General features: G+C 69.0%; 51 protein-coding genes and 1 other RNA gene (2 of these 52 only partly in view). 10 read left to right on the top strand and 42 right to left on the bottom strand.

Annotated elements, in window-relative coordinates:
• The 5 genes in view from fabG to P8934_RS06640 are tightly spaced (at most 38 nt apart) and all read right to left on the bottom strand, a layout consistent with a single transcriptional unit that may run on beyond the window.
• A protein-coding gene (fabG, locus tag P8934_RS06660) for a 3-oxoacyl-ACP reductase FabG (protein ID WP_278033469.1) crosses the window boundary here: on the bottom strand, positions 1-529 show its 5' portion. Its footprint begins 215 nt before the window's first position; 529 of the gene's 744 nt are visible here — the first part of the coding sequence; its start codon is at positions 527-529; its stop codon lies beyond the left edge, outside the window.
• Between the two features lie 31 nt (positions 530-560).
• Entirely contained in the window at positions 561-1,532 is a 972-nt protein-coding gene (gene fabD, locus P8934_RS06655) for an ACP S-malonyltransferase (protein WP_278033468.1), read from the bottom strand.
• A gap of 5 nt (positions 1,533-1,537) precedes the next feature.
• Entirely contained in the window at positions 1,538-2,659 is a 1,122-nt protein-coding gene (plsX, locus tag P8934_RS06650; protein WP_278033467.1) for a phosphate acyltransferase PlsX, read from the bottom strand.
• Between the two features lie 38 nt (positions 2,660-2,697).
• A complete protein-coding gene (rpmF, locus tag P8934_RS06645; RefSeq protein WP_106229211.1) occupies positions 2,698-2,868 on the bottom strand; it encodes a 50S ribosomal protein L32 in 171 nt (56 codons plus the stop codon).
• A 32-nt stretch (positions 2,869-2,900) separates the two neighbouring features.
• Positions 2,901-3,428, bottom strand: coding sequence for a YceD family protein (locus P8934_RS06640; protein WP_278033466.1), 528 nt, complete (start codon positions 3,426-3,428; stop codon positions 2,901-2,903).
• A gap of 129 nt (positions 3,429-3,557) precedes the next feature.
• On the opposite strand from P8934_RS06640, the gene P8934_RS06635 reads away from it, so the two are divergent.
• Positions 3,558-4,151, top strand: coding sequence for a nucleoside triphosphate pyrophosphatase (locus P8934_RS06635; protein ID WP_278033465.1), 594 nt, complete (start codon positions 3,558-3,560; stop codon positions 4,149-4,151).
• A 229-nt stretch (positions 4,152-4,380) separates the two neighbouring features.
• Here the strand turns inward: P8934_RS06635 and P8934_RS06630 are convergent, their stop codons facing one another.
• The 5 genes from P8934_RS06630 to P8934_RS06610 form a co-directional block, all read right to left on the bottom strand.
• Positions 4,381-5,316: a hypothetical protein gene (locus P8934_RS06630; protein ID WP_278033464.1), complete on the bottom strand. Its 936-nt coding sequence runs from the start codon at positions 5,314-5,316 to the stop codon at positions 4,381-4,383.
• A 102-nt stretch (positions 5,317-5,418) separates the two neighbouring features.
• A complete protein-coding gene (locus P8934_RS06625) occupies positions 5,419-7,341 on the bottom strand; it encodes an ABC transporter ATP-binding protein (RefSeq protein ID WP_278034007.1) in 1,923 nt (640 codons plus the stop codon).
• Positions 7,342-7,615: 274 nt separating this feature from the next.
• A complete protein-coding gene (gene sppA / locus P8934_RS06620) occupies positions 7,616-8,701 on the bottom strand; it encodes a signal peptide peptidase SppA (RefSeq protein WP_278033463.1) in 1,086 nt (361 codons plus the stop codon).
• A 22-nt stretch (positions 8,702-8,723) separates the two neighbouring features.
• Positions 8,724-9,374: an HAD-IA family hydrolase gene (locus tag P8934_RS06615; protein ID WP_278033462.1), complete on the bottom strand. Its 651-nt coding sequence runs from the start codon at positions 9,372-9,374 to the stop codon at positions 8,724-8,726.
• Positions 9,375-9,386: 12 nt separating this feature from the next.
• Positions 9,387-10,334 (bottom strand): RluA family pseudouridine synthase, encoded by a 948-nt coding sequence (locus P8934_RS06610; protein ID WP_278033461.1) that lies wholly within the window; start codon positions 10,332-10,334, stop codon positions 9,387-9,389.
• 564 nt (positions 10,335-10,898) lie between these two features.
• On the opposite strand from P8934_RS06610, the gene rne reads away from it, so the two are divergent.
• Positions 10,899-14,198, top strand: coding sequence for a ribonuclease E (gene rne / locus P8934_RS06605; RefSeq protein ID WP_278033460.1), 3,300 nt, complete (start codon positions 10,899-10,901; stop codon positions 14,196-14,198).
• Positions 14,199-14,287: 89 nt separating this feature from the next.
• Here the strand turns inward: rne and murB are convergent, their stop codons facing one another.
• From murB to P8934_RS06560, 9 genes are read right to left on the bottom strand one after another with little or no spacing between them, the layout of a single operon-like run.
• On the bottom strand, positions 14,288-15,304 hold the full coding sequence (gene murB / locus P8934_RS06600) for a UDP-N-acetylmuramate dehydrogenase (RefSeq protein ID WP_278033459.1): 1,017 nt from the start codon (positions 15,302-15,304) through the stop codon (positions 14,288-14,290).
• Positions 15,301-15,777: a low molecular weight protein-tyrosine-phosphatase gene (locus P8934_RS06595; RefSeq protein WP_278033458.1), complete on the bottom strand. Its 477-nt coding sequence runs from the start codon at positions 15,775-15,777 to the stop codon at positions 15,301-15,303. The genes murB and P8934_RS06595 overlap by 4 nt, the downstream gene beginning before the upstream one ends.
• Entirely contained in the window at positions 15,777-16,547 is a 771-nt protein-coding gene (kdsB, locus tag P8934_RS06590; RefSeq protein WP_278033457.1) for a 3-deoxy-manno-octulosonate cytidylyltransferase, read from the bottom strand. The genes P8934_RS06595 and kdsB overlap by 1 nt, the downstream gene beginning before the upstream one ends.
• A 9-nt stretch (positions 16,548-16,556) precedes the next feature.
• A complete protein-coding gene (locus P8934_RS06585) occupies positions 16,557-16,766 on the bottom strand; it encodes a Trm112 family protein (RefSeq protein ID WP_278033456.1) in 210 nt (69 codons plus the stop codon).
• Between the two features lie 20 nt (positions 16,767-16,786).
• Positions 16,787-17,824: a tetraacyldisaccharide 4'-kinase gene (gene lpxK, locus P8934_RS06580; protein WP_278033455.1), complete on the bottom strand. Its 1,038-nt coding sequence runs from the start codon at positions 17,822-17,824 to the stop codon at positions 16,787-16,789.
• 3 nt (positions 17,825-17,827) lie between these two features.
• The gene (msbA, locus tag P8934_RS06575; RefSeq protein ID WP_278033454.1) at positions 17,828-19,567 is read right to left on the bottom strand and encodes a lipid A export permease/ATP-binding protein MsbA; all 1,740 of its coding nucleotides are present in this window, start codon (positions 19,565-19,567) and stop codon (positions 17,828-17,830) included.
• Positions 19,564-19,986 carry a biopolymer transporter ExbD gene (locus P8934_RS06570; RefSeq protein WP_278033453.1) on the bottom strand — a complete coding sequence of 141 codons (423 nt, stop codon included), beginning with the start codon at positions 19,984-19,986 and terminating at the stop codon, positions 19,564-19,566. Before P8934_RS06570 ends, msbA begins: the two co-directional genes overlap by 4 nt.
• Entirely contained in the window at positions 19,983-20,696 is a 714-nt protein-coding gene (locus P8934_RS06565; RefSeq protein WP_278033452.1) for a MotA/TolQ/ExbB proton channel family protein, read from the bottom strand. Before P8934_RS06565 ends, P8934_RS06570 begins: the two co-directional genes overlap by 4 nt.
• A gap of 40 nt (positions 20,697-20,736) precedes the next feature.
• A complete protein-coding gene (locus P8934_RS06560; RefSeq protein WP_278033451.1) occupies positions 20,737-23,034 on the bottom strand; it encodes a DNA internalization-related competence protein ComEC/Rec2 in 2,298 nt (765 codons plus the stop codon).
• 133 nt (positions 23,035-23,167) lie between these two features.
• Between P8934_RS06560 and P8934_RS06555 the strand changes: the two genes are divergently transcribed.
• Positions 23,168-23,710, top strand: coding sequence for a DUF2062 domain-containing protein (locus tag P8934_RS06555; protein WP_278033450.1), 543 nt, complete (start codon positions 23,168-23,170; stop codon positions 23,708-23,710).
• A 48-nt stretch (positions 23,711-23,758) separates the two neighbouring features.
• Here P8934_RS06555 and P8934_RS06550 read toward each other — a convergent pair whose 3' ends face one another.
• Positions 23,759-24,487, bottom strand: a complete 729-nt coding sequence (locus P8934_RS06550; protein ID WP_278033449.1) for an ATP-binding cassette domain-containing protein — start codon at positions 24,485-24,487, stop codon at positions 23,759-23,761.
• A gap of 7 nt (positions 24,488-24,494) precedes the next feature.
• A complete protein-coding gene (locus tag P8934_RS06545; RefSeq protein WP_278033448.1) occupies positions 24,495-25,736 on the bottom strand; it encodes a lipoprotein-releasing ABC transporter permease subunit in 1,242 nt (413 codons plus the stop codon).
• Between the two features lie 152 nt (positions 25,737-25,888).
• On the opposite strand from P8934_RS06545, the gene P8934_RS06540 reads away from it, so the two are divergent.
• Together P8934_RS06540 and P8934_RS06535 are read left to right on the top strand one after the other, a co-directional pair.
• A complete protein-coding gene (locus P8934_RS06540) occupies positions 25,889-26,938 on the top strand; it encodes an agmatine deiminase family protein (protein WP_278033447.1) in 1,050 nt (349 codons plus the stop codon).
• Between the two features lie 17 nt (positions 26,939-26,955).
• Positions 26,956-27,858 carry a carbon-nitrogen hydrolase gene (locus P8934_RS06535; RefSeq protein ID WP_278033446.1) on the top strand — a complete coding sequence of 301 codons (903 nt, stop codon included), beginning with the start codon at positions 26,956-26,958 and terminating at the stop codon, positions 27,856-27,858.
• Between the two features lie 168 nt (positions 27,859-28,026).
• Here the strand turns inward: P8934_RS06535 and P8934_RS06530 are convergent, their stop codons facing one another.
• The 4 genes from P8934_RS06530 to P8934_RS06515 all read right to left on the bottom strand — a co-directional run bounded on the left by P8934_RS06530 (position 28,027) and on the right by P8934_RS06515 (position 33,497).
• On the bottom strand, positions 28,027-28,974 hold the full coding sequence (locus P8934_RS06530) for a Nudix family hydrolase (protein WP_278033445.1): 948 nt from the start codon (positions 28,972-28,974) through the stop codon (positions 28,027-28,029).
• Positions 28,975-29,058: 84 nt separating this feature from the next.
• Positions 29,059-30,288, bottom strand: coding sequence for a bifunctional glutamate N-acetyltransferase/amino-acid acetyltransferase ArgJ (gene argJ, locus P8934_RS06525; protein ID WP_278033444.1), 1,230 nt, complete (start codon positions 30,286-30,288; stop codon positions 29,059-29,061).
• A gap of 45 nt (positions 30,289-30,333) precedes the next feature.
• The gene (gene secA, locus P8934_RS06520; RefSeq protein ID WP_278033443.1) at positions 30,334-33,069 is read right to left on the bottom strand and encodes a preprotein translocase subunit SecA; all 2,736 of its coding nucleotides are present in this window, start codon (positions 33,067-33,069) and stop codon (positions 30,334-30,336) included.
• A 68-nt stretch (positions 33,070-33,137) separates the two neighbouring features.
• Entirely contained in the window at positions 33,138-33,497 is a 360-nt protein-coding gene (locus P8934_RS06515) for a hypothetical protein (protein WP_133635882.1), read from the bottom strand.
• 142 nt (positions 33,498-33,639) lie between these two features.
• Between P8934_RS06515 and P8934_RS06510 the strand changes: the two genes are divergently transcribed.
• Positions 33,640-34,065 carry a DciA family protein gene (locus P8934_RS06510; protein WP_243737249.1) on the top strand — a complete coding sequence of 142 codons (426 nt, stop codon included), beginning with the start codon at positions 33,640-33,642 and terminating at the stop codon, positions 34,063-34,065.
• A 114-nt stretch (positions 34,066-34,179) separates the two neighbouring features.
• Here the strand turns inward: P8934_RS06510 and lpxC are convergent, their stop codons facing one another.
• The 17 genes from lpxC to rsmI form a co-directional block, all read right to left on the bottom strand.
• Positions 34,180-35,091 carry a UDP-3-O-acyl-N-acetylglucosamine deacetylase gene (gene lpxC / locus P8934_RS06505; RefSeq protein WP_133635884.1) on the bottom strand — a complete coding sequence of 304 codons (912 nt, stop codon included), beginning with the start codon at positions 35,089-35,091 and terminating at the stop codon, positions 34,180-34,182.
• A 111-nt stretch (positions 35,092-35,202) separates the two neighbouring features.
• Positions 35,203-36,375, bottom strand: a complete 1,173-nt coding sequence (gene ftsZ, locus P8934_RS06500) for a cell division protein FtsZ (protein ID WP_106229184.1) — start codon at positions 36,373-36,375, stop codon at positions 35,203-35,205.
• 34 nt (positions 36,376-36,409) lie between these two features.
• A complete protein-coding gene (gene ftsA, locus P8934_RS06495) occupies positions 36,410-37,699 on the bottom strand; it encodes a cell division protein FtsA (RefSeq protein ID WP_106229183.1) in 1,290 nt (429 codons plus the stop codon).
• A 194-nt stretch (positions 37,700-37,893) separates the two neighbouring features.
• Positions 37,894-38,619: a cell division protein FtsQ/DivIB gene (locus tag P8934_RS06490; protein WP_278033442.1), complete on the bottom strand. Its 726-nt coding sequence runs from the start codon at positions 38,617-38,619 to the stop codon at positions 37,894-37,896.
• Positions 38,620-38,622: 3 nt separating this feature from the next.
• Positions 38,623-39,540, bottom strand: a complete 918-nt coding sequence (locus tag P8934_RS06485) for a D-alanine--D-alanine ligase (protein WP_278033441.1) — start codon at positions 39,538-39,540, stop codon at positions 38,623-38,625.
• Positions 39,537-40,949: a UDP-N-acetylmuramate--L-alanine ligase gene (gene murC, locus P8934_RS06480; RefSeq protein ID WP_278034006.1), complete on the bottom strand. Its 1,413-nt coding sequence runs from the start codon at positions 40,947-40,949 to the stop codon at positions 39,537-39,539. Before murC ends, P8934_RS06485 begins: the two co-directional genes overlap by 4 nt.
• 58 nt (positions 40,950-41,007) lie before the next feature.
• Positions 41,008-42,096, bottom strand: a complete 1,089-nt coding sequence (murG, locus tag P8934_RS06475) for an undecaprenyldiphospho-muramoylpentapeptide beta-N-acetylglucosaminyltransferase (RefSeq protein WP_278033440.1) — start codon at positions 42,094-42,096, stop codon at positions 41,008-41,010.
• Positions 42,093-43,301 (bottom strand): putative lipid II flippase FtsW, encoded by a 1,209-nt coding sequence (gene ftsW / locus P8934_RS06470; RefSeq protein WP_278033439.1) that lies wholly within the window; start codon positions 43,299-43,301, stop codon positions 42,093-42,095. Before ftsW ends, murG begins: the two co-directional genes overlap by 4 nt.
• Complete coding sequence (murD, locus tag P8934_RS06465) at positions 43,298-44,674, bottom strand: UDP-N-acetylmuramoyl-L-alanine--D-glutamate ligase (RefSeq protein WP_278033438.1); 1,377 nt, start codon at positions 44,672-44,674, stop codon at positions 43,298-43,300. The genes ftsW and murD overlap by 4 nt, the downstream gene beginning before the upstream one ends.
• 38 nt (positions 44,675-44,712) lie before the next feature.
• Positions 44,713-45,795: a phospho-N-acetylmuramoyl-pentapeptide-transferase gene (mraY, locus tag P8934_RS06460; RefSeq protein WP_106229177.1), complete on the bottom strand. Its 1,083-nt coding sequence runs from the start codon at positions 45,793-45,795 to the stop codon at positions 44,713-44,715.
• Positions 45,796-45,804: 9 nt separating this feature from the next.
• Positions 45,805-47,184: a UDP-N-acetylmuramoyl-tripeptide--D-alanyl-D-alanine ligase gene (murF, locus tag P8934_RS06455; RefSeq protein ID WP_278033437.1), complete on the bottom strand. Its 1,380-nt coding sequence runs from the start codon at positions 47,182-47,184 to the stop codon at positions 45,805-45,807.
• Positions 47,181-48,704, bottom strand: a complete 1,524-nt coding sequence (locus tag P8934_RS06450; RefSeq protein ID WP_278033436.1) for a UDP-N-acetylmuramoyl-L-alanyl-D-glutamate--2,6-diaminopimelate ligase — start codon at positions 48,702-48,704, stop codon at positions 47,181-47,183. Before P8934_RS06450 ends, murF begins: the two co-directional genes overlap by 4 nt.
• A gap of 25 nt (positions 48,705-48,729) precedes the next feature.
• Positions 48,730-50,445, bottom strand: a complete 1,716-nt coding sequence (locus tag P8934_RS06445) for a penicillin-binding transpeptidase domain-containing protein (protein WP_278033435.1) — start codon at positions 50,443-50,445, stop codon at positions 48,730-48,732.
• Positions 50,442-50,768: a cell division protein FtsL gene (gene ftsL, locus P8934_RS06440; protein WP_278033434.1), complete on the bottom strand. Its 327-nt coding sequence runs from the start codon at positions 50,766-50,768 to the stop codon at positions 50,442-50,444. Before ftsL ends, P8934_RS06445 begins: the two co-directional genes overlap by 4 nt.
• Before the next feature lie 8 nt (positions 50,769-50,776).
• Positions 50,777-51,733 (bottom strand): 16S rRNA (cytosine(1402)-N(4))-methyltransferase RsmH, encoded by a 957-nt coding sequence (rsmH, locus tag P8934_RS06435; RefSeq protein ID WP_278033433.1) that lies wholly within the window; start codon positions 51,731-51,733, stop codon positions 50,777-50,779.
• Between the two features lie 50 nt (positions 51,734-51,783).
• Positions 51,784-52,148, bottom strand: an RNA gene (gene rnpB / locus P8934_RS06430) — RNase P RNA component class A.
• Positions 52,149-52,180: 32 nt separating this feature from the next.
• Entirely contained in the window at positions 52,181-53,038 is an 858-nt protein-coding gene (gene rsmI, locus P8934_RS06425) for a 16S rRNA (cytidine(1402)-2'-O)-methyltransferase (protein WP_278033432.1), read from the bottom strand.
• A 46-nt stretch (positions 53,039-53,084) separates the two neighbouring features.
• On the opposite strand from rsmI, the gene P8934_RS06420 reads away from it, so the two are divergent.
• The 4 genes in view from P8934_RS06420 to P8934_RS06405 are tightly spaced (at most 39 nt apart) and all read left to right on the top strand, a layout consistent with a single transcriptional unit that may run on beyond the window.
• Positions 53,085-54,836 carry a penicillin-binding protein activator gene (locus tag P8934_RS06420; protein WP_278033431.1) on the top strand — a complete coding sequence of 584 codons (1,752 nt, stop codon included), beginning with the start codon at positions 53,085-53,087 and terminating at the stop codon, positions 54,834-54,836.
• On the top strand, positions 54,820-55,188 hold the full coding sequence (locus P8934_RS06415; protein ID WP_278033430.1) for a YraN family protein: 369 nt from the start codon (positions 54,820-54,822) through the stop codon (positions 55,186-55,188). The genes P8934_RS06420 and P8934_RS06415 overlap by 17 nt, the downstream gene beginning before the upstream one ends.
• 39 nt (positions 55,189-55,227) lie before the next feature.
• Positions 55,228-55,821 (top strand): phosphoheptose isomerase, encoded by a 594-nt coding sequence (locus tag P8934_RS06410; RefSeq protein ID WP_106229168.1) that lies wholly within the window; start codon positions 55,228-55,230, stop codon positions 55,819-55,821.
• 4 nt (positions 55,822-55,825) lie between these two features.
• Positions 55,826-56,100, top strand: the 5' portion of a protein-coding gene (locus tag P8934_RS06405) for a BON domain-containing protein (RefSeq protein ID WP_278033429.1). 304 nt of this gene lie beyond the right edge of the window; the window shows 275 of its 579 coding nt (coding positions 1-275); its start codon is at positions 55,826-55,828; the stop codon falls past the right edge of the window.

The following is a 56,100-nucleotide window of genomic DNA, read 5'->3' as shown; positions in this document are numbered from 1 at the left end:
TGGCGCGGGAGGCTACCTCACGGGCCAGGGCGCGGGTGAAGCCCTCCATGCCCGCCTTGGCCGCGGCATAGTTGGTCTGGCCGAGGTTGCCCATGGTGGCGACCACCGAGCTGATCGAGACGATGCGGCCGAATCGCGCCCGGGTCATGCCCCGCAGGCAGGCCTTGCTGACGCGATAGACCGACTTGAGGTTGGTGTCCATCACCGCGTCCCACTCGTCTTCCTTCATGCGCATCAGCAGGTTGTCACGGGTGATACCGGCATTGTTGACCAGGATGGTGGGAGCACCGAACTCCTCGGTGACCGCCTTGACCAGGGCATCGACGCTGGCCTGGTCGGTGACGTCCAGCGGGCGGCCAGCCCCCTCGACCCCCGCCTCGACGAGGTCGGCCCCGATACGCTCGGCACCGGCATCGGTGGTGGCGGTACCGATCACGATACGTCCCTGGCGGCCCAGCTCATGGGCGATGGCGCGGCCGATGCCGCGACTGGCCCCGGTAATCAGGGCGACTCTACGCTCGGTTGTCATGGTCTCTGTCCGTCCACGTCCGGGAGTTGGATCAGCCATTGGCCGTCGGCGACTGGCCGACGGCATCCCTGGCCAGTTCGAGGGCCGCGGAGAGGCTGTCCGGGTCGTTGACCGCCAGCCCCTTGCTGCCTCGGGCGATTCGCTTGTTGAGCCCGGTGAGCACCTTGCCCGGCCCGCACTCGATGAACACCTCGGCACCGCGGGCGGTCATCGCCTCGATGCAGGAGGTCCAGCGCACCGGCTGGTAGAGCTGCTCGATCAGCCGGGTACGCAGGGTCGACACGTCGGCATGGGCCTGGGCATCGACGTTCTGGAACACCGTGTAGCGCGGCGAACGCAGCTCGATCTCTTCCATGGCTGACGCCAGACGCTCGGCGGCCGGGCGCATCAGTTCGCAATGCGACGGTACCGAGACCGGAAGCGGCATCGCGCGCTTGGCCCCGGCTTCCTGGCAGGCGGCGATGGCCCGCTCCACGGCGGCCTTGCTGCCGGCGATCACCACCTGCCCCGGGGCATTGTAGTTGACGGCAGCGACCACGTCGCCATCGGCTGCCCGGGCACAGGCCTGCTCCACCGCCTCGTCATCGAGGCCGAGAATAGCCGCCATGGCGCCCTCGCCGGCGGGGACAGCCGCCTGCATCGCCTCACCACGCAGCTTCACCAGCCGCACGCCCTGGGCGAAGGGCAGCGCTCCGGCACACACCAGGGCGCTGTACTCGCCCAGGCTGTGGCCAGCCATGGCCCCGGGGCGCGGCCCCTCGAGCTCCTGCCAGACCCGCCACACCGCCACACTGGCGGTAAGCAGCGCCGGCTGGGTGCAGGCGGTAGCATTCAGCGCCTCGGCCGGCCCTTCCTGCACCACCTGCCAAAGGTCGTAGCCCAGGGCATCGGCCGCTTCCTCGAAGGTCGTGCGCACCACGCTGTAGCGCTCTGCCAGCTCGCGCAGCATGCCGATCTGCTGGGAGCCCTGCCCGGGAAAGATGAGGGCAAGGGGTTGCGTCATGTCGATCACCTTTGCGCTTGTTGACTGTCGTCGATGCCGGGCGCGCCCGGCATGGTCGGCCCAATGGGCCTGGATCCGCTCTCGGCTCGGCCGCGGTCGGCCGACTCGACAGGGGACCGGCGGTGGTCCAGCTCCGCGGCCAGCCGGCTCGGCAGGTCGCGCCTCACTTCATTCACCGCCCGTTGCACCGCGTAGCGAAAACCCGTGGCATCGGCGCTGCCGTGGCTCTTGATCACGATCCCGGCCAGCCCCAGCAGGCTGGCGCCATTGTAGCGCACGGGATCGAGCTCGCCCTTGAGGCGCCGCAGCGCCGGACGGGCGAGCAGCCCCACCAGCCGGCTGCTCCAGTGGGCCTCGAAGGTCGCCTGAACCCGCTCGACCAGCAGTCGTGCCAGGCCCTCGCTGGCCTTGAGCACGGCATTGCCGACGAAGCCGTCGCAGACCACCACGTCGGCGGCACCGCTGAAGATCCCGTCGCCCTCCACGTATCCCAGGTAGGCGATGTCAGGATGCCGACGCAGCCAGGCATCGGCCTCGCGGACGCTGCGCGTGCCCTTGGTGCCCTCGACGCCGACGTTGAGCAGCGCCACCCGCGGCGCCACGAGGTCGTCCACATGGCGAGCCATCACTTCCCCCATCAGGGCGAAGTCGACCAGCCGCTCGGCACTGGCCTCCACGTTGGCCCCCAGATCGAGCAGGTAGCAGCGACCCAGGTCACGGGTGGGAATGGCGGTGCTGATGGCCGGCCGGGGAATCCCCGCCACCGTGCCCAGGGCACGCCGCGCCAGCGCCATCAGCGCCCCGGTATTGCCGGCACTGACCCCGGCCACGGCGTCCCCGCCGGCGACGCAGTCGAGCATCCGGGCCATGCTGGTGTCGCCCCCGTGACGCAGCACCTCGCTGGGTCGCTGGGACTGCTGGACGACCGCCGGGGCATCGCCGACCCGCAGACGCGACGCCGCCGCGGCAAGCTGCCGCGGCAGGCGGGCTATCTCGTCCTCCAGCAGGCCGGCGGGACCGAACAGGCAGAGCTCGAGATCGGGGTCGGCACTGGCGGCCGCGGCGGAACCCATGACGGCCGGGCGGGGACCGAGGTCCCCGCCCATCGCATCGACGGCGATCCGCACGTCAACGACCAGCCACTACCACCCGGGATGGCGTCGCGTCAGGCGTCGACGACCTTGCGGCCACGGTAGAAGCCGTCCGGGGACACGTGGTGGCGCAGGTGGGTGGTGCCGGTCTCCTTGTCCTGGGAGAGGGCCGGCGCGGTGAGGGCGTCGTGGCTGCGACGCATGCCGCGCTTGGAACGGGTCTTGCGGTTCTGTTGAACTGCCATGGGTTGTCACTCCAGAGTGAAACGAGGGTGTATCAGGGTTTGCCCTTGATCTGCCGCAGCACATCGAAAGGGCTCGCCGGGGTGCTGGCCGACGCGTCGGTCGCCTCCCCGCTGTTCAGCTGGTCGCGCGAGACCGGACACTCGGCCTCGTCGTGGTAAACCACCTGGGGCAGGCTGAGGATGAGCTCATCCTCGACCACCGCCAGCAGGTTCAGCTGTTCGTTTTCCACCAGCACCGGCTCGTGGGTGCTCGGCAGCTCCGCGGCCAGGGCGTCACTGGTGACCATCCCCAGCCGGAAATTGCTCTCGACCTGCTGCGCCATGGGCTCGAGGCAGCGCCGGCACGGCAGCTGCAGCTCGGCCTTCAGGTGGCCACGGATCTCCCGCCGCCCCTGGGGGTCGATGGCGAAATCCAGCCATACCTGGGCATCGCCGGACTGGGCGCCGACTTCCTCGGCGAGCCGCGCCATGTCGGCGAGCGTCACCAGGCCTTCCAGGTGTTCGGCACGGGCCACGAGCTTGTAGGGCTCGACCCTGCCGGGGAGTCTTGAGGTCAACATAGGCGCGCAATGATAGGCACTCCCCCTGCCCCTGTCAAAGCCGCCATCGTCCCGGGTTACCATGGTGGCGCGGCGCCATGATCGGCGCTGCCGATTCGCCGATCCACCGACCCGACCCGGAGAATGCCCATGCCCCGCCTGATCCTTGCCTCGAGCTCGCCCTGGCGCCGTCAGCTGCTTGAACGGCTGGGGATCCCCTATGCCTGGGAGAGCCCCGACATCGACGAGACACCGCGCCCGGGCGAGGCGCCCGAGGCCCTGGTGCATCGCCTGGCGCTGACCAAGGCCGAGCGACTGGCCGACCGCTTTCCCGACCACCTGATCGTCGGCTCCGACCAGGTGGCGCTCTTCGACGGCGAGATCCTCGGCAAGCCCGGCGATGCGGCCAAGGCCCGCGCCAACCTGGCCCGCTTCTCCGGCCAGCGCGTGCGCTTCCTCACCGGCCTGGCGCTGCTCGACACCGCACGCGGCAACCACCGGGTCTGCCACGAGCGCTATGACGTGGTGTTCCGCCAGCTTGGCGAAGGCGAGATCGCTCGCTACGTGGAGCGGGAGCAGCCCCTGGACAGTGCCGGGAGCTTCCGCATGGAGGGGCTGGGCATTGCCCTGTTCGAGCGACTAGAGGGCGACGATCCCAACACCCTGATCGGTCTGCCGCTGATCCGGCTCTGCGACATGCTGCGCGAGGCGGGGCTCGATCCGATGGGTGCGCACTCGCGCTGACAGACTGCCGGGTATCGATAATGTCGTGTGGCAATGGCTGCCCGATGATCAACGGGTACGCTTCGTCTTGGATCAAGCAGGAGGCCCATCAGAAAAACCCGGCGACCTACCAGATGCCGCGAAAAGTCCGGGATCAGTCGGCGAAGCTGGTCGCAAGCCGTCTATCACCGGGTGGTGAGACGTGCACAAGCACCAGGTCAAAAGCCTGTAAAAAAGCGATGCTGAAGGTTTAGCTTTCGACCACGGACACGACCGGCGCCCGGCCCGCCTGACAGAAACTCAGCCATTCTCGGGCGGCTTCGGGCTGCCGCCGGCTCATCATGCGGTCGAAGATAGTGCGTGCTTCCTCCGCGGTATGGTAACTGTTAACTACGGAGGGGAAGTGACGGTGGTTCGATCGCATCATCAAACCTGCCGGAGCCTTGACCGGCTGCAAGTGGACAGCCGCCGATTCGTACCCCAGTACCGCCAGGCAGGCTAGTCGGTGCTGACCAGTCGAGATGACGATCACCCATTCGCTTTCTCCCACCCAAGCGACCCCCGTCATCCAGTCGCACTTCTCAGGCCGATACCCGTACCGTTCAATCGACTCATAGAGCTTCGTCAACCGGCGGAACTCGATCTCCAGCTTGTCGTTCTCGACAGGCCCAAACTGACTACCACCAATGAATTTATCAGAGCTTCCCCTCTGTTCCTTGTCTTCCGCTTGATGAACCCCCTTGATATGGCGACAATACTCTTCCGGCGAATCCCATGCCCAAAGTGGGGGGGCGGCTAGAGCAGGCAACGTCTCGAACCTAGAATAGCTCGGCTGACCTAGCCCCATAAATTCGGCCGCAGTCCTCGGCTGGTAAAGTTCATAAAACTTCCGAAGTGGCGAGCTATCCACCACCATTTCTCTGTCATTTCGATACTCCTCTAACGTCTTCACGAACGGATGGCCAGCATTCGCCGCGAGAGGAAATGCGCTATAACCAAAAGTAATGATCCGAGAAAGAGGAACTTCAACCAGGCATGGCTCTCCTTGCGATGCATATACAGCTTCAACGGGATGACTTCCATGCCGACATAAATCATACCTCTGATCGCTAGCGACTCTCTTGATCTCAAATCCCGTTTTTCTTACATAAGATTTCACTATTTTTTTAGCAAGTTTCACAACCATGGCTTATGATTCCTTGTCGTCATCATCATATCGATACCTAACCGATACCCCAAAGTCACACAGGCTTATAAGACCCTCCGCGGCCGTGGCGACCCTCATGCCTCATGCATGCTCTGCCATTTCGCGAAAAACACTGTTACGCTCCACCATCTCACTATAGGTACCACTATCCACCACTTCACCTGCCTCCATAAGATATATACACCCACAGGACTTAACGGTTGAAAGCCGGTGAGCAATCATAATAATGGTCTTTTTTCCAGAGAAGTCGTGAATTGCTTCCATTACCATACGTTCGGTAATGCCATCCAAGGCGCTTGTTGCCTCATCCATCACGAGGACATCCGCGTCATCATAGAGGGCTCGAGCGATTCCGATACGTTGACGCTGGCCACCAGAAATCTGTACGCCACGCTCGCCTACCCGGGTATCTAAGCCCTCAGGAAGTCGTTCCAGCAACTCTTCAAGGTGAGCCATGGAAGCCGCACGCCATACTTTTCCCTCATCGATCTTATCTACCGGCAAGCCGAACGCTATGTTTTCTCTAATAGTCGCATCGGCAAGGAAAATGCTCTGCGAAACAAGCCCGACACTGTTCTGCCATTCCCGACGGCGCTCGGCCGTCACGGGCTGGCCGTCTAAAGTGAGTTGACCATGCTCGGGCGTTATCAGCCCCAACAGCATATCGATGGCCGTGCTCTTTCCTGAGCCAGACGCCCCCACTATCCCAACGACGCCGTTCACCGGTATCGTCAGATTCACGCCGTCGAGGGCGGCCTCCTCTTTTCCCGGATAACGAAACGTCACGTCCTCCAGGCAGATACTTTGCCGTGGTACCCACTTTACCTTCTCAATAGCAAGTTCATCGACATCGTCACCATGATAACTTGCTTCCAGATCTTCCCTAAGATGGTGAAAGGAAGCGATATTACCACGCACGGTGGCCACGCCCTTATATATTTGCTGAAAAGCGGGCAACATCTTGAAACCGGCCATGGCATAAACAGAGAGAATAGGAAGAATCGAGCCCAAATTCCCTTGATGAGCAACAAGGAGGTAGAGCACCAGCATTATCACGGCACCAAAGGCGACTAGCTCCATCAGGTAGCGAGGGGCATTGCTAAGTGCCTTAGTAACCCCCTTGGCACGACCCAACTGACGACTGGAACGCTCGAAGCGGCGGTTGAACTCTGACTGCCTAGCCAAGAGAAGAGTGTCCTTAATCCCGCCAAACCCTTCGCTCATCAACTTGAAACGCTGCCGGTTGGTGCTGCTTACCATGGCATCATTATGCTCAAGTTTGCGCCGCACGATACGATACAACCCCCAGTAGACCGCGCCGAAAAGCATCAAACCACAAACAGCAACCCATGGATTAAAGATAACGATAGCAATGGAAACAAACAATGCCATGACAATTTTAGCATTCATATGCATCAATGGCGTGAGGACATTGTCACTTATACGCCTACATTCCTGAGCAAGCTTATTAGTAAGATCACTACTACTACCACCAGCATGAAACAACCAATTCTGGCGCATATAATGTTTGAAAAGTCGCGTACTCAGCTCAGCCCCGACCTGCTGCGAATACAAAGACAGTTTCCAAGTGGTGAAAATTGACATCAACGACGCCAAGGATAGGACACCCATAACGAGAACTCCTACCCAGAAGAGGAAAGTCGTACGATCATCCGCACCGGAAAGCTGATAGACTTCAGCTAACACACCGTTTCCTTCTAAGTAGCGCATATCCCCGACAACTGCCATGAAGGGACCAATGGCTGCAATGCTGACGAGTTCGCCGAAAGCCATCAGTACGACCAGGACCTGCAGACGCAAAAGCCGTCGCCGCTGCGCAGAAGTCAGAAGCAGATAAAGCTCTCTAATACTGGAAAGCAAGGAAGAATGGCCGACTTTCTTAGTAGTATATTCCAAAGCAAGCTCTCTCACGCCTGGGGCTACTAAAGCTAATACCCTGAACTCAACTGTATCGATTTGCCGTACCAAAGGAGCAATAGACATGCTCACGCATGGTCGTCCCGCCGACATGGCGATGGCCAATCAAGTCAGGCCCGAACAAGACCGACGATTAACGATGAGCTCGTTAACGTTACGTTACATTCTGATGGAGAATGCCATAGGATGCGAGATTTTGAAGAGGGGTTTTTCTCATCCCCAGCGGCCCTGGCCAGCCTGAGGCTAGCCAGGGCATCGTGTGGCTTTAGGAATATAATAAATATTATATATATCTTTTAAGAATGAAAAGGTTTGGCGCCTCCGATGCGGACATACAGGCTCATGGCAGCTGATAGCGCACCGGCGACTCGCCCCTCGGCAGGCCCAACCACTCCATGGCCACCCGGCCGAACTGGCGGGAGATCCGCTCGAGGGGATCGAGACGCGGCGTGTAGTCGCGCAGCCGCGCCTCGCCGAGCCGGGCGCGGGCCACGCCGTCAAGGCTGCCGAGCCCATCCACCAGCCCCAGCTCGAGGGCCTGCTCGCCGCTCCAGATCAGTCCGCTGAACAGTCGCTCATCGTCCGCCAGCCGGTCGCCGCGTCCCTCGCGCACGTCGTCGATGAACTGGCGGTGGGTGGTGGAGAGCACCTCCTGCCAGAACTCGCGCTGCGCCGGGGCGATGTCCGAGAAGGGATCGAGGAACGCCTTGTTCTCGCCGGCCGTGAAGACACGACGTTCGACGCCCAGGCGCCCGATGGCCTCCTCGAAGCCGAACCCGGCATGGATGACCCCGATCGAGCCCACCAGGCTGGCCGGTGCGGCGATGATCTCGTCGGCCGCCGCCGCCACGTAGTAGGCGCCACTGGCCCCGATGTCCTCGATCACCGCCAGAACCGGCTTGTCGCCGGACTCGCGCAGCCGCATCACCGCCTCGAAGATGCGCTGGGACTGCACGGGGCTGCCGCCGGGGCTGTCGATATGCAGCACCACCGCCTCGGCCTCTTCCGCCCGCCAGGCCCGCTCCAGCCCCTCGATGATGCGCTCGGCGCTGGCCGGCGAGTCGCTGTCGATCACTCCCTTGATCTCGACGACACCGAGGTGCGGCCGGGCAGGCGCCCCGCTCCCCGGCGCGCCCAGGATCCCGTAGAGCGAGATCGAGAGCGAAGTCAGGATCAGCAGCAGGAAGAAGAAGCGGAAGAAGAGCTTCCAGCGCCGGGAACGTCGTTGTTCCACCAGCACCCCGTCGATCCAGCGTCCCATCATCTCCATCTGGGCCAGGCGCTGGCGCTCGCGCAGCGTCTCGGCATCCTCGGCAGGAGGAGCGGCAGCATCGGCTCGCTGCGCCTCGCGCTCACGGCGCGCCTGCTTCGGGGTCAGCTCCGGCCCGCTCGTCCAGCGGTCGTCACTCTTGTTGTCGTCACTCATGGTCGTCCTGTCCCTTGGTCAGCTAGCCGTGCAGCCAGTCGAAGAGCTCGGGCACCGTCTCGGCGGTGAACACCGGCCGGCTGGCGGCAAGGCGTGCCGGGGCATGCACGCCCCAGGTCACCGCCGCCCGGTCCATGCCCAGCGCCCGGGCCATCTCGAGGTCGTATTCGGTATCGCCGATCATCACCGCCTCGTCGACCGCGACATCGAGCTCGACGAGGAGCTCCTCGAGCATTCGGGGATGCGGCTTGGAGAGGGTCTCGTCGGCGGTGCGGCTGGCATGGAACCAGTCGCTGCTGTCGCTCTCGCGGAAGATGCGGTCCAGGCCGCGGCGGCTCTTGCCGGTGGCCACGGCCAGCCGCTGGTCCGCCCTGCCACGTAGCCGCGCCAGCCCGGCCTCGACCCCGGAGTAGAAGCACATGGGGCCGGTATCGCCCTCGACAAAATGGTAGGCATAGCGTGCCCGGAGCAGCTCGGCACGCTCGGCATCGATGCCGGGACAGAGGGTGGCTATGGCCTCGGGCAGTCCCAGGCCGATGATGTTGCGGACCGCCTCCGCCTCCAGCTCGCCCCAGCCGGCTTCCCGGGAGGCCACCTGCATGCTGGAGACGATCCGGGCGATGGAGTCCATCAGGGTGCCATCCCAGTCGAAGATGGCCAGTCGATAGCGCATGAAGCCTCCGTGTCAGCGGGCGTGGCGGGCGCGGTCAAGCACCGTCTCGAGCTCGGCGGGCAGCGGCGCCTTGATCTTCACCGGCCGGCCACTGCTGGGCTCGGGAAAGGTCAGCGCCGCGGCATGCAGGAAGAGGCGCGACAGCCCCAGTGAGGCGGAGAGCCGCTGGCTCTCGCGGCTGCCGTACTTGTCGTCACCGAGCAGCGGATGACCGGCATGGGCCGCATGCACGCGGATCTGGTGGGTCCGCCCGGTGACCGGTTCGGCCTCGACCAGGGTGGCCTTCTCGAAGGCCTCGCGCACCGCGAAGCGGGTGCGGGCCACCTTGCCACCCGGCTCGACCCGCACCCGTCGCTCGCCGTTGGGAAGCTCGAAGCGGTCGAGCCGGGCGCTGACGTAGTCGCGTCGTGCCGGCCAGCGCCCGGCCACCAGCGCCAGGTACTGCTTGTCCATCTGGCGCTCCTTGAGCGAGGCGTTGAGCGCCAGCAGCGCCGGGCGCGACTTGGCCAGCAGCAGGCAGCCGGAGGTGTCGCGATCCAGGCGATGGACCAGTTCCAGGAAGTCGAGGTCCTCGCGCACCTGGCGCAACGCCTCGATCAGGCCGATCTTCACCCCGCTGCCGCCATGCACGGCGAGTCCCGAGGGCTTGTTGATCACCAGCCAGTCGCGCCCCTCCAGCAGCACGCTGCCGGCGAGCAGGTTGCGCAGGTTCTCGCTCACCTCGCGGACCGCCTCCCGAGGCGTCAGGCGCAGCGGGGGGATGCGCACCAGGTCGCCAAGCGCGAGGCGGGTATCGGCCTTGACCCGCTTCTTGTTCACCCGTACCTCGCCCTTGCGCACGATGCGGTAGATCAGCGCCCTGGGCGCCCCCTTCATGCGCGTCAACAGGAAGTTGTCGACCCGCTGACCGACCTGGCCCTCGGTCACTTCCACCCACTGCACGTCGCGCCCTTCGGCCATGCCGCCACTCCACTGAAAACCTGCTCGAAAGGCGCATTCTACCGCAGTGCAGGCCATCCTGCGCCAATTGCTGGCCACCCCCTTTGCTGTTATATTGCCAACTCGCTTCACTGGGTCGTCACGACCCGCCAGAGCGCCTGCACGACAGACACGCAGGCCGGAGCGAAAAGATCAGGCCGCGACGATCCTCGCCAATCCGGGGTCCCGCCGCCGACAAGCAAGCGATACAACGCCACGCCCGGCTTCGGTCGCGCTCCCTGCAGCACGACCGAAGATCACGGGATACGTACAACAACGTGCCGGAGGCCGGCGTTGGCGAATCGATGAATGCCAGGTGTTGGCGGTGACCGCAGGGCCGGATGGGCGACGTCCCACCGAGACATGTCCTGCCTCCGCCCCGTACTCAACATGATCACGCCGTGTCGGTTACATCGTGCAAGGATGAGCCGGAACGGCCGGGCGCACTACCGCATCCGCGACATGCGCTGAGCACAAGCACGCAGCAACCAGCGGTTCGCCTCCGTCGTTGACCGCCATCCGGCGCGTCCCTACTTGCGAGACGACATGAAACGGATGCTCATCAATGCGACCCAGCCCGAAGAGCTGCGGGTCGCGCTGGTCGATGGACAACGCCTCTACGACCTGGACATCGAGTCCGGTGCCCGGGAACAGAAGAAAGCCAACATCTACCGCGGCAAGATCACCCGCGTGGAGCCCTCCCTCGAAGCCGCCTTCGTCGACTTCGGTGCCGACCGCCACGGTTTCCTGCCCCTCAAGGAGGTATCCCGCGACTACTTCCTGAAGGAGCCCTCGGGCCGACCCAGCATCAAGGAGGTGCTCAAGGAGGGCCAGGAAGTCATCGTCCAGGTGGACAAGGAGGAGCGCGGCAACAAGGGCGCCGCCCTGACCACCTTCATCAGCCTCGCCGGTCGCTTCCTGGTACTGATGCCCAACAATCCCCGGGCCGGCGGCATCTCGCGGCGCATCGAGGGCGAGGAGCGCAGCCAGCTCAAGGAGGCCATGAGCCAGCTGACCGTGCCCGACAAGATGGGCCTGATCGTGCGCACGGCCGGCATCGGCCGCTCCCCCGAGGAGCTGCAGTGGGACCTGGACTACCTGGTGCAGGTCTGGGAGTCGATCACCGAAGAGGCCGGCAAGCGCCCGGCGCCCTTCCTGATCTACCGCGAATCCAACGTCATCATCCGCGCCATGCGCGACTACCTGCGCCAGGACATCGGCGAGGTGCTGATCGACAGCGAGCAGGTCCACCAGGAGGCCCTGGCCTTCATCCGCCAGGTGATGCCCTCCTACCAGCAGAAGATCAAGCTCTACGTCGACGAGGTCCCGCTCTTCTCGCGCTTCCAGATCGAGTCGCAGATCGAGACCGCCTATGAGCGCGAGGTCAAGCTGCCCTCCGGCGGCTCCATCGTCATCGACCATACCGAGGCGCTGGTCTCCATCGACATCAACTCGGCGCGCGCCACCCGCGGCAGCGACATCGAGGAGACGGCCCTGCAGACCAACCTGGAGGCGGCCGACGAGATCGCCCGCCAGCTGCGCCTGCGCGATATCGGTGGCCTGGTGGTGATCGACTTCATCGACATGAGCCCGGCGCGCAACCAGCGCGAGGTCGAGAACCGCATGCGCGACGCCCTCAAGCTCGACCGCGCCCGGGTGCAGATCGGCCGTATCTCGCGCTTCGGCCTGATGGAGATGTCCCGCCAGCGCCTGCGCCCCTCGCTGGGCGAGACCAGCGGCGTGGTCTGCCCGCGCTGCGACGGCCAGGGCACGATCCGCGACGTGCGCTCCATCTCGCTCTCCATCATGCGCCTCATCGAGGAAGAGGCGATGAAGGAGCGCAGCGCCCAGATCCGCGCCATCCTGCCGGTGCCGGTGGCCACCTACCTGCTCAACGAGAAGCGCGCCGTGCTGGCCGAGATCGAGCGGCGCCAGGGCGTACGCGTGGTGATGCTGCCCAACCCGGACATGGACACGCCCCACTACGATGTCCAGCGCCTGCGCGACGACCACGTCGACGAGGAAGGCACCGCGACTCTCTCCAGCTTCGAGCTCTCCACAGACACCGAGGTGGGCAAGGAGCCCGAGGCCGCCTTCGGCAAGCCCGTCCAGCGCGCCGAGGCCGCCGTGAAGACGGTGATCCACCACGAGCCGGCGCCCGCCTCCCTTCAGCAGGAAGAGGCCCCGGCCCCCGCACCGGCCCCGACGCCGCCCAAGGCTGCGGCCAGGGCACCGGCCGCCCCGCCCGTCGCCGAACCCCAGGCCGGGGTGCTGGGGCGCCTGGTCAAGGGCCTGGCCAAGCTGCTCGGCAGCGACGAGGCGCCCGCCGGCACCGAGCCGAAGCCGTCCGCCCGCCAGGGCGAGTCGCGCGGTGACCAGGGCGCGCGCAATCCCGCCCAGCGCGACGACGAGCGTGGCGGTCGCAACGGCCGCCAGCGTCGCCCGCGCAGCGACGAACGGCGCAGTGCGCCACGCCAGGAGGGCGAGCGCGGGGAAGGCAAGCCCGCCGGCGCCGAGGGCCGCGGCAGCCGCGGCGGACGTGGACGCGGCGGTCGTCCCGACGAGGGTCGCCAGGCGCGTCCGCAGGAGGCGCCGAAATCACGTGACGAGAAGCCACGCGATGAGAAGTCACGGGACGAGAAGCCGCATGACGACAGGGCCCGTGATCAGAAGCCCCATAACGAGAAGCCCCGCGATGACGCCCGCCGCCAGAAAGGCGGTGACAAGCCGGCCGAGAGGACGGGCGACACACGTGCCGAGAAGCCGACAGCCGACACCCCGGTGGATGACGGCAAGCCCAAGCGCACGCGCAATAACCCGCGTCAGCGCACCCGCAAGCATGCCATCAACCCCAAGGCCGAGGCCGAGCAGCAGCGCCTGCTGGCCGAAGCCGCCGAGGTAAAGGCCGACGCCCACCCGGCCGAGACAACCGACGAGGCAAAGGAAGAATCAGACGCGGCCAAGCAGCCAGGCGATCAGGCCGCCAAGGCCGAACCCAAGGCGGATACGTCCAAGTCGGAGCAGAAGCCCGTCGAGAAGCCTGCTGAGGCAAAGGCCGAAGCACCTAAGACGGAGCCCAAGGCCGAAGTAACCAAACCCAAGCAGAAGCCCGCCGAGGCCAAGGCCGAGGCAACGAAGCCCGATCAGAAGCCGACCGAAGCCAAGGCCGAAGCCGCGAAGCCCGAGCAGAAAACTGCCGAGAAGCCTGCCGAGACCAAGGCCGAGGCAACGAAGCCCGAGCAGAAGCCGACCGAAGCCAAGGCCGAAGCACCGAAGCCCGAGCAGAAGCCGACCGAAGCCAAGGCCGAAGCCGCGAAGCCCGAGCAGAAAACTGCCGAGAAGCCTGCCGAGACCAAGGCCGAGGCAACGAAGCCCGAGCAGAAGCCGACCGAAGCCAAGGCTGAGGCCGAAGCACCGAAGCCCGAGCAGAAACCCGCCGAGACCAAGGCCGAAGCAGAGAAGCCCGAGCAGAAAACTGCCGAGAAGCCTGCCGAGAAGCCTGCCGAGACCAAGGCTGAGGCACCGAAGGCCGAGCAGAAACCCTCCGAGGCGAAGGCCGAAGCAGCGAAGCCCGAGCAGAAAACTGCCGAGGAGCCTGCCGAGACCAAGGCCGAGACACCGAAGGCCGAGCAGAAGGCCGCCGAGGCGAAAGCCGAAGCACCGAAGGCCGAGCAGAAAGCTGCCGAGCAGAAGGCCGCCGAGGAGAAAGCTGAAGCCAAGCCGGAAGCGAAGGCCGAGGAGCAGGCGACGGAGAGCCGCGCCAGCCGCCGTCGCCGTCGCCGCGCTCACAACGACCCGCGGGAGATCCGCCGTCGTGAGCAGGAGGCCAAGGCCAAGGAGGGCTGAGGACACCCTTCCCCGCCTGCACGAGTGACAGCGCCCGCAGCCATGGCTGCGGGCGCTGTCGTATCGGGGCCAAAAAGGCGCGATCCGGGTCAGGCCGGCACGGCCAGGCGGGGCTCGCGCTCCAGGGTCACGCCGAATCGCTCGCGCACGGCATCGGCCACCTGTCCGGCGAAGTCGAGCAGTTCCACCGCACTGCCACCGCCGAAGTGCACCAGCACCAGCGCCTGGCGCTCATGCACGCCGAAGTGCCCCTGCCGCCAGCCCTTGAGGCCGCACTGGTCGATCAGCCAGCCGGCCGCCAGCTTGACCCGGCCATCGGGCTGGGGGAAGTGCGGCATCGTCGGGTGGGCCTTCGCTAGCGTCCTAGCCAGGTCGGCCGCCACCACGGGATTCTTGAAGAAGCTCCCGGCATTGCCCAGCACGGCCGGGTCGGGCAGCTTCTCGCAGCGGATCGCGCAGACCGCCTCGGCCACTTCCAGGGCACTCGGCGAGGCGCCCACCCGGGCGGCCAGTTCACCGTAGCCGAGTCGGGGTCGCGGCGAGCGCGACAGACGAAGCACCAGCCGGGTGATCACCACGCGCCCCTCCAGGGCACCCTTGAAGACGCTGTCGCGGTAGCCGAAGGCACACGCCGCCGGCGAGAGTACCGCCTCGCGGCCATCGTCGAGATGGACCAGGTGCACCGCCTCGATGACATCGCTCAGTTCCACGCCGTAGGCGCCGATGTTCTGGATCGGCGCGGCCCCGCACTGCCCGGGAATCAGTGCCAGGTTCTCGGTGCCCCACAGGCCCCTGGCGGCCAGCGCCATGACCAGCTCATGCCACACCACCGCGGCCTCGGCATGGACGAGGACCTCCCTTCCCCGCTCCTCCAGCCACCACGACTGCATGGCGGGATGGACCACCAGGCCCGGGAGCCATGTCGGCAGGATCAGGTTGCTGCCGCCCCCCAGCAGGGTCAGCGGCCCACCCTCGCGCCGGGCCAGGTCCAGCGCCTCGCGCACCTCGTCGAGGCTGGCCGGCGCAACGAAGCGCTCCGCCCGGCACGGCAGGCCCAGGGTATTGTCCCGCGAGAGGTCGTGGTGGGCACAGAGCGCCAGGCTCAAGGTCCCGGCTCCAGGTGCGCCTTGACCTCCTCGAGCAGTCCCCGTGAGGCCGCCTCGATCAGGTCCAGCACCTCGTCGAAGCCCCGGTCACCGCCGAAGTAGGGATCGGGCACAGCGCGGTCAGGATGCCCGGCATACTCTAGGAACAGCCGTGCCGGCACCCGGCTGTGGGGCGACCGTTGCGCCTCGATGGCCTCGAGGTTGTCATGGTCCATGGCCAGCAGCAGGTCGAAGCGGTCGAAGTCGTCTGCGGCGAGCTGCCGGGCGCGCAGGCCAGAGAGGTCAACCCCCCGGCGGGTGGCGGCCTCCTGGGCGCGGGGGTCCGGCGCCTTGCCCACGTGCCAGGGACCGATACCGCAGGAGTCCACCTCCACCCGGTGGGACAGCCCGCGTGCCTCAAGCAGGCGCCGGAACACGCCCTCCGCACTGGGCGAGCGGCAGATATTGCCGAGACAGACGAAGAGCACGCGCATCAGTGACCTCCCGGCTGCTGCATCAACTCGCGGACCCGTGCCAGGTCCTCCTCGGTGTCCACACCCGCCGGATGCGGGACCCGGGCCAGCGCCACCTGGATGGCATGACCATGGTGCAGCGCACGCAGCTGTTCAAGCTGCTCCAGGCGCTCCAGCGGCGAGGGGGCCCAGTCGCGGTACTCGGCGAGAAAGCCCGCCCGGTAGGCATAGAGGCCGATGTGCCGCAACCAGGCATCAGTCTCCAGCAGCTCGGGACGATGCGCGAAGGCGTCCCTGTCCCAGGGAATGGGGGCCCGCGAGAAATAGAGGGCGCGACCGGAGAGCGCACGCACCACCTTGACCGCATTGGGGTTGAAGAGCGTGTCGACGTCGCTGATCGGCTCGGCCAGGGTGGCGATGGAGGCGTCGGGGTCGTCGAAGAGCCGCGCCGCCACCTGGTCGATGAGCAGCGGCGGGATCAGCGGCTCGTCGCCCTGGACATTGACCAGCACGGCGTCATCGGCCAGCCCCAGCCGCTCGGCCACCTCGGCCAGGCGGTCGGTTCCCGAGGGATGGTCGGCGGCGGTCAGCAGCACCTCGGCGCCGCAGGGGGCCAGCGCATCAACGACGCGCCGGTCATCGGTGGCGACCACCACCCGGGCGGCAGCGCTCTGCCGTGCCTGTCGCCAGACGTGGGCCACCATGGGCTCGCCGGCGATCTCGGCCAGCGGCTTGCCGGGCAGTCGCGAGGAGGCGAAGCGCGCCGGGATGACGGCGATGAACTCCTGCATGGGGCCTCCTCAGGATTCGCCGGTGCGGCCGGGAGAGTCGTGCAGCTTCTCATCGACGTCCATCGCCCTGGCCTCCTCGGGCAGCATCACCGGGATGCCGTCGCGAATCGGGTAGGCGAGGCCATCGTAGTGACACGCCAGCTCGGCGGCCTCGCGGTTGTACTTCAGCTTGCCCTTGCACAGCGGGCAGATCAGCATCGCCAGCAGTTCCTTGTCCATGATTTCCCCTTGGATGGGTTTCAGGTGGCGGCACGGGATGCTCGCCGCGCCGCCTGGGTTGAGAGTGACACCAGCCGCGCCTGCAGCCAGTCGATGAAGGCGGCGCCGGGCCGGGCCTCCACCTCGAGGACCCAGCTGTCGACGGGCGCCAGCTCGCGACACTTGACCGCGTCCTTGGCCGTCATCACCACCGGCCGACGGTCGGCGAAGGCCAGGTCGGCCGCCGTGAAGCGATGGTGGTCGGCGAAGGCGTGGGGGATCGGTTCCACGCCCAGCGCCTCCAGGGTGGCGAAGAAGCGCGCCGGATGACCGATCCCGGCCAGCGCATGCGCCGGCCCGGTGAAGGGTGGCGGCGTGGGTGGCACTCGCGCCCCGTCGCCGAGGCGGCGCCAGGCGGAGGGTACCAGCACCATGCCATATGCCCCGGGCGGCGCCTCGAAGGCCGGCTCGCCATTGATCACCACGGCATCCACCCCCTCGAGCCGCGACAGCGGTTCGCGCAGCGGCCCTGCCGGCAGGCAGCGCCCGTTGCCGAAGCCACGCCGGCCATCGACGACCACGAGCTCCAGGTCACGCCCCAGCGCCAGGTGCTGCAGGCCATCGTCGCCGATCAGGATATCGCACCCCGCCGCCAGCAGTCGCCTCGCGCCGCGGGCACGGTCCGGGTCGACCACCACCGGCACCCTCGTCTGGTCCGCCAGCATGCGCGGCTCGTCGCCGCAGGCCGCGACAGGCGTGTCGGCGTCCAGCAGCAGCGGATAGTGCTCGCTGCGCCCGCCATAGCCGCGCGAGAGGATACCGGGCGACCAGCCCCGCTCGGCGAGAAAGCGCGCCAGCCAGGCCACCAGCGGCGACTTGCCGGTGCCGCCCAGGGTGATGTTGCCGACCACGATCACCGGCACCGGTGCCTGCCAGGCGGCCCGCCTGCCCGAGGCGAAGGCCGCCGCGCGACGCCGCACGGCCAGGCGATAGAGGGCTTCCAACGGCCGCAGGGCCACCAGCCAGGCATCGCCCCGATAGGCGGCCGCCAGCCAGCGCTCGCCGATACTGCCCGCCATGGATCAGGCCGGCTCCTGGAACTGCAGCCGATGCAGGGCCGCATAGGCCCCGTCCCGGTCGAGCAGCTCGGCATGGCTGCCCTGCTCGACGACCTCGCCCTGCTCGAGCACCAGGATGCGGTCGGCGCGCTCGATGGTCGAGAGGCGGTGGGCGATGACGAAGGTGGTACGCCCCCGGCAGACCTCTTCCAGAGCCGCCTGGATATGCCGCTCCGACTCGGTATCCAGGGCCGAGGTCGCCTCGTCGAGCACCAGCAGCGGCGCATCCTTGAAGATCGCCCGGGCGATGGCCAGGCGCTGGCGCTGGCCGCCGGAGAGCATCACGCCGTTCTCGCCGATCACGGCGTCATAGCCCCCCGGCATGCGCTCGATGAACTCGTGGGCGTGGGCGGCCCGGGCCGCGGCCTCGAGCGCCGCCCGATCGGGATCGTCGATCCCGTAGGCGATGTTGTCGGCAATGCTGGCATTGAACAGGGTGACCTGCTGGGAGACCAGGGCGATCTGGCGGCGCAGCGGTTGCAGGCGGAATGCCTCCAGGGGCACCTCATCGATCAGGATGCGCCCCGCGGTAGGCCGATAGAAGCGCGGCAGCAGGCCCACCAGGGTCGACTTGCCGCTGCCGGAGCGGCCGACGATGGCGACCATCTCGCCGGGCGCCACCTCGAGGTCGATGCCCTTGAGCACTTCGGGCTGGTCCTCGCCGTAGGCGAAGCGTACCCCCTCGAGGCGAACCCGCCCGGCGAGGCGACCCGGGTCACGGGTGCCCTCGTCGCTCTCCGGGGGCTCCTCGAGCAGGCCGAAGAGCTCCCCGGCGGCGGCGATGCCCTTCTGGATCTCGCTGTTGATCTCGGTGAGCTGGCGCACCGGCTTGGCCATCAGCGCGGCGGCGGTGACGAAGGCCACGAACTCGCCGGGGGTCATGGCATCCAGCAGGGTCGGCGACATGGCCAGCCACACCAGCACCGCCAGGGACAGTGCCACCAGCAGCTGGATCACCGGCGTGCTGGTGGCCTTGGTCAAGGCCTCCTTCATGCTCTGGCGGCGATTGACCTCGCTGGCCGCCGCGAAGCGCGCCTTCTCGTAGGACTCGGCACCGTGGGTCCTCACCACGCGGTAGCCGGAGAGCGCCTCGGAGGCCACGTGGGTGACGTCGCCCATGGAGCGCTGGATACGCCGCGAGATGCGCCGGAAGCGCTTGCTGGCATAGCTGACCACGCCGCCGATCAGCGGCGTCACGGCCAGGAACAGCAGGGTCAGCATCCAGTTGGTCCACAGCAGGTAGCTCACCAGGCCGATCACGAAGAGCCCCTCGCGCAGCAGGATGGTGACCGCCTTGGTAGCGGCCCCGGTGACCTGCTCGACGTGGTAGGTGACCCGCGAGATCAGTTGCCCCGTGGAGTGGCCATCGAAGAAGCGTCCCGGCAGGTGCAGCATGTGGTTGAAGACGTCGCAGCGCAGGGCATGCACCAGGTTGCGGGCGACGCTGCTCATGAAGTAGGTGCCGAGAAAGGTGCCGACCCCGCGGGTCGCGAACATGCCCACCACGAACAGCGGCAGGAAGAGCCGGAAGGCGGCATCGGGATTCTGGATGCCGTCGATGAGCCGCTTCATCATCTCGGCGAGGGCGGTGCTCGAGGCGGCATAGATGGCATAGCCGAGGATCGCCAGCGCGAAGGCCCGCCAGTAGGGCTTCACGTAGCCCAGCAGGCGCTTGTAGAGGGTCCAGCCGGAATGTTCGATCACGGTGTCTCCGCTTGAGGGGTTGATGACGCCGCGGTGGCGATGCGTACGTGCCGGATCTCCAGGCCGGCGGCACGGTCCAGGACGCGCACCACGTCGGCGTGGGCGGCACGCCCGTCGGCCTCCACCACCAGGCCGAATTCACGGGCCTGCTCGGCCTCGGCGGCCAGGGCCTCGCCCAGGGTCCCGGCAGTGTGGACGCGCTCGCCCAGCCGGTACTCGCCCGCGGCGGTCACCACCAGGGTCACCGGCGATGTCTCCATCTCCTGTCCGCTCTCGCTCTCGGGGAGTTCGAGCTCCAGCGCCTGGCGGGTCTCGAAGGTGGTCGAGACCATGAAGAAGATCAGCAGCAGGAAGACCACGTCGATCAGCGGGGTCAGGTTGACCTCCACCGGGTCATGCCGTCGCCGGGGAAACCTCACGGCTGCTTCACCCTGGGGGCGATGCGCCCATCGGCCTCCAGTTGCTCGTCACCGCGAGGCCCCGGCCGGAACTCGTCACCATGCCGCTCGGCGAGTACCAGATCGCCCGGGTAGTGGGCGAGATACTCGACCACCTGGCCTGCCTGCTCCTCCATGCGTACCGTGATGTCCTCGACCCGGCGCTGGAAGTAGCGGTGGAACATCAGCGACGGGATCGCCACGGTGAGGCCGGCCGCGGTGGTGACCAAGGCACGGGAGATGCCGCCGGCCAGGTCGGCGGTCCGGCTGGCCCCGTCGCCGGTGACGATCACCGCGAAGACCTCGATCATGCCCACCACGGTACCCAGCAGGCCGATGAGGGGCGTGATGGCGGCGATGGTTCCCAGGGGGCTCAGGAAGCGCTCCATGTCATGGATCACGGCGGTGGCCGCCTCCTGGAGCCGCGCACGCACCTGCTCGTGGCCGAGCCGGGCATTGCGCAGCCCGGCCGCGAGCACACCGCCCAGCGGGGAGTGCCCTTCCAGCCAGTAGAGGTTGACCTGCCCTCGAGCCACCAGCCGGCAGACCTCCTGCCCCAGCCCGTAGGGCGCGATGCGTCTCGCCCTCAGGGTCCACAGGCGCTCGATGATGATCACCGTGGCCGCCAGCGAGCAGCCCAGCAGCGGCACCATCAGCCAGCCGCCGGCGATCAGGGCGTCCATCATGTCCATGCGGTTTCCCCCTGCAGATGACCGGCCCGGAGGCCGGGAGTCAGTGAGGCGATTCTAACGCAAGGCAGCCCCCTCCGACACCGCCCTGCCGCCAGGCGGCCGGCCGCTCGGTGCGAAGGCCCGGATGGGGTTTCTTGCCGAGCCACAGGGTCACGGCACCGTCCAGGGCGGTGCTCCACAGGCAGCTGCCGACGTCACGGAAGCGGCGCACGACGGGGCCTGCCGGATGGCCGAAGGGATTGTCGCGCGCCACACTGAAGACCACGTGACGGGGCGCCAGGCGCCGTACCAGCGAGAGGCCGGAGCTGGTGGTACTGCCGTGGTGCCCCGCCACCAGCAGGGTCACCCCCGGGGGAAGCTCGGCGAGGAAGCGTCGCTCGGCATCGCGCCCCACGTCACCGGTGATCAGCAGGTGGTCCCCGCCGACGCTCGCCAGCAGCACGCAGGAACGGTCGTTGGACGACAATCCGTCGCGACCGGCCGGTGGCCAGAGGATACGGAAGGCCACGCCGTCGCGTCGCCACGCGCGTCCCGCCGTGCAGGGCTCGGCCGGCACGTCGAGGGCCGCGCCGGGCGGAGCCAGGAAGCGCGTCACCCGGTGCTGCTCGCGCAGGGCCGGCAGGCCGCCAGCATGGTCCTGGTCGGCATGGCTGATGAGGACGTCATCGAAGCGCTGGCCCGGCGGCCACAGCGAGCCGAGCGGCATGAAGCCGGAGCCGAAGCGCGGCCCGGTGTCATAGAGCACGCGATAGCCCGCGGTGCGCAGCTCGACCAGCTGGCCCTGGCCCACGTCGTGGACCCGGACGCGCAGCAGCCCCTCGGCGGGCACCGGGGACGAGGAGGAGAGGCCGAGCGGCACCCCCAGCAGCAGGGCCGTGCCGACCAGCCGCAGGCGCGCCGCCAGGCCGGGCAGCGCCCACAGCAGGGCGGCAAGCCCCAGGGCCAGCCCGAGCGGGACGACCCGCGACGGGGCCGGCAGCCAGAGGGGCAGCCAGGTGGCGGCGAGGCCCAGCAGCGAGGCCAGGGCGTCGGCCAGCAGGCCGAAGAGGGTCCAGCACAGCGTCGAGAGCGGCGGCAGCCAGGCCGTCAGCCAGCCGAGCAGCCCGAGGGGCACCAGCAGGCTGCTGACCAGGGGGACGGCGACCAGGTTGACCAGCGGGGCCGCCGGGGCCAGGCGGTCGAAGGCCAGCAGCACCGCCGCGGCCATCAGCGGCGCCAGCAGCAACTGGGAACGGACCAGGGCCCGAAACCAGCCGCTCACCCCCTGCGGGCGTGCCCTCCCCTGCCAGACGAGGATCAGCAGCGCCACGGCGGCGAACGACAGCCAGAGGCCGGGACGCCAGGCCGACAGGGGATCGGCCAGCAGCACCAGCGCCAGGGCCAGCCACCAGGCCTGCCAGGGGCCGGGGGCATGGCGACCGCTGGCCACCCACAGCCCCACCAGGGCCATGATCATGGCGCGCAACGCAGGGGGCTCCAGGCCGGCCAGTCCGGCATACCCCACCGCCGCGGCACCGGCCAGCCACCAGGGCCAGACCGCCAGGCGCCATGCCCGAGGGGTGACCAGCCGGGCAAGCCCCCTTGCCAGCCACAGGGCGAAGGCGGCCACCAGCCCCACGTGCAGACCGGAGATCACCATCAGGTGGGTGGTGCCGGTGGCGTTGAGCAGGTCCCAGTCGCGTGTCTCCAGCCGCTCGCTCGCCCCCAGGGTCAGGGCCGCCAGCCAGCGTCGGTGATGGGGTGCCAGCGCCTGCTCGTCGAGGTGGGCCAGCGCCAGCCGGCGCGGCGAGAAGGGGGCGGAGGCCAGGCGGCGTGGGGGTGGCTCGCGGCGCACATAGCCGCTGGCCTGGATGCCCTCCCGCCACAGCCAGCCGCGATAGTCGAAGGCGCCGGGATTGGCGAAGCCCGCCGGCGGACGCAGGCGAGCCGTCAGCCGCCAGCGCTCGCCGGGGACCATGGCCGGGGCGTCGAAGAAGGAGAGCCTGACCCGCCCGAGGCCGCGGCAATCGGGCAACGTCGCTGCCAGGGGGCGGCACGCGGTGACCGCCAGCGTCAGCCGTGCCAGCCGCTCGTCCCTGACCACCGAGACCAGGCGCCCCTCCAGCCGCAGGTCCTGGCGGGTCAGCCCCGGGGAGAGCTCGCCGCCACGCACCATCAGCAGCTGGGCCGCCACCAGGGCCACCACCCCCAGCCCCATGGCGAGACGCACGCGACGCCCGGCCAGGACGACCAGCAGCCCGATGGCCAGGGCCTCGATGGCCCCCGGCATGGCAAGATGACTCCCCAGCACGCCGGCCAGCGTGGCGAGTGCCAGGGGAATGGCCAGGCCCAGCTGCATGGCATCGTCCCTGAACGGCAAGCAAGGCGGCCCGCTCGCCCCGGAAGCGGCGTCACGTTGAGGGGGCGTCATGGCGAGGCACGCGACTCGTATGCATAATAGCCCGGGTTTGGAAGCCGCGAGCCCCTCGTCAATGCCGCGCCGACTGCTGCAGCGCTACCTGCCCCACCCCGATGCCCTCAGGCGCCGACGTTCCCTGCGCTTCGTCAGCCACCTGATCGGCAATCCTTCGCTGTGGGTGCTGACACGACGCAGCGTGGCCAATGCCTTTTCCGTAGGGCTGTTCAGCGCCCTGCTGCCGATTCCCTTCCAGATGCTGGTGGCCGCCGCCGGGTCCTGGCTGGTTCGCTGCAACCTGCCGCTCTCCATTGGCCTGGTGTGGATCACCAACCCCCTGACGATGCCGCTGATCTTCTACGGCAACTACCGCCTGGGGGCCTGGCTGCTGGACATGCCGGTGCGCCAGGCGCCGGAACGGATCTCCACCCGCTGGATCGCCGAACAGCTGGTGGAGATCCTGCCGACGCTGGCCCTGGGGTCGCTGGTCGCGGCCGTCGCGATTGCCGCGCTGGCCAACCTGGCGATCAGGCTGGTGTGGCGCTGGCAGGTCTCGCGCAACTGGAAGGCACGGGCACGTCGACGCCGGCGTCAACGGCCGGCCGTCCGGGAGGAGTGAGGCCGCCATGGCGGCGGCCGGCTGACTGGCCGCCGTCACATGGGGCGTTCAGTCTCGGTCGTCCGCCGCCTGTTCGACCAGGCGTCCGCCGTCGAGGCGAAGGACGCGGTCCTGGTGGGCGGCGAGACCGGGATCGTGGGTGACGATCACGAAGGCACAGGCCGCACTGCTCGCCAGCTCGTCCATCAGCGCCAGGATGCTCGCCGCCGTGGTCTGGTCCAGGTTGCCGGTGGGCTCGTCCATCAGCACCAGGCTGGGGTCGGTGACCAGGGCCCGGGCAATGGCCACCCGCTGGCGCTCCCCCCCCGAGAGCTCGCCCGGCTTGTGGTCGGCCCGCTCGGCCATCCCGACCCGCGCCAGCAGCTGGCGGGCCCGCTCCTCGGCCACCCGCTTGCGCTGGCCGCGCACGATCAGCGGCAGGGCGGCATTCTCCAGGGCGGTGAACTCCGCCAGCAGGTGGTGGAACTGGTAGACGAAGCCGATGTGGCGGTTGCGGAAGCGGCCCAGGTCGGCGTCACCCAGTGCCAGCAGCGACTCGCCGGCGATACGCACCTCACCGCGGCTCGGGCGATCCAGCCCGCCCAGCAGGTTGAGCAGCGTGGTCTTGCCGGAGCCGGAGCTGCCGACCACGGCCACTCGCTCGCCGGCCAGGACCCGCATCGCCAGGCCATCGAGCACGGTGAGATCCCGCGGCCCCTCGCGATAGACCCGCGTCAGGTCACGGCATTCGAGCATCACTTGCCCCGCCCGGGAGCCCGCTTCCTGTCGTGGGGTCATGGCCGTCTCACTCATAGCGCAGCACCTCGGCAGGCTGTACCCGGGCGGCACGCCATGCCGGGTACAGGGTGGAGAGGAAGGTCAGCACGAAGGCCGCCGACACGATGTTGCCCACATCGCTCCAGATCAGGCGTGACGGCAGGTTGCTGATGAAGTAGACCCCGGCATCGAGGAAGTGGATGCCGAAGGTGCTCTCCACCCAGCCGATCAGGTCCGACACGGTCCAGGCCAGCAGCACGCCCAGGGTCACGCCCACCAGGATGCCAATCACCCCGATCGCCAGTCCCTGGACGATGAAGATCCCCATGATCGAGCGTGGCGTGGCGCCGATGGTGCGCAGGATGGCAATATCGGCCCGCTTGTCGGTCACCACCATCACCAGGGTAGAGACGATGTTGAAGGCCGCCACGGCGATGATCACCGTCAGCAGCAGCGCGATCATGCGCTTCTCCATCTGGATGGCCTGGAAGAGGTTGCCATGGGAGTAGGTCCAGTCGAGCCCCCGGTAGCCGGCCCCCAGTTCGTCGATGATCGCCCGGGTCTCGCTGCCCGCGGCGAAGAGGTCGTCCAGTTCCAGGCGAAGGCCGCCGACCGCGTCGCCCAGCCGCGCCAGGGTCTGCATGTCATCGATGTGGGCATAGGCCAGGGAGGCATCCAGGTCCGCGCCGACGCTGAAGATGCCGCTCACGGTGAAGCGTTTGAGCCGCGGGAAGACGCCGGCCGGGGTGATCGAGGCCTCGGGCACCAGCAGCGTCACCCGGTCGCCCACGCCGACGCCCAGGCGGCGCGCCAGGATCGAGCCGAGCACGATGTTCCACTCGCCGGGCGTGAGATCACCGAGGCTGCCGTGGCGCATGTTCTCGTCGATGATCGACACCCGGCCTTCCCACTCGGGCTCGATGCCGATGACCATGGCGCCCTCGTTGCGTCCGCCCACCGAGAACATGCCCTGCTGCTCGACATAGGGCGCCGCGCCGACCACCCGCTCGCGCTCCATGAGGCGCTCGGCCAGCGGCTGCCAGTCGGTGAGCCCGCCCGGTGCCTCGATCTTGGTGTGGGGCACCATGCCCAGCACCCGGGTGCGCAGCTCGTGGTCGAAGCCGTTCATCACCGAGAGCACCAGGATGAGCACCGCGACACCCAGCATCAGGCCCAGCATGGAGGTCAGCGAGATGAAGGAGATGAAGTGGTTGCGACGCTTGGCGCGCACGTAGCGCAGCCCGATCAGGAAGGGGAGACGGTCGAACATGGGAACATTCCTTGTCGGCGGGCGCCCATGGTACGGTTTTTTGGCATCTACTGCATCGTCGGCGCCGCCCGTTTGCGTGATCATTGCATCATTGCCGGCGGCGGCCTACATTGCGCCGGCACGCCCCGAGACGACCTGCACGAGACCCGCCCATGGCCCATCGCCTGCTCCCCGAATGGCATCCCCAGGATGCCGTGCACCTCACCTGGCCCAGTCCCGACAGCGACTGGGCCCCGCTGCTCGAACGCATCGAGGCGACGCTGGAGGCCATGGTGGTCGCCATCACGCGCTACCAGGCCGTGCTGGTCGCCGTGCCGGATGCCGCAACCCGCAGCCACCTGGCCCATCGCTTCGCCTGCCTGGGCGTCGAGGCCGCCCGCCTGAGGCTGGTGGTCGCCCCCGCCGACGACACCTGGACCCGCGATCACGGCCCCCTGGGGGTGGCGCATGATGGCACGCCGCGGCTTCTCGACTACGCCTTCACCGGCTGGGGCGGCAAGTTCGAGGCCAGCCGCGACAATACCCTGACGCGCCGCCTGGCGGACGCCGGCACCTTCGCCTGCCCGGTGGAAGCCCGCGACCTGGTACTCGAGGGCGGCGCCATCGACACCGATGGCGAAGGTACCCTGCTGACCACCGAGGCGTGCCTGCTCAATCCCAACCGCAATCCCGGTCTCGACAGGGCGGCCCTCGAGGCGCGCCTGAAGGCGGAGCTCGGCGTCTCGCGGGTACTGTGGCTGGCCAATGGCCACCTGGAGGGTGACGATACCGACAGCCATGTGGATACCCTGGTGCGTTTCTGCGACCCGGCCACGCTGGCCTATGTCAGGTGCGACGACCCGGGCGACCCCCACTACCCGGCGCTGGCCGCCCTGGAGAGCGAGCTGCATGCCCTGCGGCGCGCCGACGGCGAGCCCTACCGGCTGGCTGCCCTGCCCTGGCCGCGCCCCTGCCATGACCCGGTGGATGGCCATCGACTGCCGGCGACCTACGCCAACTTCCTGATCATCAACGGCGCCGTGCTGGTCCCGACCTATGGCGACGCCGCCGACAGCCGGGCCCTCGCCGCCCTGGGCGAGGCCTTTCCGGGCCGCGACATCATCCCCATCGACTGCCTGAGCGTGATCCGCCAGCATGGCAGCCTGCACTGCCTGACCATGCAGCTGCCCCAGGGCAGCCTGGCCGACACGCCCCGGCCCTGACCCACAAGGAGAGCCCCATGTCCCGCACCCTGAAGGTGGGCCTGGTCCAGCAGCCCGCCTGGCCCGACAAGGCCAGGAGCCTCGCCGAGAGCGAGGCCGGCATCCGCGAGCTGGCCACCGCCGGCGCCCAGCTGGTGATGCTCCAGGAGCTTCACGCCACCCACTACTTCTGCCAGACCGAGGACACCGACGTCTTCGACCTGGCCGAGCCCCTCGACGGGCCGACCGGCACGCGGCTGGCGACCCTGGCAAAGGAGCTCGACATCGTGCTGGTGGGCTCGCTCTTCGAGCGCCGCGCGCCCGGCCTCTACCACAATACCGCCGTGGTCTATGACCGTGACCGCGGCCGCGTGGGCCACTACCGCAAGATGCACATCCCCGACGACCCGGGCTTCTACGAGAAGTTCTACTTTACCCCCGGCGACCAGGACGACGGCCGCGGCCAGGGCTTCCAGCCGATCGACACCTCCCTGGGACGCCTGGGCGTGCTGGTGTGCTGGGACCAGTGGTACCCGGAAGCGGCGCGGCTGATGGCCCTGGCCGGCGCTGAACTGCTGCTCTACCCCACCGCCATCGGCTGGCATCCGCCCGACGACACCCCGGAGAAGCAACGCCAGAAGGAGGCCTGGACCCTGATCCAGCGCAGCCATGGCGTGGCGAATGGCCTGCCGGTGATCGTCGCCAACCGGGTCGGCCACGAGTCGGATCCTTCCGGGGCGACGCCGGGCATCGACTTCTGGGGCGGCAGCTTCATCTGCGGCCCCCAGGGCGAGCTGCTCGCCCATGCCGGCCAGGAGGCAGAGCGCATGCTGGTGACGCTGGACATGACGCGCAGCGAGGAGGTGCGGCGCATCTGGCCCTACCTCCGGGACCGCCGCATCGACGCCTATGGCGACCTGACCCGGCGCTATCGGGACTGAGGCCGCCAAGCCGCCAAGCCGCCAAGCCGCCAAGCCGCCAAGCCGCCAAAAGTGTGGGATGGTGCCACGAAAAAGCAGACCCCGAGGCAACGGCCTCGGGGTCTGCTTGTAGCTCGGCGCTTGTAGCTCGGCGCTTGTAGCTCGGCGCTTGTAGCTCGGCGCTGGTGACTACTTCCAGAAATCGCGGATCGAGGCGATGCCCTGGGCCCCCACGGCGCGGGCATGGTGCGCATCGAAGCGCGTCATGCCGCCCAGGGCGAAGACCGGCATGCCGGCGTGCTCCACCAGCTGCTGGAAGTCGTGCCAGCCGATCGGGGCCACCTCCGGATGGGAGGGAGTGGTGCGCAGCGGCGAGAGGGTCACGAAGTCGCAGCCGATGCGGCGGGCCTGCTCCAGCTGCCGCCGATCGTGGGTCGAGGCGGAGAGCCACTTGCCCTCGGGCAACGGACGCCGCTCCAGGCTCATCAGCCGGTCGCTGGTCAGGTGGATGCCGTCCGCAGCCACGGCCTCCAGCAGCGATGGCTCGCCATTGAGCACCAGGCGTGCGCCCCGCTCGCGACAAAGCGCCAGGGCCTGCTCGGCGCGCTTCAGGTAGTCGACCTCACCCAGCGACTTGGCGCGCAGTTGCACCAGGCGCACCCCATCCTCGTCGAGGGCTCGGGCCAGTCGCTCCATGAAGCGCGCCTCGTCGGCCTCCTCGCCGGTGATCAGGAACTCGGTGGGTAGCATGACCGCCCGCAGGATCGGCAGGTTGGCCGCCGGGAAGGGGTAGTTCACCAGCTCACTCATCGGCACCCAGCGCACCGCCTGCCCCTCGCGGCCGAACGGCTCGCCGGCGAAGTCGTGTACCTGCCACACATCCAGCAGGATGTGCTTGTCGGAGTATTCGTGGTGGATGCGGATCAGCGGCTGTGCCCGCCGGATCTCGACGCCGAGCTCCTCGTGGAGCTCGCGTTTCAGCGCCTCGAGCCCGGTCTCGTAGGGTGCCAGCTTGCCGCCGGGAAACTCCCATAGCCCTCCGTGATCGACGTTGGAGGGACGACGGGCGAGGAGCACCTCGCTGCCGTCGGCACTGATGATGGCGGCGGCCGCCACATGCACCCTTCTCTTCACCATTGCGTTCATTGACTCCTACCCGCTGGTCCACGCGGCCTTGCCGCCGCGCGGGGTTGCTGTCTGGCTGCCGACCGTCCCCGCCGGTCAGCTGCGATAGTCGGCATTGATGGTCACGTAGTCGTGGGACAGGTCCGAGGTCCACACCGTGGCGCTCTGCTCGCCGCGCCCCAGGGCGATGCGGATGACGATCTCCTCGCGGGCCATCACCGCACTGCCAGCCTCTTCGCTATACCCCGGAGCGCGCCCGCCACGCTCGACCAGGCGCACCTCGCCGAGATCGATGGTGACCCGCTCCACGTCGAACGCCTCGACGGGGGCACGCCCCACCGCGGCCAGGATCCGTCCCCAGTTGGCATCGGAGGCGTAGAGGGCGGTCTTGACCAGCGGCGAGTGGGCCACGGTGAAGGCCACGTCCAGGGCCTCGCGACGGCTGCGCGCCTCGTCGACCTGCAGGGTGACGAACTTGGTCGCCCCCTCGCCATCGCGGATCACCGCCTGGGCCAGTTCAGTCATCACCCGCTGCAGGCCGTTGCGGAAGATGGCCAGGTCCGCCTCGTCTTCCACCGCGGCGCCCCGCCCGGTGCTGATCAGCATGCAGGCATCGTTGGTCGAGGTATCGCTGTCCACGGTGATGCAGTTGAAGGAGCGCTCCACCGCCTCTCGCAACAGCTGGTCGAGCAGCACCGGCTCCAGCGCCGCATCGGTGGCCACGAAGGCCAGCATGGTCGCCATGTCGGGACGAATCATCCCCGAGCCCTTGGCGATGCCGTTGATGGTCACCGTCTCGTTGCCCAGCGCCAGGGTCACGCTGGCGCCCTTGGCCCGGGTATCGGTGGTCAGGATCCCCTCGCCGGCCGCTCGCCAGGCGGCGGCGCCATCATCGAGGGCCTGCAGGGCCGGGGACAGGCCCGCCAGCAGCCGCTCCATGGGCAGTGGCTCACCGATCACCCCGGTGGAGAACGGCAGCACGCTGCGTTCGTCCACCCCGGCCAGCCGTGCCAGCTCGGCACAGGTGGCACGGGCGTCCTCGAGGCCTGTCTCGCCGGTCCCGGCATTGGCATTGCCGGTATTGATCACCAGGTAACGTGCCCCTTCCCCGCGCGCCGTGCAGGCGGCCAGGTGCTCACGGGCCACCGTCACCGGCGCCGCGCAGAAGGCGTTGCGGGTGAAGGCACCGGACACCCTGGCCCCCTCGGGGATCTCGATCACCACCAGGTCCCGGCGGTCGGGCTTCTTGATCCCGGCCATGGCGGTGCCCAGCCGCAGCCCCTCGATCACCGGCATCTCCGGAAAACGTGTCTCGCCCACTGCCATCGTCTCGTCTCCTCTCCTGGCCGGGGGCGCCCCCGGCCTGTCGCCTCAGCTCAGCTTGCCGCAGCACTGCTTGTACTTCTTTCCCGACCCGCAGGGGCAGGGATCATTGCGGCCGACCTTGGGCCCCTCGCGGCGCAACGGGCGACCGTCGGCTCCCGGGGCCGGGGCGGCCGGGGCCTCGTCCTGGTCGTCGGCCGCCATCGACGGCGCATCATGCCGGCTCGCCGCGCTGGCCTTCTCGCGCTCCAGCGCCTCGCGGCGCTGGCGCTCCAGGGCCTCCACCTCCTCGGGGCGGCGCACCTGGACATGGCTGAGGATGCGGGTGACGTCGGCCTTGATGTTGGTGAGCAGGTTCTGGAACAGCTCGAAGGCCTCGCGCTTGTACTCCTGCTTGGGGTTCTTCTGGGCATAGCCCCGCAGGTGGATCCCCCGACGCAGGTGGTCCATGGACTGCAGGTGCTCCTTCCAGCGGGTGTCGAGCACCTGCAGCATCACCTGCTTCTCGAAACGGCGCATCAGCGCCTCGCCGGCCTCGGCCACCTTGGCCTCGTAGGCCTCGCGATGCATCGCCTGCAGCCGCTCGCGCAGCTGCTCCTCGTGGAAGCGCTCGTCCTGCTCGGCCCACTCGACCACCGGTGCGTCGAGGTTGAACTCGCTCTTGAGGTGGTCCTGGAGGCCGGCCAGATCCCACTGCTCGGGCAGGCTCTGGGGCGGGACGAACTCGCTGATGGCGAGGTCCAGGACCTCCTCGCGGATGCCCATGACGCTGTCAGAGACGTCCTCGGCGGCGAGTATCTCGTTGCGCTGCTCGTAGATGACGCGACGCTGGTCGTTGGCCACGTCGTCGTACTCGAGCAGCTGCTTGCGGATATCGAAGTTGCGGCCCTCGACCTTCTTCTGGGCGCGTTCCACGGCATTGGAGACCATCTTGTGCTCGATCGCCTCGCCGTGCTCCAGCCCCAGGGCCTTCATCATGCGCTGCACCCGGTCAGAGCCGAACAGACGCATCAGGTTGTCTTCCAGCGAGAGGAAGAAGCGCGTCGAGCCGGGATCCCCCTGGCGGCCGGCGCGACCGCGCAGCTGGTTGTCGATTCGCCGCGACTCATGGCGCTCCGAGCCGACCACGTGCAGGCCGCCGGCCTCGAGCACCGCCTCGTGACGGGCCTGCCACTCGGCCTTGAGCTGCTCGACCTGGGCCTTGGACGGGTTCTCCAGCTTGGCGGCCTCGGCCTCCCAGTTGCCGCCCAGCACGATGTCGGTGCCGCGGCCGGCCATGTTGGTGGCGATGGTGACGGCCCCGGGGCGACCGGCCTGGGCGATGATCTCCGCCTCGCTCTGGTGTTGCTTGGCGTTGAGCACGTTGAAGCGCATGCCGGCCCGCTTCATCAGGTCGGCCAGGTACTCGCTGGTCTCGATGGACGCGGTACCCACCAGCACCGGGCGCCCCGCCTCGGTCTGGGCCTTGACGTCCTCGATGATCGCCTCGAACTTCTCCTCGGCGCTCAAGTAGACCAGGTCGTTGAGGTCCTGGCGGATCAGCGGCCGATTGGTGGGAATCACCACCACGTCGAGGCCGTAGATCTGGCGGAACTCGAAGGCCTCGGTGTCGGCGGTGCCGGTCATGCCCGAGAGCTTGTCGTAGAGGCGGAAGTAGTTCTGGAAGGTGGTCGAGGCGAGCGTCTGGCTCTCGCGCTGCACGGGCACGCCCTCCTTCGCCTCCACCGCCTGGTGCAGGCCCTCGGACCAGCGGCGCCCCGGCATGGTACGGCCAGTGTGCTCATCGACGATCACCACCTGGCCATCGCTGACGATGTAATCCACGTCGCGGTGGTAGAGGTGACGCGCGCGCAGCGCCGAGTGCATGTGCTGCAGCAGGTTGAGGTTCTGGGCGGCGTAGAGGGAGTCCTCCTCGCCCAGCAGCCCCTCGCCGCGCATCAGTTCCTCGACCTTGCGATGGCCGGCCTCGGTGACCTCCACCTGCTTCTGCTTCTCGTCGAGGATGAAGTCGCCGCTCTCCGGGTCCTCCTCGTCGCTGCAGGCCGCGAGATTCAGCGCCAGGCGGTCGACGACCCGGTAGAGCTCGGTGTTCTCGTCCACCGCCCCGGAGATGATCAGCGGGGTTCGCGCCTCGTCGATCAGGATGGAGTCGACCTCGTCGACGATGGCGAAGTGCAGGCCGCGCTGCACCTTCTCCTCCAGCGAGAAGGCCATGTTGTCGCGCAGGTAGTCGAAGCCGAACTCGTTGTTGGTGCCGTAGGTGATGTCGCAGGCGTAGGCGTGGCGCTTCTCCTCCGGCGTCTGGCCGGCGAAGATCACCCCTACCGAGAGGCCGAGGAACTCGTAGAGCGGACGCATCCACTCGGCATCGCGGCGCGCCAGGTAGTCGTTGACCGTGACCACGTGCACGCCCTTGCCGGGCAGGGCATTGAGGTAGACCGCCAGGGTCGCCACCAGCGTCTTGCCCTCGCCGGTCTTCATCTCGGCGATGCGCCCGCGGTGCAGGGTGATGCCGCCGACCATCTGCACATCGAAATGGCGCATGCCCATGACGCGCTTGCTGGCCTCGCGCACCGTGGCGAAGGCCTCCGGCAGCAGCGCATCGAGGGACTCGCCGTTCTCCAGGCGCTCGCGGAAAGCCGCGGTACGGGCCTTGAGCTCCGCCTCGTCGAGGCCTTCCAGTTCGTTCTCCAAGCCGGTGACGTCCGTCACCTGGCGGCTCATGCGCTTGACGTCGCGGTCGTTCTTGGAACCGACGACCTTGCGTAACAGGTTGTTGATCATGAAGGGTCCAGTTGCAGCATGTGGCATCGCGTCGCGGACGGGGCCCGCGACCTCTCCGGGCGGTCTCGTCAGCGCACGCAGGGAGGGCCACGACGCGTCAGGACATCATGCGCGGCAACCGGGTGACGGGGCATGAGGGCCGAGAGGATCAGCCCCCTCGCCGCCACGCTCGGCCAGCGGGCGGCTCGCCGGACCCAGCGCACCAGGGCACGACGACGGGCATGCAGGCGGGAGCGCACGCGCAGCAGCGCCGGCACCAGGATACTGACCTGGGCGGCACGCTCGATGGGACGCAGAGACTCGACCTGGGCCAGGCTGGCCGGCAACAGGCATCCCACCAGCAACCCGGCCAGCCACCAGCGTGTCGCGCGGCGCCTGCGCCGGCTCCCGTGAGATCCGGCGCCGATGTCGGTGATGGCGGCTGGCATGCTGTCGATGGCCTCCCGTGCGTGCTAGGCTCTGGGTGTTCTATGGCCGCCCAGCGGTGGCGGCCGACGCGTATCGTCAGGGGCACGGCCCCCGAGAACCAAGCTGATGAGTATAAAGGTTAAGCGGTTCAGAGCACAGCCCATGTCCCGGCTGCTGGAGGGCCGCGGCGAACTGGGGTCGCTGATGCGCATGGCCACCCTGATCGAGCGCGCCCAGCGCCACCTGCGGGAGCACCTGCCCGAGGAGATGCGCGAGCACCTGTTCGTCGGCGGCTATCACCAGGGCCGCCTGGCCCTGATCACCGATCGCGCCGTCTGGCTGACCCGGCTGCGCTATGAACAGCCTCGCCTGCTCCAGCTGCTGCACCAGCTGCCCGGCTTCGAGTCGGTGACCGGCTTCACCCTCAAGGTCCGACCGGTGCGGCCGACCCGCCCTCCCCTGCGCCAGGTTCGCCACCTGCCGGAACGGGCCGCCGACGAGATCTCCAGCTGTGCCGAGGATGTCGACGACCCGGGGCTCAAGCGCGCCCTGGAGCGGTTGGCGGCCCACGCTGAACGCAAGCCGTAGGCGGGAAGCCAGGATGGCCTCGCCCCGTCGTGAAACGACCCCGCCGGGGCTACCGGCGGGGTCGTTGTCTCTTCAGGCGTCGGGGCTGTAGCGTCTCGCCTTCGGCGATGCCGGTCAGGCCATGGCCGGTGCGGAATAGGAGATCGGCGCCTTCTCGGACTCACCCTCGAAGGTGACGAGCTCCCAGGCCTCCGGCTGGGCCAGCAGGGCACGGCAGAGCTGGTTGTTCAGGGCATGGCCGGACTTCACCCCGCGGAACTCGCCGATCAGGCTATGACCTAGCTGGTAGAGGTCACCGATGGCATCGAGCACCTTGTGCTTGACGAACTCATCGTCATAGCGCAATCCGCCCTCGTTCACGATGCGATAGTCGTCGACCACGATGGCGTTGTCGAGGCTGCCGCCCAGCGCCAGGTTGTTCGCGCGCAGGTACTCCAGGTCGCGCATGAAGCCGAAGGTGCGGGCCCGAGACACCTCCTTGACGAAGGAGGTGGTGGAGAAGTCCACCATGGCGGTCTGGGACTGGTCCTCGAAGACCGGATGGTCGAAGTCGATGGCGAAGGAGACCTTGAAGCCCTGGTGGGGCAGGAAGATCGCCTCCTTGTCGTCCTCGCGCACCACGATCTCTCGCTTGATGCGGATGAACTTCTTGGGGGCACCCTGCTCCGCGATGCCCGCCGACTGGATCAGGAACACGAAGGGGCCCGCGCTGCCATCCATGATCGGCACCTCGGGGGCGCTCACGTCGACGTAGGCATTGTCGATGCCGAGGCCCGCGAAAGCCGACATCAGGTGCTCGACGGTGGCGACCTTGACCCCGCCCGCGGAGAGCGCGGTGCACAGGGTGGTATCGGTGACGTTCTCCGCGCGCGCCGGTACCTGCACCTCGGGCTCCAGGTCGGTTCGCACGAAGACGATGCCGGTATCCACCGGAGCCGGCCGAAGGGTCAGGTAGACCTTCTTGCCGGAGTGCAGGCCGACGCCGGTGGCGCGGATGACATTCTTCAGGGTTCGTTGTCTGATCATGGTCGGTCGCCAGGCAGTCATTGGTTATCAAACACCGTTCACTATAACACCGAACGGACGTTTCAACAAAGAAAGCTCACCCGGCGCCCTTTATTCCCGTGATAGCACGAATCAATCGGCCTGCCGCCGCAGGAAGGCCGGAATGTCCAGGTAGTCGTCGAGCTCCTGGGACTTGCGCTTCTCCGGCTGCGGCCTGGGCGCCTCCTGGGCCTCGGGCTTGGGCGCCGCGGCCTGGCCGCGGCTGACCGCCGCCTGGGGACGCTGGCGATAGCCGCTGGCCTCGGCACGGCGCGCGGTCTCGCGGGAGGCGGGCTTCTGGGCCTTGTTGCCCTCGAGGCCGGCCGCCACCACGGTGACGCGCAGCTCGTCGGTCATGTCCATGTCGATGGAGGTGCCGACCACGATGGTGGCGTCCTGGGAGGCGAACTCCTGAACGGTGGCACCCACATCGTTGAACTCGCCGATGGAGAGGTCCGGGCCGGCAGTGATGTTGACCAGGATGCCGCGGGCACCGTGCAGGTCGATGTCCTCGAGCAACGGGCTGCGGATGGCCTTCTCGGCGGCCTCGCGGGCACGGTTCTCCCCGGTGGCCCCGCCGGTGCCCATCATCGCCATGCCCATCTCGGACATCACGGTGCGCACGTCGGCGAAGTCGACGTTGATGATGCCCGGGCTGGTGATCAGCTCGGCGATGCCCTGCACGGCCCCGAGCAGCACGTCGTTGGCTGCACTGAAGGCGGTGAGCAGGGTCGCGCTCTTGCCCAGCACCGAGAGCAGTTTCTCGTTGGGGATGGTGATCAGCGAGTCGACGTGCTCGGAGAGCTCCTTCATGCCCTCCTCGGCGGCCCGCATGCGCTTGGGCCCCTCGAAGGGGAAGGGACGGGTCACCACCGCCACGGTGAGGATGCCCAGCTCCTTGGCCACCTGGGCGACGACGGGTGCGCCACCGGTTCCGGTCCCGCCGCCCATGCCGGCGGTGATGAAGACCATGTCGGCGCCGCCGAGCAGTTCCGCGATGCGCTCGCGGTCCTCCATGGCGGCCTGGCGGCCGACATCGGGATTGGCGCCGGCCCCGAGGCCCTTGGTGATCTCGCTGCCGAGCTGGAGCACCGTCTTGGCGGCGACCCGCTTGAGGGCCTGGGCATCGGTATTGGCGCAGATGAACTCGACGCCCTCGATGTTGCTCTCGACCATGTGGTTGACGGCGTTGCCGCCGCCGCCCCCGACACCGATGACCTTGATGACCGCACTGCTTGAGGGTGCGCTATCTACCAGTTCGAACATAAGTCCCGTCTCCTGGACCGCGACCGCGGCCCTGTCAGAAATTTCCTTTGAACCAGCCCTTGATCCTTGCCAGCGCCGGAATCCCTTCCCCTGCGTCACGCCGGGTGATGTCGTCACGCCTCGGTTGCGCCGGGATGATGCCTCCAGGCCCCTGACGGCCATGCCCTTGACGGGTTTCCAGTAGAGCGTAATGCAGCAGACCGACACCCGTCGAATAAATCGGGTTGCGGACCACGTCGGCCAGCCCGCGCACGTTCTGCGGGCAGGCAATGCGTACCGGCATGTGGAAGATCTCCTCGGCCAGCTCGACCACCCCCTCCATGCGCGAGGTGCCCCCGGTGAGCACCACGCCGGCGGCCACCAGGTCCTCGTAGCCGCTGCGACGCAGCTCGTCCCGCACCAGGGTGAAGAGCTCCTCGTAGCGCGGCTCCACCACCTCGGCCAGCGACTGGCGGGAGAGGTCCCGGGCTGGCCGGTCGCCGACGCTCGGCACCTTGATCATCTCGTCGCTGGAGGCCAGCTGGGTCAGGGCGCAGGCGTACTTGACCTTGATCTCCTCGGCATGCTGGGTAGGCGTGCGCAGCGCCATGGCGATGTCGTTGGTGACCTGGTCGCCGGCGATGGGAATCACTGAGGTATGGCGAATGGCGCCCTCGGTGAACACCGCGATGTCGGTGGTGCCGCCACCGATGTCCACCATGCAGACCCCGAGCTCACGCTCGTCCTCGGTGAGGACCGCATGGCTGGAGGCCAGCTGCTCGAGGATGATCGAGTCCACCTCGAGACCACAGCGGCGTACGCACTTCTCGATGTTCTGGACGGCATTGAGGGCGGCAGTGACCAGGTGGACCCGCGCCTCGAGGCGCACGCCGGACATGCCGAGTGGCTCCCGGATACCGCCCTGGGTGTCGATCGCGAACTCCTGGGGAAGGACATGCAGCACGCGCTGGCCTTCCGAGATCGCCCGCGCCCGGGCGGAGTCGATGACACGGTCGATGTCGGAGGAGGCGACCTCGCGCTCCTTGATGGCCACCACGCCGTCCGAATTCATCGAACTGATGTGGCTGCCGGCAATGCCCACATAGACCGAATGGATGTCACAGCCGGCCATCAGTTCGGCTTCCTCCACGGCGCGCTGGATGGACTGCACCGTGGATTCGATATTGATCACCACGCCCTTCTTCATGCCACGTGACGGATGTGAGCCGATACCGGCGATTTCGATCCCGCCATCGTCGGTGGGCTGCCCCACGATCGCCACGACCTTGGATGTTCCGATATCCAGCCCGACTACCATATTGGACACATTGGATGGACCTGCCATGAGCCGGGAAGTCTCCTCGAACCTGACCCCGAAGGGGAAGATTAATCCTGAAAAGTAGGCCTGGGCCAATTATAGGAACAACTTGAGTTGTTCCACCAGCCCGATTGCCGAATCACCCGACACGATACGGCGAATTTGTCACGAAAGAAACACCCGAAATGCCGCCCGGACAACCGCATTATCTCCTGACGCCGTCAGCTCTCCGCCGACGACTCTTCCTCCACCGGCTCGGTCTGGCCGTGCCAGGCCACGGCGACCCCGTTGGGATATCGCAGGTCGATGTAGCGGATGTGCGACGCCAGGGGACCCAGCTCACGTTGCCAGGCGGCGGCCAGGCGTCCCAGCCGGGCGCGGCGGTCATTGCGACCGAGCATCACCCAGACGCCGCTGTCGAGCTGGAAGCGCCAGGCCCCGCGGGGTTCGAGGCGCAGCTGGCGCACCTCGAGCCCCTGGGTGGCGAACTGGGCGGCGAGCCGGGCATGGTAGCCCAGCACCTCGGCCCCGCTGCCGGGCGGGCCGGCGAGGTCCGGCAGGTCGTCGGGCGGCGACACCGGGCCGAAGGCAAAGGGCTCGCCCTCGGGGTTGAGCAACTGGGCGTCGTTCCAGCGCGCCACCGGCACCTGCTCGACCAGGTCGAAGGTCAGCGCATCGGGCCACTCGCGGCTGACGCGCACTTCGGCCAGCCAGCCGATATCCCGGGCCTGCTGGCGCAGCACGGACAGGTCGACGGATAGCCAAGTCTGCCCCTGGATCAGGGGGGCCAACTGGTTGCGAAGGTAGTCGGCGCTGACATGGTGAAGCTCGCCCCCCACCGAGACTCGCTCGATGGGCCGATCGAGCCAGACCCACAGCGCCCGCCCCCCGGCACCCAGCAGCAGGGCAAGCAGGAGGACGCCGACGAAGCTTCCACGCGGTGCCATGGGCTAGTGCCGCTCCCCGGCCGTGTCGAGAATGCGCAGCACCAGGGCATCGAAGTCGATGCCGGCATGGGCCGCCGCCTGGGGCACCAGGCTGTGGTCGGTCATCCCCGGCACGGTATTGACCTCGATCAGCCAGAAGCGCCCTTCGGCGTCACGCATCACGTCGACCCGCCCCCATCCCTCTGCGCCGATGGCCTCGAAGGCCCCCCGACAGAGTGCGGCGAGCTCGGCCTCCTCGTCGCCGGAGAGACCGCACGGCAGATGGTAGCGGGTCTCGTCGGAGAGATACTTGGCCTCGTAGTCGTAGAAGCCGCTGGGTACCTCGACGCGGATCGCCGGCAGGACATCGCCCGCCAGCAGCGACACCGTGTACTCCTCTCCCCTGACGAAGCGCTCGGCCATCACTCGCGCATCGAAGCGGGCGGCATCGCGGTAGGCCGACTCCAGCGCCTCGCGGCTCTCGACGATGCTGATGCCCAGGGTCGAGCCCTCGTGGACCGGCTTGACGATCAGCGGCAGGCCGAGGCGCTCGACCACCGCCGACCAGTCGGCCTTCGGACCGAGCATCACGCTCTCCGGGGTCGGCAGGCCAAGAGCCTGCCAGATCAGCTTGGTGCGCTGCTTGTCCATGCCCAGCGCCGAGGCCAGCACGCCGCTGCCGGTGTAGGGGATGCCCAGCAGCTCCAGCGCCCCCTGCAGGGTACCGTCCTCGCCACCCCTTCCGTGCAGGGCGATGAAGACCCGGTCGGGGGCCAGGGCCTCAAGCCCCACCAGCCCGCCGTCGGCGGGATCGTAGCCGATGGCGTCCACCCCCGAGCGCGTCAGGGCCGCGAGCACCGCGGCACCGCTCTTCAGCGACACATCGCGCTCCGCGGAGTCCCCGCCATAGAGCACCACCACCCGGCCGACATCATGCGTCATAGTGTCACCTCGTCGAGCGCCAGGGCGGCATCGGCCAGGTGCTGGGCGATGCCGCCCACGTCGCCCGCCCCCTGGGTAATCAGGATATCGCCGGGACGCAGCACCCGGGCGAGCAGCCCCGGCAGTTCGCTCTTGTCCTGGACGAAGATCGGGTCGACTGTCCCGCGCTGGCGGATCGAGCCCGCCAGGGTGCGCCCGTCGGCGCCGGGCACCGGCGCCTCCCCGGCGCTGTAGACGTCGAGCAGCAGCAGGGTGTCCACCCCGGCCAGCACCCGCACGAAGTCCTCGTAGAGGTCGCGGGTACGCGAGTAGCGGTGCGGCTGGTAGACCATCACCAGGCGCCGCTCGGGCCAGCCCGCCCGCACGGCGTCGATCACCATCGCCACCTCGCGGGGATGGTGGCCATAGTCGTCCACCAGCATCACCTCGCCCCCGCCCTGCGGGGCCGGGAATTGGCCATGCACCTGGAAGCGTCGCCCCACCCCCTCGAAGCTCGCCAGGCCCCGCAGGATGGCGTCATCCTCGACCCCTGCGTCGCTGGCCACGGCGATCGCCGCCAGGGCGTTGAGCGCATTATGACGCCCCGGCATGGCCAGGCGTACCGCGAGCGGCGCCAGCCCTTCGGGGCGCACCGCGGTGAAGTGCACCTCGCCGGCCTGCTGGACGAAGCCCTCGATGCGGTAGTCGGCATCCTCGCTGAAGCCGTAGGTGACGAACTGGCGGCTGACCCGGTCGAGCAGGCCGCGCACATGGGCATCGTCGATGCACAGGATCGCCAGGCCATAGAACGGCAGGTTGTGCAGGAACTCGATGAAGGTGCCCTTGAGCCGTTCGAAATCGCCGCCGTAGGTCGCCATGTGATCGGCATCGATGTTGGTGACGATGGCCACCATGGGCTGCAGGTGCAGGAAGGAGGCATCCGACTCGTCGGCCTCCGCCACCAGGTAGTCGCCCTCCCCCAGCCGCGCATTGGTGCCGGCACTGGTCAGCCGTCCGCCGATCACGAAGGTGGGGTCCAGCCCGCCCTCGCCCAGCAGGGTCGCGGTGAGGCTGGTGGTGGTGGTCTTGCCATGGGTGCCGGCCACGGCGATGCCGTGGCGGAAGCGCATCAGCTCGGCGAGCATCTCCGCGCGGCGCACTACCGGCACGCGGTGCTCGTGGGCCCAGCGGATCTCGGGGTTGGTCTCGTCCACCGCGGTGGAGACCACCACCACGTCGGCGTCCGCGGCATGCTCGGCGGCATGGCCGATGGCCACGCGGATGCCGCAGCGGCGCAGGCGGGCCACCACCGGGGAGGCCTTCAGGTCGCTGCCGCTGACCGCATAGCCCTGGTTGGCCAGCACCTCGGCGATGCCGCACATGCCGGCACCGCCAATGCCGACGAAATGGATGCGCCGGATACGACGCATGCCCAGCCCCCGTCCGGGATGGGGGGGCGTGGCCTGACCGGGAACCGGTCCGAGGGTCTCATCGCTCAAAGCCTGTCTCCATGCAACCGGCCACCAGGCGCTCGACGGCATCGAGATGGGCACAGCCACGGGCCCGTGCCGCCATGGTGGCGAGAGTGTCGGGGTCCAGCAGCGACGCCAGGCACTCGGCCAGCGTCGCCGCGCTCATCTCCTGCTGGGGCATCAGTCGCGCCGCCTGCTCGTCGACCAGGGCCCGGGCGTTGGCCGTCTGGTGATCGTCCACCGCATAGGGGAAGGGCACGAAGAGCGCCGGCTTCGCGGCGGCGGCCAGCTCCGCCACGGTCAGGGCACCGGCGCGGCACACCACCAGATCGGCCCAGGCGTAGGCGCCGGCCATGTCGTCGATAAAGGCCGTGACGTCGGCCTCGACGCCCTGCTCGCGGTAGGCCTCACGGGTGGCCGTATCCTTGTCGCGGCCAGCCTGGTGGCGTACCTCGGGGCGAGCAGTCTCGGGCAGCCGGGCGAGCGCCTCGGGCAGCCGCTCGTTGAGGGCCTGCGCCCCCAGGGAACCGCCCACCACCAGCAACCGCAGCCGCCGTCCGGCCATCTCGTCCACACGCCGCGGGACCTCGCCGAGCCGGGCGATCTCGTCGCGCACCGGGTTGCCGACCACCTCGGCCCGACCGGGGAAGGCCTGGGGAAAGGCCGCATAGACGCGACGCGCCAGGCGTGACAGCGCCCGGTTGGTGAGCCCCGCCACGGCGTTCTGCTCGTGGATGACCAGCGGCCGGCGGGTCAGCCAGGCCGCCAGGCCGCCGGGCCCGCTGGCGAAACCGCCCAGCCCGACCACCAGCTGGGGGTCGACGTCGCGGATCACCCGAGTCGCCTGCCAGACCGCCCGGGCCAGGTTGAAGGGGGCCAGCAGCCAGCCGGCCAGGCCATTGCCCCGCAGCCCGCTCACCGCGATACGGTGCAGCGGGATACCGGCCTCGGGGACCAGGCGGTTCTCGATCCCGCGCGGGCTGCCCAGCCAGGCGACCTGCACGCCCTGCGCCGCCAGCCCGCGGGCCAGGGACAGGGCCGGGATGACGTGCCCCCCCGTGCCGCCGGCCATGATCAGCACGCGGCGTTCCTCGCGTCGACTCATGTTGCGCGTCCTTGTGTCCTGCCGGGCGATGGCGCCCGGGATGCCGTGGGCCTGACCCGGCGCACGACCTGGCGGGTCTCGATGTCGGCGCGCAGCAGCAGCGCCATCATCACGCAGCTCACCACCAGGCTCGAGCCGCCATAACTGAGCAGCGGCAGGGTCAGCCCCTTGGTGGGCAGCATCCCGGTACTCACCGCGATGTTGATGAAGGCCTGGGCCCCGATGACCAGGGCGACGCCGTAACTCACGTAGGCGGCGAAGGCCAGGCCGGCCAGTTCGGCCCGCCGTCCCACCGCCATGGCGCGCCACACCAGCAGGGCGAAGAGCCCCACCACGGCGATGGCGCCCAGCAGGCCGAGCTCCTCGGCCAGCACGGCGAAGACGAAGTCCGTGTGGGCCTCGGGCAGGTAGAACAGCTTCTGCACGCTGTTGCCCAGCCCCATGCCCAGCCAGTGCCCGCGACCGAAGGCGATCAGCGCCTGGGTCAGCTGGTAGCCACTGGCGAACTGGTCGGCCCAGGGGTCGGCGAAGCTCGTCAGGCGCGCCATCCGGTAGGGTTCGGCCACGGCGGCCAGGGCCCCGAGGGCACCCACCAGCAGCAGCAGCACGAGGAAGCGCCCCCAGGGGGCACCGGCCATCAGCAGCATGCCCATCACCGCGCCGGTCATCACCACCACGGCACCGTAGTCAGGCTCGAGGATCAGCAGCCCCGCGATCACCGCCATCACCGCCAGGGGACGCAGGAAGGCCCCCCACTGGCGACGCACCAGGGGCAGGAAGCGCTCCAGGTAGCCGGCCAGGTAGACGATCAGGCAGAACTTGGCGACCTCGGAGGCCTGCAGGTTGAAGGGCAGGCCCGGCACGGAGAGCCAGCGGCGGCTGCCATTGACCTCGCGGCCCACCAGCAATACCAGCAGGAGGAGGACTAGCCCCACCAGTAGCAGCAGTGGGCCATTGGCCTTCCACCAGGCCAGCGGCACCCTCAGGGCCAGGGCCGCGACGGCCAGCGCCACCAGCAGGAAGATGCCGTGGCGCAGGCTGAAGTACCAGGCATTGCCGGTGAGGCTCGAGGCCACCTCGCTGGACGCCGAGGTCACCATCACCCAGCCGATCAGCAGCAGAGCGAAGGAGGCCAGCACCAGCCAGCCGTCGAAGGCGTGATCGGCGGTGCTCAGCCGCTGGCGCAGACGGGACAGCCGGCTCATGCCGCCTCCCCGGCGAGGCGCTTCACTGCCCGGCGAAAGGCCTCGCCACGCGCCTGGTAGTCGGTGAACTGGTCGAGGCTGGCACAGGCGGGTGACAGCAGCACGCAATCCCCGGGCGCGGCGACCTCCACCGCCCGCGCCAGGGCCGCCTGCAGGTCCGCGACCCGGGTCACCGGCAGCCGGCCATGCAGGGCCTGGTCCAGCTGCGCGGCATCCCGGCCGAAGAGGATCGCCTCGCGGCCGTAACGCGCCAGGGGCGCCGCCAGGGGGTGGAAGTCGGCGCCCTTGCCCACCCCGCCGGCCAGCAGGATCAGCCGTCCCTCGAGGGTCGGCCCCAGTCCCTCGATGGCGGCCAGGGTAGCACCGACGTTGGTGCCCTTGGAGTCGTTGATCCAGCGCACTCCCTCGACCTCCGCCACCAGCTCGCCGCGATGGGGCAGCCCGGGGAAGTGCCGCAGCACCTCGCGCATGGCATCGAGCGGCAGGCCCAGGCGATGGCCCATGGCCAGCGCCGCCAGGGCATTGGCCTGGTGGTGGCGCCCCGGCAGGCGCATCTCGTCGGCGGGCAGCAGCGGCTTGTCGCCGTGCACCAGCCAGTCACGCCCGGCGCGCCGGGCGATGCCCCAGTCCTCGCCCTGGGGAGAGCGGGTGGTGAAGCGGTCCAGAGCCGGCAGCGGCCCGTCCGGCCAGGTACCGGGGTCGTCGGCATTGACCACGCCGTGCCGGGCGCCGCGGAAGATACCCAGCTTGGCGGCGCGGTAGCCGGCCATGTCGCCATGGCGGTCCAGGTGGTCCTCGGAGAGGTTGAGGAAGGCGGCCGTCTCGGCCCCCAGGCGCGGGGTGGTCTCGAGCTGGAAGCTGGAGAGCTCCAGCACGAAGAGCTCGGCATCCGGTGCCGCGTCGAGCAGGTCGAGCGCCGGGGTCCCCAGGTTGCCGCCCACCACCGCCCGCACCCCGGCCTCGCGGGCCATCTCGCCCACCAGGGTGGTCACGGTCGACTTGGCGTTGGAGCCGGTGATGGCGGCGATGGGTGCACGGGCCGCGCGCACGAAGAGGGCGATCTCCCCCACCAGCAGCGGCTCGGCGGTGGCCTCGCGGGTGCGCCCCGCCAGCGCCTCGAGGCCCGGCGCGTGCGGGTCGACGCCGGGACTGACCACCACCTCCTCCACCTCGGCGAGGTCCAGGGCGGTGAGCGGGCCGCAGTGGACCTCGATGGCCGGGTGGACGGCCTGGAAGTCCGCCAGGCCCGGCGGCGCAGCACGGGTATCGGCGACCATGTAGGGGACCCCGAGCCGGCCGAGGTGGCGGCAGATGGCCCGCCCGGAGAGCCCGAGCCCGACCACCAGCGTGGTTCCCTTCGGCACCTTGACCATGTTGAGCTCCTTGCGGATGGCGAATCGGTCCCCGGGGATCAGCGGACCTTGAGGGTGGCCAGGCCGATCAGCACCAGCACCACGGTGATGATCCAGAAGCGCACGATGACCCGCGGCTCGGGCCAGCCCTTGAGCTCGTAGTGGTGGTGCAGCGGCGCCATCCGGAAGATGCGCCGCCCGGTGAGCTTGTAGGAGCCCACCTGCAGGATCACCGAGACGGTCTCCATGACGAAGATGCCGCCCATGATGAACAGCACGATCTCCTGGCGAACGATCACCGCCACCACGCCGAGGGCTGCGCCAAGGGCCAGGGCCCCCACGTCGCCCATGAACACCTGGGCCGGGTAGGTGTTGAACCACAGGAAGCCCAGGCCGGCCCCGGCGATGGTGGCACAGAACACGGCCAGCTCGCCCGCCCCGGGAATGAAGGGGATCTGCAGGTAGTCGGCGAACACCGTGTTGCCGCTGGCATAGGCGAAGACCGCCAGGCCCATGGCCACCAGCACCGTGGGCATGATCGCCAGGCCATCGAGCCCGTCGGTCAGATTGACCGCGTTGGAGCTGCCGACGATCACCAGGTAGGTGAGCACCATGTAGAACACCCCCAGGGGCAGCACGAACTCCTTGAAGAGCGGCACGATCAGGCTGGTCTCCACCGGCGAGGCGGCGGTGACGTAGAGCAGCACGGCGGCCGCCACGCCGATCAGCGACTGCCAGAAGTACTTCCAGCGCGCCGGCAGGCCCCGGGGGTTCTTCTCCACCACCTTGCGGAAGTCGTCCACCCAGCCGATGGCACCGAAGCCCAGGGTCACCGCCAGCACCAGCCAGACGTAGTGGTTGGTGAGATCCCCCCACAGCAGGGTGCTCACGGCGATGGCCATCAGGATCATGGCGCCGCCCATGGTGGGGGTGCCGGCCTTGGAGAGGTGGGACTGGGGGCCGTCGTCGCGCACCGCCTGGCCGATCTGTCGCTCCACCAGGCGGCGGATCATCACCGGCCCGAGCCACAGGCAGAGCACCAGGGCGGTCAGGGTCCCCAGGATCATGCGCAGGGTCAGATAGTTGAAGACGTTGAAGGCACTCTGGAATTGCGCCAGGAAATCAGCCAGAAAGAGCAGCATGTATCGCGTTCACCTTGAAGCATCCGCACGCAGGACCGCCACGACGCGTTCCATGCCGGCGCTGCGCGAGCCCTTGACCAGCACGCTGGCCCCGGGCGGTAGATGGTGGAGGACGTGGCGCATCAGCGCCTCCCGATCGTCGAAATGGACCCCGCCTTCGCCGAAGGCCCGGCTGGCCGGCCTCGCCGGCTCGCCGAGGGTGCCCAGGAAATCGATTCCCCGTTCCCGCGCGTAGTGTCCAAGCTCGGCGTGCAGCCGGTCGGACTCGCCCCCCAGTTCTCCCATGGCGCCCAGCAGGCACCAGTGCGGGCCGGGCAGCGTCACCAGGACGTCGAGCGCCGCCTTCACCGCGCCGGGGTTGGCATTATAGGTATCGTCCAGCAGCCGCGAGTCGTTGAGGCCCTCCACGACGCTCAGCCGTCCCGGCATGGGTGCCACCGCCTCGAGCCCGGCCAGTACCTCTCGCTCACCCAGCCCCATGGCCAGGGCCGCGGCCGCGGCCGCCAGGGCGTTGGCGACGTTGTGGCGCCCCAGCAGGGCCAGCCGGACGCGCCCGATCTCGCGGCCGTCCCGGACAAGCGTGAAAGCATAGCGTCCGACGGCGTCACAGGCCAGCGCCTCGGCTCGCAGGCGAGCCCGCGCATCCAGGCCGAAGTCGAGCACCTCGCGAGGCGCCGCCAGGCGCGCCCAGGTGGCGAAGAAGGCATCGTCGCGGTTGAGCACCGCCACGCCGTCGGCCGGCAGGCCGGCCAGGATCTCCGCCTTGGCCTGGGCGATACGGCCCATGCCGCCGAACTCGCCCACGTGGGCCCCGGTGACGTTGGTGATCACCGCTACCCGGGGCTCGGCCAGGGTCGTGGTCCAGGCGATCTCGCCGAGGTGGTTGGCACCCAGCTCCACCACGGCCTGGCGGTGACCGGGCTCCAGCGCCAGCAGGGTGAGGGGCGCGCCGATGTCGTTGTTCAGGTTGCCCTGGGTGGCCAGGGTCGACCCGCTCTGCTCGAGCAGGGTCGCCAGCATCTGCTTGACCGTGGTCTTGCCGCTGTTGCCGGTCACGGCGACCAGGGGGCCGCCCCAGGCGCGCCGCCGGGCACGCGCCAGCAGCCCCAGGGCCAGCCGGGTGTCGGCCACCAGCAGCTGGGGGAACGGGGCATCCATCGACCGCTCTGCCGTTCCCTCGACCACGGCCGCCACGGCACCGGCCTCCCGCGCCTGGTCCAGGAAGTCGTGGGCATCGAAGCGCTCGCCCCTGAGCGCCACGAACAGGCTTCCCGGGGCCAGGCGGCGGGTATCGGTGACGATCTCACCGATGGGCAGGTCCTCGGGCGGTGCCGGCAGGCCCAGGGCCGCGGCGACCTCGCCCAGCGTGGTCAGCCCGCTGCCGCTCATGGCTCGCCCTCCCCGGGGGCCCTGTCCGCGCCCCATCCGGCCAGCGCCCGCTCGGCCTCGGCCAGGTCCGAGAAGGGATGGCGTACCCCCCTGACCTCCTGGTAGTCCTCGTGTCCCTTGCCGGCGATCAGCACCACGTCGTCGGGGCCGGCCTCGGCCAGCGCCCGGGCGATCGCCGCGCCCCGCCCGGCCAGTTCGAGGACCCCGTTGCGCTGGGGCTCTTCCAGGCCCGCGAGGACCTGGGCGCGGATCGCCGCCGGGTCCTCGCCGCGCGGGTTGTCGTCGGTCACCACCAGCACGTCGGCATAGCGCGCCGCGGCCTGTGCCATCAGCGGACGCTTGCCGGTGTCGCGGTCGCCGCCGCAGCCGAACAGGCACCACAGCCGGCCGTCGCCCGGCAGGTGGGCGCGCAGCGCCGCGAGGGCACTGTCGAGGGCATCCGGGGTATGGGCATAGTCGATGACCACCGTGGGGCCTCCCGGCCGGGTCAGGCGCTGCATGCGACCGGGCACCGGGGCGAGGTCGGCTGCCGCCGCGAACAGCGCCTCCAGGGGGTGGCCCAGGCCGTGCAGGGTGGCAATGGCCAGCAGCACGTTATCCAGGTTGAAGCGTCCCATCACGCCGAGCTCGAGCACCCGCTCCCCCTCCGGCGTGGCGATGAGCGCCCGCTGCCCCTCGGCATGGGGCACCCAGTCGATGACGCGCAGGGTCACCGCCTCGTCCTCGCCGACGGCCAGCACACGCACGTGGCGGTGCACGCCGGCGAGCATCAGGCGCGCCAGCGGGTCGTCCCCGTTGACCACCGCGAGCTCGAGCTCATGGCGCCGGAACAGCCGCGCCTTGGCGGCGGCATAGGCCGCCATGCTGCCGTGGTAGTCCAGGTGGTCACGGCTGAGGTTGGTGAACACCGCCGCGTGCACCCGACAGCCATCGAGGCGGCCCTGCTCCAGCGCATGGGAGGAGACCTCCATGGCCACCCGGCGGACGCCGTCGGCGACCAGTTCCCCCAGCGCGGCCTGCAGGGCCAGGGGCCCCGGCGTGGTCAGCCGGCCGGCCGCCAGGCGCCCCGGCCGGCCGTGCCCCAGGGTGCCGATCAGCCCGGCGTCCACCCCGAGGGCAATGCTCAACTCGGCCAGGTAGTGGGTCACCGAACTCTTGCCGTTGGTGCCGGTGACCCCGACCAGTTCCAGGTCACGGGGCACGGCAAACAGCAGCTGGCCCAGTTCGCCCTGGGCCTCGCGCAGCCCTGGCAGCCACAGCACCCGGGGGTCGTCGGGCCCGGGCGCCCCGTCGTCATGGGCCAGTACCAGCGAGGCCCCGGCCTCGAGGGCCGCCGGGATGAAGTCGCGGCCATCCGCCGCCACGCCCGGCACCGCCACGAAGACATCGCCCACGGCCAGCCGGCGACTGTCGAGTACCAGCCGGACGGCATCCGGCAGGGTGAGCCGTGCCAGGGCATGGCAACGGTCGGGCCAGAGCCCGGTCAGGCCTGCCTCGAGTCGCTTGGCGGTCAGCTGCATCGCGTTCCCTCCCCAGGGCTTGCGCTCATGATTCCGGCTCCCGAGCATCCGGTGGCACGTCCAGCAGGCGCAGGGCATTGCCGGCCACCCGCGAGAAGACCGGCGCCGCCACCGCCCCGCCATAGTAGCTGTCCCCCCGCGGGTGATCGATCATCACCACCGTGACGATCCGCGGGTCCGAGACCGGCGCGATGCCGACGAACAGGCTGCGGTAGGCCTTCTGCTGATAGCCGCCGGCATCGGTCTTGCGCACGGTCCCGGTCTTGCCGGCGACCCGGTATCCCGGCACCAGCGCCCGGCGGGCGCCGGTGCCGGGCTCGACGACCTGATCCATCATGCCGAGGATCCGCCGCGCCACGCCGGCGTCGATGGCCGGCTCGCCGGCCGGTGCCTGACCGAGCTTGAGCAGCGAGGGCGGCAGCCGCCGGCCGTCGTTGGCAATGGCCGTGTAGGCACTGGCCAGCTGCAGCGCCGAAACCGAGAGGCCGTACCCGTAGGAGAGGGCCGCCCACTGACTGCTTGACCAGCGCGCCGGTGCCGGGATGCTGCCGGCCGCCTCGCCGGGAAAGCCGGTCCCCGGGCTCTGCCCCAGGCCCACGGCCCGGTAGGTCGCCGGCACCACCGGGTCCTCCAGGCGCAGCGCCAGCTTGGACATGCCGATGTTCGAGGACTTCTCGAGGATGCCGGAGAGGCTGAGTTCACCGTAGTTGCGGATGTCCTTGATGGTGAAGCGGTCGATCACCATCCAGCCCGGCGAGGTATCGACCACGGTATCCGGCGGCACCTCGCCGGTCTCGAGCATGGCAGCCATCGCCAGCGGCTTCATGACCGACCCCGGCTCGTAGACATCGACGATGGCCCGGTTGCGCAGTCCCTGGGGGTCGAGCCCGGCTCGGTTGTTGGGGTTGTAGGAGGGCTGGTTGGCCATGGCCAGCACCTCGCCGCTGCGGGCATCCAGCATCACCACGATGCCGCCATCGGCGTCGTGCTCGGCCACCGCCGCCTTGAGCTCGCGATAGGCCATGTACTGGAGGCGCTGGTCCAGGGCCAGGGTGAGGTCCCCGCCCGGCTGGGCCTCCTGCAGCAGCGCCAGGTCACGCACAAGGCGACCGCGGCGGTCCTTGAGCACCCGCCGCTTGCCGGGCACCCCGGCGAGATGCGACTGGTAGGCCAGTTCCAGGCCTTCCTGGCCGATATCATCGATATTGGTCACGCCCAGCAGCTGGGCGGTGACTTCCCCAGCCGGGTAGTAGCGCTTGTACTCCTCCCGGGCGTGGACGCCGGGAATGCGCAGGTCCAGCACCCGCTGGGCCGCCTCCGGCGTCATGCGGCGCCTCAGGTACATGAACTCGCGCTCGGCGTAGCGCGCGATGCGCTCGTTGAGCGTCTCGAGCTCCTGGCCCAGGACCCTGGCCAGCATCAGGCGCTGGATGTCGTCGACGGGCAGGTCCTGGGGGTTGGCCCAGAGGGTGACCACCGGGGTCGAGATGGCCAGCGGCTCGCCGTGGCGGTCGGTGATCATCCCGCGATGGGCGGGAATGGTGTCGGTGCGAAGGGTACGGGCATCGCCCTGCCCCTGCAGGAAGGGACGGTCGAAGACATGCAGGTCGACGATGCGGCCGGCCAGCAGCACGAGCCCCACCAGCACCAGCGTCATCATCACCCGGTAGCGCGCCTTGCCCATGGGGGCCATGGGCGGCGGCCGACGCGGCGTCACGCCGCTGCGGGCGTCGGTGCTCATGGCCGGATGACCTCGACCTCGTCGATGTCGGGCAGGCGCATCTCCAGGCGCTCCCGGGCCAGGCGCTCGATGCGGGCCGGCGACGACCAGGCGCTTTCCTCGAGCAGCAGTTGGCCCCACTCGGTCTGCAGCTGCTGCTGCTCGCGCTCGAGCTGCTGCAGGCGAGCATACTGGTCACGGGTCAGGTGACTGGTGGTGATCACCGCCAGGGCCGAGCCCAGGCAGGCCGCGAGCAGCAGGGCGACCAGCAGCAGCTGCGGCGATACCCCCAGGCGAAGGGGCCAGCCGAACGAGGAGGTTGCCGCGGATCGTCCCTGTGCCATGACCGTCCTCAGTATCGCTTGCGCGCCACACGCATCACCGCACTGCGCGCCCGGGGATTCTCCTGGACCTCCTCGGCGGAGGGACGACGCGCCTTGCCCAGCGACGCCAGGCGTCGCTTGAGCTGGTCGTCGCGGACCGGGATGCCGCGCGGGAGGTCGGTATCGCCGCGCACGTGGTCGCGGATGAAGCGCTTGACCCGGCGGTCCTCCAGCGAATGGAAGCTGATCACCACCAGGTGACCGCCCGGGGCGAGGGCCTCCAGCGCCGCCTCGAGGGCGGCATCGAGCTGTTCCAGCTCGCCGTTGACCTGGATGCGCAGGGCCTGGAAGACGCGGGTCGCCGGGTGCTTGCCCTTCTCCCAGGCGGGATGGGCGGCCTTGACCACCTCGGCGAGGTCCGCGGTCCGTTCGAAGGGTCGCTCGAGGCGCCGCGCCACGATGGCCCTCGCCAGCCGCCTGGCGAAGCGCTCCTCGCCGTAGGCCTTGAAGACAGCGGCGATCTCGCCCTCGCCGGCCCGGGCCAGGAAGCCCGCGGCGCTCTCTCCGCGGGTGGGGTCCATGCGCATGTCCAGGGGACCGTCGCGCAGGAAGCTGAACCCCCGCTCGGGGTCGTCGAGCTGGGGCGACGAGACCCCCACGTCGAGCAGGATGCCGGACAGCCGGCCATCCAGGCCGTGACGCGCGGCGATCTCGCCGAGTCGGGCGAACTCGCCCTGCTCGATGGTGAAGCGCGGGTCATCGATGGCGGCGGCCTCGGCAATGGCCTGGGGGTCGCGATCGATGGCCAGCAGGCGGCCCTCGGGGGCCAGCCGCACGAGAATGGCACGCGAATGGCCACCGCGGCCGAAGGTGCCGTCCAGGTAGGTGCCCTCGGGGTCATGGACCAGCGCCTCCACGGCGCCGTCGAGCAGCACGCTGGCATGGCGAAAGCCGCGGGCGGGCTGTTCAGGGGCGGATGACGGCATGGGGCTCTCGTTCGAGGGGCTGGGGGGCCGTATGCACGGCGAAGTTCGGAAAAGGGAGTCGGCCGATAAGCCGGGTTCTGTCGTGGACAGTCATTCCTCTAGGGGCCCTGTCACCAGGGCCCTCAAGCAACCTACCCGAACCCGACGCGGGCCACGCCATGAGGTTCCTATTTGGTCTTGCTCCGAGTGGGGTTTACCTTGCCACGCACTGTTGCCAGGCGCGCGGTGCGCTCTTACCGCACCCTTTCACCCTTGCCGGCCTCCCGAGGGAGACGTAGGCGGTCTGCTCTCTGCTGCACTTTCCGTCGGCTCACGCCGCCCAGGCGTTACCTGGCACTCTGCCCTGTGGAGCCCGGACTTTCCTCCCCCGCCCCGTCCCGAAGGCCGGGGCGGCGGCGACTGTCTGGCCAACTCCCGGGGCAAGGATACCAGTGCCCCTCCCCCGCCTCAATGCCCGTCCTTGAGCGCCTGGAGCCGGCCGTACCAGGTCTTCTTCGCCCCGCCCAGCACCCGTGCCGCCACGGCGGCCGCCTGCTTGACCCCCAGCCCCTCGACGAGCAGGGCCGACAGCAGTGCATCAGCCTCTACCGTCGAGGCGTCGTCGTCGCCGCGCGGGCCGGCGCCGGCCACCATCACCACGAACTCGCCGCGGGCCTGGTCGGGGTCTGCGTCCATGCGCGCGAGCAGCTCGGCAGCGCTGCCGTCGAGGAATGTCTCGAAGGCCTTGGTCAGCTCACGGGCCAGCACCACCCGTCGTGCCCCGAGGGTGGTGGTCAGGTCCGCCAGGGTGTCACGGATGCGGTGGGGAGACTCGTAGAACACCAGGGTCTCCTCGCGGGCCGCCAGCGCCTCCAGACGCCCCCGCCGGGCACCGCCCTTGGCCGGCAGGAAGCCCTGGAAGAGGAAGCGGTCGGTGGGCAGCCCCGCCGCCGACAGGGCGGCCACCAGGGCACAGGGGCCCGGGACCGGCACGATGCGGCGCCCGCGGGCACGCAGCTCACGCACCAGCACGAAGCCGGGGTCGCTGATCAGCGGCGTGCCGGCGTCACTGACCAGGGCAATGTCATCACCGGCGACGAGACGGGCATCCAGGGCATCGACCCGCGCGGCCTCGTTGTGCTCGTGCAGCGAGAGCATCGGCCGCGACAGGCCCAGGTGGCGCAGCAGGCGGCCGCTGTGGCGGGTATCCTCGGCGGCGATCACCGCCACCTCCCCCAGCACTCGGGCGGCCCGGGGGCTCAGGTCGTCCAGATTCCCAATGGGCGTGGCGACCACGTACAATGAACCGGCAAGCGTATCGGACATCTCGGCTCCCTGGGATGCTCTCGGACTTGGGGACAAGGAAGGATTCATGAAGATCTCGTTTCGCGGCCCGCTGGCCGCCGCGCTGACCGCGCTGCTGCTTGCGGGCTGCAGCTTCCAGCCGGGCATCATCGAGCGCCAGGGCGACGGTGATCCGCAGCGGCTGCTGCAGCAGGCCGAGCAGCAGGAACCCGGCCAGGCCGCCCTCTCCCGCCTGGAAGCGGCCGACATCCTAGCACGCCAGGGAAACCGCACCCAGGCACTGGAGGTCGCCAAGGAGATCGACGACAGCCGCCTGGAGCCCCAGGCACGGACCCGCTGGGCGCTGCTGCTCTCGGAGCTGGGCGAGGCCGAAGGCGATCCCTGGGCGGTGATCCAGGCCGGCCAGCTGCTCGATGAGGTCGACCTGCCTCGCGAGGCCTCCCTGACCCTGCGCGAACGCTTGGGGATGGCTCTGGCCGAGGTCGACGAGCCCCGCGCCGCCGCCCGCGCCCTGATCCGGGTCCAGGCGGAGACCGAGCGCGATGACCTCAACGACGCGATCTGGGCGCAGCTCTCGCGGCTGGACGGCGGCTCGCTGGCCACCCTGCGCGAGGAAGGCGACGATCTTACCCGGGGCTGGGTGACCCTGGCCGAGCTGGTGCGCGCCAGCGGCGGCGACATCCAGCGGCTCTTCGCCCGCCTGGATGACTGGCGCGAGCGCCATCGCGGCCACCCGGCGGCGCGGCGCCTGCCCGGCGAGATCACCGCCCTGGGGGAGCTGCGCGGCCAGGAGGTCGACCACATCGCGGTCTTCCTCCCCGAGTCCGGCCCCCTGTCGGGCATTGCCGGGGCGATCCGCGAGGGGATCCGCACCCACCACCTCGAGGGCGTCGACAGCGGCGCCCGCCTGACCTTCCTCGACAGCAGTCACGGCGACCTGGAGGCACTCTACCGGGAGGCCGCCGAGCGTGGCGCCCAGGTGGTGGTCGGCCCGCTGGACAAGGATGCCGTCAGCGAGCTCGAGCAGCGCGAGCGGGTGCCGCTGCCGACCCTGGCGCTCAACTACGGCCGCGGGGAGCGCAACCAGGCCCTCGGGCTCTTCCAGTACGGCCTCTCCGCCGAGGACGAGGCCCGCCAGGCCGCCCATCGCGCCTGGGTCGACGGCCACCGCCTGGCGTCGCTGCTGGTTCCGGACAACGACTGGGGACGCCGCGTCGGCGAAGCCTTCTGGAACGCCTGGCGCGACCAGGGAGGCGAGGTCGCCAGTGCGGTCCGCTACAACCCCGAGGCCTCGGCCACCGAGAGCGCACGCCGGGCCGTGACCAACCCCCAGCCGGACATGCTGTTCCTGCTGGCCCTGCCGGAGTATGCCCGCCAGGTACCGCCGACCCTGGACTACTACTACAGCGGCGACCTGCCGATCTATGCCACCTCCCACCTCTTCGAGGGCCGCCTGCAGCCCCGCCTGGATCACGACCTGGACGACGTGCTGTTCGTCGATATCCCCTGGCAGATCCCCGATGCCGCCGTGGGCGGCGTCGAGGCCCTGCCCTTCCTCGACAGCTATCGCCGGCTGCGCGAGGAGTCCGACCCCGCCCTGTTCCGGCTGATGGCCATGGGCGTGGATGCCTACGAGCTGGCCACACGCCTGCCGCAGCTGCAGGCCATCAGCGGCAGCGAGCTGTTCGGCGCCACCGGGACCCTGAGCCCCGGCGACGACGGCCGGATCCAGCGCCGCCTGCCGTGGGCCCGCTTCGTCAACGGCGTGCCCCAGCCCGTGCTGATCCCCGGCGTGTTCGGCGATGACCGGGCCCCGTGACGCCCGCGCCCGGGGCGAGGCCATCGAGCGCCTCGCCGCCCGCTGGCTGACGGCGCGCGGGCTCATGCTCGAGGCCAGCAACCAGCATGCCAAGGGCGGCGAGATCGACCTGGTGATGCGCGATGGCGAGGTCCTGGTGTTCGTCGAGGTCCGCCACCGTGCCGACCACCGCCATGGGCACCCGCTGGAGACCGTCACCGTCGCCAAGCAGCGCCGCCTGATCCGGGCGGCGCGTTTTTATCTCCAGCGCAACGGGCTATCATGTGCCTGCCGCTTCGACGTGCTGGCCGTGACCGGCACGCCACCCGACCTCGAGATCGAGTGGGTGGCGGATGCCTTCGAAGCGTACTGACCGGTCAAGCCCATCTGCGAAAAGGACCAGGAACCCCGCATGGATTTCCAGCAGCGAATTCTCGGCCACTTCAACGCCAGTATCGACACCAAGACCTACGCCAGTGAGGTACTGCCGCCCTTCATCGAGGTGGCCAGCCAGATGATGGTCCAGTGCCTGGTCAACGAGGGCAAGATCCTGGCCTGCGGCAACGGTGGCAGCGCCGGTGACAGCCAGCACTTCTCCTCCGAGCTGCTCAACCGCTTCGAGCGGGAACGCCCCAGCCTGCCGGCCCTGGCCCTGACCACCGACACCTCGACCCTGACCTCGATCGCCAACGACTACAGCTACAACGAGGTCTTCTCCAAGCAGATCCGTGCCCTGGGCCAGCCCGGCGACATCCTGCTGGCGATCTCCACCAGCGGCAACTCGGCCAACGTCATCCAGGCGATCCAGGCCGCCCACGACCGCGACATGACGGTGGTGGCCCTGACCGGCCGCGACGGTGGCGACATGGCCTCGCTGCTGGGCCAGGACGACTGCGAGATCCGCGTGCCGGCGACCTCCACCGCACGCATCCAGGAGGTCCATCTGCTGGCGATCCACTGCCTTTGCGACCTGATCGACGAACAACTCTTCGGCACAAGCGAGTGACCCCATGACCAGGAAGTCCCTTCTCACGCCCCTGCTGCTCACCCTCGGCCTCGGCCTTGCCGGCTGCACCACCGTGACCGGCGTCACCACCCCCGGCACCATCGACGAGAACTACGGCGAGCGTACCTTCGGCACCCAGGTCGAGGACGAGAGCATCGAGACCAAGATCGGCCACAATCTCGGCCGCACCGATGCCCGGCTGGGCGATGCCCGCATCAACGTCGACAGCTTCAACGGCGTCGTCCTGCTCACCGGCCAGGTGCCGAGCGAGGAGCTCAA

This window comes from Halomonas sp. CKK8 (assembly GCF_029625235.1).
Classification (GTDB): Bacteria; Pseudomonadota; Gammaproteobacteria; order Pseudomonadales; family Halomonadaceae; genus Halomonas; species Halomonas ventosae.
This window is presented reverse-complemented; position numbering and strand designations above follow the sequence as displayed.

What these genes read in the sequence shown, in the direction of transcription:
- fabD (WP_278033468.1), bottom strand. Translation starts at nt 1,532, where the DNA reads ATGACGCAACCCCTTGCCCTCATCTTTCCCGGGCAGGGCTCCCAGCAG.
- rpmF (WP_106229211.1), bottom strand. Translation starts at nt 2,868, where the DNA reads ATGGCAGTTCAACAGAACCGCAAGACCCGTTCCAAGCGCGGCATGCGT.
- P8934_RS06640 (WP_278033466.1), bottom strand. Translation starts at nt 3,428, where the DNA reads ATGTTGACCTCAAGACTCCCCGGCAGGGTCGAGCCCTACAAGCTCGTG.
- P8934_RS06635 (WP_278033465.1), top strand. Translation starts at nt 3,558, where the DNA reads ATGCCCCGCCTGATCCTTGCCTCGAGCTCGCCCTGGCGCCGTCAGCTG.
- P8934_RS06630 (WP_278033464.1), bottom strand. Translation starts at nt 5,316, where the DNA reads ATGGTTGTGAAACTTGCTAAAAAAATAGTGAAATCTTATGTAAGAAAA.
- P8934_RS06625 (WP_278034007.1), bottom strand. Translation starts at nt 7,341, where the DNA reads ATGTCTATTGCTCCTTTGGTACGGCAAATCGATACAGTTGAGTTCAGG.
- sppA (WP_278033463.1), bottom strand. Translation starts at nt 8,701, where the DNA reads ATGAGTGACGACAACAAGAGTGACGACCGCTGGACGAGCGGGCCGGAG.
- P8934_RS06615 (WP_278033462.1), bottom strand. Translation starts at nt 9,374, where the DNA reads ATGCGCTATCGACTGGCCATCTTCGACTGGGATGGCACCCTGATGGAC.
- P8934_RS06610 (WP_278033461.1), bottom strand. Translation starts at nt 10,334, where the DNA reads ATGGCCGAAGGGCGCGACGTGCAGTGGGTGGAAGTGACCGAGGGCCAG.
- rne (WP_278033460.1), top strand. Translation starts at nt 10,899, where the DNA reads ATGAAACGGATGCTCATCAATGCGACCCAGCCCGAAGAGCTGCGGGTC.
- P8934_RS06595 (WP_278033458.1), bottom strand. Translation starts at nt 15,777, where the DNA reads ATGCGCGTGCTCTTCGTCTGTCTCGGCAATATCTGCCGCTCGCCCAGT.
- kdsB (WP_278033457.1), bottom strand. Translation starts at nt 16,547, where the DNA reads ATGCAGGAGTTCATCGCCGTCATCCCGGCGCGCTTCGCCTCCTCGCGA.
- P8934_RS06585 (WP_278033456.1), bottom strand. Translation starts at nt 16,766, where the DNA reads ATGGACAAGGAACTGCTGGCGATGCTGATCTGCCCGCTGTGCAAGGGC.
- lpxK (WP_278033455.1), bottom strand. Translation starts at nt 17,824, where the DNA reads ATGGCGGGCAGTATCGGCGAGCGCTGGCTGGCGGCCGCCTATCGGGGC.
- P8934_RS06565 (WP_278033452.1), bottom strand. Translation starts at nt 20,696, where the DNA reads ATGGACATGATGGACGCCCTGATCGCCGGCGGCTGGCTGATGGTGCCG.
- P8934_RS06560 (WP_278033451.1), bottom strand. Translation starts at nt 23,034, where the DNA reads ATGCAGCTGGGCCTGGCCATTCCCCTGGCACTCGCCACGCTGGCCGGC.
- P8934_RS06555 (WP_278033450.1), top strand. Translation starts at nt 23,168, where the DNA reads ATGCCGCGCCGACTGCTGCAGCGCTACCTGCCCCACCCCGATGCCCTC.
- P8934_RS06550 (WP_278033449.1), bottom strand. Translation starts at nt 24,487, where the DNA reads ATGACCCCACGACAGGAAGCGGGCTCCCGGGCGGGGCAAGTGATGCTC.
- P8934_RS06545 (WP_278033448.1), bottom strand. Translation starts at nt 25,736, where the DNA reads ATGTTCGACCGTCTCCCCTTCCTGATCGGGCTGCGCTACGTGCGCGCC.
- P8934_RS06540 (WP_278033447.1), top strand. Translation starts at nt 25,889, where the DNA reads ATGGCCCATCGCCTGCTCCCCGAATGGCATCCCCAGGATGCCGTGCAC.
- P8934_RS06535 (WP_278033446.1), top strand. Translation starts at nt 26,956, where the DNA reads ATGTCCCGCACCCTGAAGGTGGGCCTGGTCCAGCAGCCCGCCTGGCCC.
- P8934_RS06530 (WP_278033445.1), bottom strand. Translation starts at nt 28,974, where the DNA reads ATGGTGAAGAGAAGGGTGCATGTGGCGGCCGCCGCCATCATCAGTGCC.
- argJ (WP_278033444.1), bottom strand. Translation starts at nt 30,288, where the DNA reads ATGGCAGTGGGCGAGACACGTTTTCCGGAGATGCCGGTGATCGAGGGG.
- secA (WP_278033443.1), bottom strand. Translation starts at nt 33,069, where the DNA reads ATGATCAACAACCTGTTACGCAAGGTCGTCGGTTCCAAGAACGACCGC.
- P8934_RS06515 (WP_133635882.1), bottom strand. Translation starts at nt 33,497, where the DNA reads ATGCCAGCCGCCATCACCGACATCGGCGCCGGATCTCACGGGAGCCGG.
- P8934_RS06510 (WP_243737249.1), top strand. Translation starts at nt 33,640, where the DNA reads ATGTCCCGGCTGCTGGAGGGCCGCGGCGAACTGGGGTCGCTGATGCGC.
- lpxC (WP_133635884.1), bottom strand. Translation starts at nt 35,091, where the DNA reads ATGATCAGACAACGAACCCTGAAGAATGTCATCCGCGCCACCGGCGTC.
- ftsZ (WP_106229184.1), bottom strand. Translation starts at nt 36,375, where the DNA reads ATGTTCGAACTGGTAGATAGCGCACCCTCAAGCAGTGCGGTCATCAAG.
- ftsA (WP_106229183.1), bottom strand. Translation starts at nt 37,699, where the DNA reads ATGGCAGGTCCATCCAATGTGTCCAATATGGTAGTCGGGCTGGATATC.
- P8934_RS06490 (WP_278033442.1), bottom strand. Translation starts at nt 38,619, where the DNA reads ATGGCACCGCGTGGAAGCTTCGTCGGCGTCCTCCTGCTTGCCCTGCTG.
- P8934_RS06485 (WP_278033441.1), bottom strand. Translation starts at nt 39,540, where the DNA reads ATGACGCATGATGTCGGCCGGGTGGTGGTGCTCTATGGCGGGGACTCC.
- murC (WP_278034006.1), bottom strand. Translation starts at nt 40,949, where the DNA reads ATGCGTCGTATCCGGCGCATCCATTTCGTCGGCATTGGCGGTGCCGGC.
- murG (WP_278033440.1), bottom strand. Translation starts at nt 42,096, where the DNA reads ATGAGTCGACGCGAGGAACGCCGCGTGCTGATCATGGCCGGCGGCACG.
- ftsW (WP_278033439.1), bottom strand. Translation starts at nt 43,301, where the DNA reads ATGAGCCGGCTGTCCCGTCTGCGCCAGCGGCTGAGCACCGCCGATCAC.
- murD (WP_278033438.1), bottom strand. Translation starts at nt 44,674, where the DNA reads ATGGTCAAGGTGCCGAAGGGAACCACGCTGGTGGTCGGGCTCGGGCTC.
- mraY (WP_106229177.1), bottom strand. Translation starts at nt 45,795, where the DNA reads ATGCTGCTCTTTCTGGCTGATTTCCTGGCGCAATTCCAGAGTGCCTTC.
- murF (WP_278033437.1), bottom strand. Translation starts at nt 47,184, where the DNA reads ATGAGCGGCAGCGGGCTGACCACGCTGGGCGAGGTCGCCGCGGCCCTG.
- P8934_RS06450 (WP_278033436.1), bottom strand. Translation starts at nt 48,704, where the DNA reads ATGCAGCTGACCGCCAAGCGACTCGAGGCAGGCCTGACCGGGCTCTGG.
- P8934_RS06445 (WP_278033435.1), bottom strand. Translation starts at nt 50,445, where the DNA reads ATGAGCACCGACGCCCGCAGCGGCGTGACGCCGCGTCGGCCGCCGCCC.
- ftsL (WP_278033434.1), bottom strand. Translation starts at nt 50,768, where the DNA reads ATGGCACAGGGACGATCCGCGGCAACCTCCTCGTTCGGCTGGCCCCTT.
- rsmH (WP_278033433.1), bottom strand. Translation starts at nt 51,733, where the DNA reads ATGCCGTCATCCGCCCCTGAACAGCCCGCCCGCGGCTTTCGCCATGCC.
- rsmI (WP_278033432.1), bottom strand. Translation starts at nt 53,038, where the DNA reads ATGTCCGATACGCTTGCCGGTTCATTGTACGTGGTCGCCACGCCCATT.
- P8934_RS06420 (WP_278033431.1), top strand. Translation starts at nt 53,085, where the DNA reads ATGAAGATCTCGTTTCGCGGCCCGCTGGCCGCCGCGCTGACCGCGCTG.
- P8934_RS06415 (WP_278033430.1), top strand. Translation starts at nt 54,820, where the DNA reads ATGACCGGGCCCCGTGACGCCCGCGCCCGGGGCGAGGCCATCGAGCGC.
- P8934_RS06410 (WP_106229168.1), top strand. Translation starts at nt 55,228, where the DNA reads ATGGATTTCCAGCAGCGAATTCTCGGCCACTTCAACGCCAGTATCGAC.